The following is a 57,671-nucleotide window of genomic DNA, read 5'->3' as shown; positions in this document are numbered from 1 at the left end:
CCGTGGTGTGAACCCTGCCGCACCGCGCGGCCTCGATCGCTGTGAGCTGGCGTGGGGAAACCGGACATCGAACGGCATACCACAGGGTAAGCAGGCCGTTTTGACCTCGCCGGGAGGCACCGGGTATCGTTAGCGGCTGTTGTGCGAGAGGTGGCGCCGAGCCGGTAGTCCTGATGCTCAGGTAGGCTTGTCGTTCGCGCGCCGGTCCGTTTGCGACCGGCCGGCATCGCAGAATCCGTTGGTCGTGGGCAGGTTCGCCCGCGGTCACACAGACCTACGACGAGACAAGGTAGACCTGTGCGTACGTACAGCCCGAAGCCGGGTGAGATCGAGCGTCAGTGGCACGTTATCGACGCTTCTGACGTCGTGCTGGGCCGGCTCGCCACCCACACCGCCAACCTCCTGCGCGGTAAGCACAAGCCGACTTTCGCGCCGCACGTCGACACCGGCGACTTTGTGGTCATCATCAACGCCGGCAAGGTTGCCCTCACCGGCAACAAGCGCGCGACCAAGATCGCTTACCGGCACTCCGGCTTCCCCGGTGGCCTGAAGCAGGTGGGCTACGACGAGCTGCTCACCAAGCGCCCCGAGAAGGCGATCGAGCTGGCCGTCAAGGGCATGATCCCCCACAACAAGCTGGGCCGTCAGATTCTGTCGAAGCTGAAGGTCTACGCTGGCGCGGAGCACCCGCACGCGGCTCAGCAGCCGGTGCCGTTCGAGATCAAGCAGATCGCGCAGTGAGCGCGGACGAAGGAATCACCATGACCGACACTTCCGTGCCGACCCAGGCCGTGGTCGAGGCTGAGGCTGAGGCCTCGGTCGCCGTTGCTGCCAAGCCGGCCACCCCGAAGTTCAAGGGCGACCGCCCGATCCAGACCGTTGGCCGGCGCAAGCAGGCCGTCGTCCGGGTGCGTCTGATCCCGGGCACCGGCAAGATCACCTGCAACGGCCGGGAGCTGGAGAAGTACCTCCCCAGCAAGGTCGCGCAGCAGTCGGTGCGGGAGCCGCTCGTGCTCGCGGAGAAGGGCGAGACCCTCGACGTCGTCGCCAACCTGCGTGGCGGCGGCATCAGCGGTCAGGCCGGCGCGCTGCGCCTGGCGATCGCGCGCGCCCTGTGCGAGCTCGACATCGACGACCGCCCGGCGCTGAAGAAGGCCGGCTTCCTCACCCGTGACGCCCGCGTCACCGAGAGCAAGAAGTACGGTCTCAAGAAGGCCCGTAAGGCCCCGCAGTACTCCAAGCGTTGATCGCTGTCTTCTGATCGGCCGGGCACGCTCCTGCTTCACGGCGGGATGGCGTGCCCGGCCTTTCGACTTTGGCCCCCCACCCGTGGGCCGGTCGTCTCGAACCCCTCCTTTCGCACCCCACAGAAAGGGCCACCCGGATGGCACGCCTTTTCGGCACCGACGGCGTACGCGGTCTGGCCAACGCGGACCTCAGCCCCGAGCTCGCACTCTCGCTGGCCGTCGCCGCGGCGCACACCCTGCCCGACCCTGACCGTGAGCAGCCGCCGCTGGTGGTGGTCGGCCGCGACCCCCGGGCCAGCGGCGAGATGCTGGAGGCGGCCGTGGTCGCGGGCCTGGCCAGCGCCGGGGCCAACGTGGTGCGGGTCGGCGTGCTGCCGACGCCCGGCGTGGCATACCTGACCGCCGAGGTGCGGGCCGACTTCGGCGTGATGATCTCCGCCAGCCACAACCCGATGCCGGACAACGGCATCAAGTTCTTCGCCGCCGGTGGGCACAAGCTGACCGACGAGCAGGAGGACAACATCGAGGCCGCGCTCGGCGCGACCTGGACGCGTCCCACCGGGGCGCAGGTCGGGCGGGTGCACGACCTGCTGGACGGGGCCGAGCACTACACCACGCACCTGGTGCAGGCGACCGGCCACCCGCTCGCCGGGCTCAAGGTCGTCGTCGACTGCGCGCACGGCGCGGCCAGCGACGTGGCACCGGAGGCGTTCCGCGAGGCCGGAGCCGAGGTGATCGCCATCAACGCCGAGCCCGACGGTCTCAACATCAACGACGAGTGCGGCGCGACCCACCTGGGCCCGCTGAAGGCGGCCGTGGTCGAGCACGGCGCGCACCTGGGCATCGCGGTCGACGGCGACGCCGACCGGTGCCTGGCGGTCGACGCGTCCGGGGCCGAGGTGGACGGCGACCAGATCATGGCGATCCTCGCGCTGGCCATGCGCGACGAGGGCGCGCTGGCCAACGACACCCTGGTCGCGACGGTCATGAGCAACCTCGGGCTGCGCATCGCCATGCGCGAGGCGGGCATCACCCTGGTCGAGACCAAGGTCGGCGACCGGTACGTGCTGGAGGAGCTGCGCGCCGGCGGCTTCAGCCTGGGCGGGGAGCAGAGCGGCCACGTCGTCTTCACCGAGCACGCGACCACGGGTGACGGTGTGCTGACGGGCCTGCGCCTGCTGGCCCGGGTGGCGCAGACCGGCAAGCCGCTGGCCGAGCTGGCCGCCGTGGTGAACCGGCTGCCGCAGGTGCTGATCAACGTGCGGGTGGCCGACAAGGCCGTGGCCCGGGCGCCGGAGATCCTGGCCGCGGTCGCCGCGGCCGAGGCGCAGCTGCACGGCACCGGGCGGGTGCTGCTGCGCCCGTCGGGCACCGAGCAGCTGGTCCGCGTGATGGTCGAGGCCGGGAGCGAGGACATCGCGCAGAAGATCGCCGAGGACATCGCCGCCGACGTACGGGCGGCCAGCCCGGCGGTGTGAGCACCGGCAAGACAGGAAAAGGGCGTCCCCGCGGCTGCGGGGACGCCCTTTCTCGTTCCGTGGTGTCAGCCGGCCACGAACACGCTGATGCAGGTGGCCGAGCTGCCCGAGCCGTCCCGCTTCTGCCGCTCGGTGCCGTCGACGGAGATGGAGCAGCCGGTCACGTTCCCGTCGCCGCCCGGCGCGCTGAAAGCGATCACCGACAGGCCGAACGAGTCGCTGTTCAGGGTGAAGTTCTTGGTCCACGGCAGGGCGACCGTCTCGGTCTGCGTGTTGCCGGGGCCCTCCGAGTACGTGATCAGCGCCTGTCCGGTGCCCTCGACGGCGTAGCGCACCGAGTGCGAGCCGGTCGCGTCGCCGGTCGCCACGCCGACGCTCGGGATCATGTTCGGCAGGTCCTCGATCGCCTCGTTCGCCTTGTAGACCAGGTAGTAGCCGCCGACGCCGCAGACCGCGCACAGCAGTAGCACGACACCGAGGATGATGCCGACGATCATGCCGGTCTTGCTCTTCTTCGGCGGCTGCACCGGCGAGCCGTATCCCGCAGCGCTGTACGCCGGAGGCTGGTTGGGGTTGTACGGCGGCGGCGGGGGCTGGTTCGGGTTGTACGCCGGGGGCTGCGCCTGGTTCGGGTCGTACGGAGGGGGATAGCTCATGCCTTCTTCTCCTGGCTGCGCTCGTTAGGCGGGGGAGGCGGCGCGTCGGGCCGGGGGACCCGCGCTGCTCACTCACCCGCGGATGGTAGGCCCCGCGCGCTCACCGGCGGCATGCGGTGGCAGCAATCCGTCACTTATCGGGCAGGCCGAGGTCCGTCCAGGTTGCAATCAAACGCGGTGCGTGATTGACCGGGTTCTGAACATGCAATGTGAGCGAAACTCCGCTAAGGTAACGGGCATGTGCGGGATCGTGGGATACGTGGGCGGCCAGCAGGCGCTCGGAGTGGTGTTGGACGGGCTGCGGCGGCTGGAATACCGGGGTTACGACTCCGCCGGCGTCGCCGTGCTGGCGGACAGCCGGCTGCTGCTGGCCAAGAAGGCCGGCAAGCTGTCGAATCTGGAGAAGATGCTGGCCGAGGCCGCCGAGACGGACCTGCGCGCGGGGACCACGGGCATCGGTCACACCCGCTGGGCCACCCACGGCGGTCCCACCGATCGCAACGCGCACCCGCACCTGTCGGCCGACGGCCGCATCGCGGTGATCCACAACGGCATTATCGAGAACTTCGCGAAGCTGCGGGCCGAATTGCAGGCCGAAGGCATCGAGTTCGCCAGCGACACCGACACCGAGTGCGTCGCGCACCTGCTGGCCGCCGAGCTGGCCGGCATCGCGGGCAGCCCGCAGGCGCTCGCCGACGCGATGCGCCGGGTCTGCGGCCGCCTGGAGGGCGCGTTCACCCTGCTCGCCGTCGACGCGCAGGCGCCCGGCGCGGTGGTCGGCGCGCGCCGCAACTCCCCGCTGGTGGTGGGCCGCGGCAACGGCGAGAACTTCATGGCCAGCGACGTCAGCGCGTTCATCGAGCACACCCGCGATGCGATCGAGCTGGGCCAGGACCAGGTCGTGCTGATCACCGCCGACGCCATCGAGATCACCGACTTCTTCGGCAACCCCGCCGAGGGCCGCGACTACCACGTGGACTGGGACGCCCGCGCCGCCGAGAAGGACGGCCACGCCTGGTTCATGCTCAAGGAGATCGCCGAGCAGCCGCAGGCCGTGGCCGACACGCTGCGCGGCCGCATCGGCGAGACCGGCGAGATCATGCTCGACGAGGTCCGGCTCACCGACCAGGACCTGCGCGACGTCGACAAGGTCTTCATCGTCTCCTGCGGCACGTCGTACCACGCCGGGCTGGTCGCCAAGTACGCGATCGAGCACTGGACGCGCATCCCGTGCGAGGTCGAGCTGGCCAGCGAGTTCCGCTACCGCGACCCGGTGCTCGACCGGTCCACGCTGGTCGTGGTCATCTCGCAGTCCGGCGAGACCATGGACACGCTGATGGCGCTGCGGCACGCCAAGGAGCAGAAGGCCCGGGTGCTGGCCATCTGCAACACCAACGGCTCCACCATCCCGCGCGAGTCCGACGCCGTGCTCTACACCCACGGTGGCCCCGAGATCGCCGTCGCCTCCACCAAGGCGTTCCTGACCCAGCTCGCCGCCTGCTTCCTGGTCGGCCTGCACCTGGCCCAGGTGCGCGGCGTGAAGTACGCCGACGAGGTGGCCGCGGTCGTCGCGCAGCTGCAGGAGATGCCCGGCAAGATCGAGAAGGTGCTGGCGGGCATGGACCCGGTCCGGGAGCTGGGCCGCGAGCTGGCCGAGGCCAAGGCGACCACGGTGCTGTTCATCGGCCGCCACGTCGGCTACCCGGTGGCGCTGGAGGGCGCGCTGAAGCTCAAGGAGCTGGCGTACATGCACGCCGAGGGCTTCGCCGCGGGCGAGCTCAAGCACGGCCCGATCGCGCTGATCGGTGGCCCGTCCGAGGACCCGGTGTCGGGCACGCCCGTCGGCCACGGCACCCCGGTGGTCTGCATCGTGCCCTCGCCGGCCGGGCGCGGCCTGCTGCACGACAAGATCGTCAGCAACATCCAGGAGGTGCGGGCCCGTGGCGCGCACACCATCGTCATCGCGGAGGAGGGCGACGAGGCCGTCGTCCCGTACGCCGACGTGCTGGTGCGGGTGCCGCGTACGCCCACGCTGCTGGCCCCGTTCGTGACCACCGTGCCGCTGCAGGTGCTCGCCGCGGCGATCGCCGACGCCCGCGGCCACGACGTCGACCAGCCCCGCAACCTGGCCAAGTCCGTCACCGTCGAGTAGCCGCACCAGACGGCCCCGGCAGCCCGCTGTTCGCGGCGGGCTGCCGGGGCCGTCTGCTACCCGGCTGCCCCGGGCGGCGCTCCGCGACCGGAACGCGGCCCGCGGCGGCACCGAGCCGTCGCCGGCCGCGGCCCGTCACGGCACGGCGTCGGCGGTGGCCGTACGCACCCTCACCGCGTGGGGCTGGTCGCCGTTCCGGACTCGCCGGTCACGATCTCGGCCATGGTCTGCAAGGCCGGGCTGTGCTCGTCGAAGTAGAGGCCGTGCGCGTGGAACGGGTCCGTGCCCCGGCTGGACGGGAACACCCGCGCGCCGAACTGCTCCGACGACGGGTCGACGCCGTGCCACAGGTCGGCGTTGCCGCGCACCACCGCGTCCACGGTCGAGCCGGCGAACATGTAGGCCGGCCCGCCGAGAGCGCTCAGCGCCAGCTCGCCCTTCGAGGGCGCGTTCAGCACGATGTCGTTGGGGGACGTGGACGCCCACACGTGCCCCGGACGTGCCAGCTCGGCCGCGCTGCCCACACCCATGCCGGGGCTGCCCAGCGCGACGATCTCGTCGGCGGCGACCGTGCCGTCCCGCTCGGCGACCCCGACCGTGAGGCTGCCGTACGAGTGGCCGATCAGGCTCAGGTGCGCGGGTTCGCCCTCGTGCGAGGCGACCAGCCCGGCCTGGAACGCGCCGAGGTCGCCGCGCGCGGCCAGCGCGGCGCGCTCGCTCGCCGCGTCGAGCCCGTCGGGCGGGTCGTATCCCAGCCACATCACCGTTGCCGTCGTGGCCCCCGGAGCCAGCGCCGCGGCCCGTGCCTGCAACGCGGCGGCCCGGTCCACCTCGACGGCGAACCCGTCCAGCGAGGTGCCCACACCCGGCACGTAGGTGGCCACGTGGTCGCCGGCGTCGGGGTCGCCGAAGGCCACCACCAGCCGGCCGTCCCCGCTCGGATCAAGCCGCAGCAGGTACGCCCGCGGGTCGGTCTGGTCGAGCCGCGCCGCCAGGCCGGTCAGCTCGGTCAGCCGCTGCTGCGCGCCCGGTGCCGGCGGGTGGGCCGCGGCGGCGTCGCGCAGCCGGTCCAGCTCCCGGTCGAGCAGCTCGCGGTTGGCGCGGTCGCGCACCGCCGCGGGCACCCCGTCGAGCCTGCCCAGCTCCTCCGGACGCATAGCCACCAGCCAGGCCCGCTCGGTCTCGGTCAGCCCGGCCCACCAGCGCGCGACGTCCGCCGGCGTGCCGCTCGCGGGCAGCGGCACGGGGGTGCCGGACCACGCCTGCGCGGCCGCCTTGGCCAGCGCGGTCAGGCGGCGGGCGGTGTCCTCGTCGCCGGCCCTCGCCTCCCGCACCACCGCGTCGATCTCGGCGGAGACCCGCACCGCCAGCGCCACGTCGGACGCCCCGGGAGCCGGGACGCCGAACGGAACCAGGCGCGCCGCGCGGCCCGGCGCATCCCCGGCCCACCCGGCGAGCCCCGCCGGAACGCTGCCCCGACCACCACCCGTACCAGCAGGGACGTCGCCCTGACCGCCGGCCGTGCCGGCCGGGACGCTGCCCCGAGCACCGCCCGCAGCTGCCGGCAGGCTGCCCTGACCGCCGGACAGACCGGGTGGGCCGCCCCGCGGGATGTCGGGGACGACGACGCTCACGTGCCCGTCCGCGGACACCTGCACGGCGGTGCCGCGTACCGCGGACAGCGCCTCGGCGAGCCGCCGCTGCAGCAACCGGATGCGCTCGGCGTGCCGCCACAGCAGCTGGTCGACCTCCAACAGCGCGGGCGGGGCGGTGCCGAGCCGCCGGACCAGGGCCGCCCCGGACTCGCGGGCCGCGACGGCCGCCGTGCCGCCGTGCCAGACCTGCCCCTGCCGGGTGAGCCCAGACGACAGCTCGTCGTGGTGGTCGTCCAGCGCCCGGCTCAGCCGCCGCCAGGCGACGGCGCTGTCGACCCAGCGTGCGGGATCGGCGGCGAGCAGCATCGCGTACGAGACGGTCATCGGCGCTCACCCACCGCGGCGATCCTGCGCGCGAGCCCCGAGTCGCGGTCGGCGTAACTCGCCCCGGCCAGGCACAGCCGTTGCCCGAAGACGCCCAGGTCCTCGGAGAAGCCGGCCAGGCACGCGCCCACCTCGTGGGCCAGCCGGACCTGCGCCCCGCTCGTCGCCCAGCCCGACGGCCCGCTGGTGAGCCCGTTGGCGTACGGCACCTCGCGCGCGACCGCGTCGGCCAGCCGCTGCAGCCCGCCACCCAGTCTGATCAGCTCGTCCGGCTCGACGCGCACCGGCTCGGGCACTGTCCCGGAAGGATTCTCGGCATCCATACCGTCGATGCTTCCCGCCCCGCGCCGCCTCCGGCCAGCCTTGTGGATAACTCGGAGCCCGCTTGCCCACAGGTTGTCCACAGCCCTTGTCCACAGGTGACCGCCCTGGTAGGGAGCCTGTGGACAAGCGGGTCAGCCGCTGTGCACCAGGCGGCCGGCCACCCAGGTCAGTTCGGCGCGGGCCGCCCCGATCTCGGACGGCGGCCCCGCGAACGGGTCCCGGTCCAGCACGGTCAGGTCGGCGCGCCGGCCGGGCGCGATCCGCCCCGCGTCATCGAAGTGGTTCACGTACGCCGACCCGGCCGTGTACGCCGCCAGCGCCGTGTCCAGGTCGATCGCCTGCTCGGGGCCGAGCGGCGGCTCGTCGAACCGGTAGCCGACCCGGTTCACCGCGACGTGGATCGCGCGCATCGGGTCGGGGTCGGACACCGGCCAGTCGCTGCCCGCGGCCAGCCGGCCGCCGCCGCGGTGCACCGCCCCGAACGGGTACTGCCAGGTCGCGCGCTCCGCGCCGAGGAACGGGATGGTCAGCTCGTCCATCGCCGGCTCGTGCGCGGCCCACAGGGCCTGCATGGTGACGGTCAGCCCGAGCCGTGCGAAGCGGGGGACGTCGGCGGGGTGTACGACCTGGACGTGCGCCACGTGGTGGCGCAACGGCGAACCGGCCACGCGCTCCACCGCGTCCAGCACCTCCCGGGTGGCCCGGTCGCCGATGGCATGGAAGTGGACCTGGAAACCGGCCGCGTCCAGCGCCGACACCACCTCGGTCAGGTGGCCCGGCTCGACCCGGGAGATGCCGCGGCGGTCGGTGGCGCAGCCGCAGCCGTCCAGGTAGGGCTCGATCATCGCGGCGGTGAAGTTCTCCGCCACCCCGTCCTGCATGATCTTGACGGTCTCGGCCCGGAAGTTCGCCCCGCCCGCGGTCCGCGCCCGCTCCCGGCGCGCCCGATGCTCGTCGAGCTGCTCCAGGCCACGCGACGGCTCCCACCACAGCGCGCCGCGTACCCGCGCGGTCAGCAGCCCCGCGGCGTCCGCCGCCAGGTAGGCCTCGAACGCGTCCGGCCAGCCGCCGTAGTCGCCCAGGATCGCGTCCTGCCAGGCCGTCACACCCAGCGCGTGCAGCCGGGACTGGGCCAGCAGCAGCGCCCGCCGGATCTCGGCCGCGTCCGGCCGCGGGGCCACGCCGCTGACCAGCTCCATCGCGCTCTCGTGCAGCACTCCGGTGGGCTCGCCGGCGGTGTCGCGCTCGATCCGGCCGCCCTCCGGGTCCGGCGTGTGCCGGTCGATCCCGGCCAGCGCCAGCGCGCGGGAGTTGCACCAGGCGCTGTGCGCGTCGCGTACGGCCAGGTAGACCGGGCGGTCCGGGACCACCCGGTCGAGCATGGCCCGGTCCGGCTGACCGCCGCCGAAGGCGTCGTACGACCAGCCCGCGCCCATGACCCAGGCCTGGTCGGGATGGGCCTGGGCATACCTGGCCACCTCGCCCAGGTAACCCGCCGCGTCGTGCTGCTCGGTCAGCTCGCAGCGCAGCAGGTTCAGCCCGGCGAACACCGGGTGCACGTGCGCGTCCTGGAAACCCGGCAGCAGCAGCCGCCCGGCCAGGTCCACCACCTTGGTACGCCCGGTGATCAGCTCTTTCATCTCGGCGTCGGAGCCGACCGCGGCGATCACACCGCCGTGCACGGCCACCGCGGTCGCGCCCGGCGACCCGTACACGTTGCCGGAGCGAAGTACCAGATCCACACCTGAGACCTTAAGGTCAACACGTGATTGTCTCGGTGGGCAACGACGTCGTCCTGGTCGACCGTTTCGCAGCGGCGCTGCGGCGTACCCCGATGCTGACCGAGCGCCTGTTCACCGAGGCGGAGCGCACCACCCGCAGCGGCAACCCGCGCTCACCCGAGTCGCTGGCGGCCCGGTTCGCGGCCAAGGAGGCCGTCGCCAAGGCGCTCGGCGCGCCGGCCGGGATGCAGTGGCACGACTGCGAGATCGTCGTCGACGCCGACGGCCGGCCCTGGCTGACCGTCTCCGGCACCGTCGCCGCCGTCGCCGCCGAGCGCGGCGTCGAGCGCTGGCACCTGTCCCTGTCCCACGACGGCGGCATCGCCTCCGCCGTGGTCATCGCCGAAGCGGGCCGGTGAGCGGGGTTCGGCCACGGACGGCGGGCACGGCACGCGAGACTCAGGCACAGACGAGCGAACGGAGTTCGGCGCATGAGGTCGGTCTACCGGGTGGCGCAGGTGCGGGCTGCCGAGTCCGCGCTGATGGCGGCGCTACCCTCGGGCACGCTGATGCAGCGGGCGGCCGCGGGGCTCGCCCGCCGCTGCGCGGTCACCCTGCGCGGGCTCGGCGGGGTGTACGCCTCCCGGGTGGTGCTCCTGGTCGGCCCCGGTGACAACGGCGGCGACGCGCTCTTCGCGGGAGCGCTGCTGGCGCGGCAGGGCGTCCAGGTCGGGGCGCTGCTGAGCGACCCCGCACGGGCCCACGCCGAGGGCCTGGCCGCGCTGCGCGGCGCGGGCGGCCGGGTGCTGGCCGACTGGCCGAAACGGGTCGACCTGGTCGTCGACGGGCTGCTCGGCATCGGCGCGACCGGCGCGCTGCGCGGCACCGCGCTGACGCTCGCCGAGCAGCTCACAGCGCTGACCACGCGCCCGCCGGTGATCGCGGTCGACGTGCCGTCCGGGGTCGCCGTGGACACCGGCGACGTGCCCGGCACCGCGATCCGCGCCGACGTCACCGTCGCCTTCGGCTGCCTCAAGCCCGCGCACGTCGTCGGCCCGGCCGCGGTCCTGGCCGGGCAGGTTGAACTGGTCGACATCGGCCTCGTCCCGCACCTGCTCGGCGACCCCGCGCTGCGCGTCGCGGACACCGCCGACATCGCCGCCTGGTGGCCGCAGCCCGGACCGGTCTCGGACAAGTACACCCGCGGCGTCGTCGGCGTGGCCACCGGCTCGGCCGGCTACCCCGGCGCGGCCCTGCTCTCCCTGTCCGGCGCGCTGGCCGGACCGGCCGGACTGGTCCGCTACGCCGGGTCGGCGCACGAGATCGTGGTGCCCGCGCATCCCAGCGTCATCGCCGCGCCGCGGCTGGCCGAGGCGGGACGCGTGCAGGCCTGGGTCTGCGGCAGCGGCCTGGGCACCGACGAGCGGGCCGCGGCCGAGGTGCGGGGCGTGCTGGCGGCACCGCTGCCCGCGCTGCTCGACGCGGACGCGATCACCCTGCTCGTCGACGGCTCCATGGCGAACGAGCTGCGCAGCCGGGACGCGCCGACGGTGCTCACCCCGCACGACCGGGAGTACGCCCGGCTCGCCGGCCAGGACCCCGGCCCGGACCGGGTCGCGGCCGCCCAGAAACTCGCCTCGTGGACCCGCTCGGTGGTGCTGCTCAAGGGCGACCGCACCGTCGTGGCCGGACCGTCCGGCGAGGCCTGGGTCAACCCGACCGGCACCCCCGCGCTGGCCACCGGCGGCACCGGCGACGTGCTGTCCGGCCTGCTCGGCTCACTGCTCGCGGCGGGCCTGCCCGCGATCCGCGCGGCGGTCGCCGCGGCCTACGTACACGGCCTCGCGGCCCGCATCGCCGCCGAATCCGGCCCGGTCACCGCCGTCGACGTCGCCGCCGCCCTCCGCACCGCCGTGGCCTCCCTCACCCGCACCCCCACGGGCACCGCCCCCGTCCGCCCCACCTGACCCGCCGCCGCCCGCCAGCTAGGAGGTGCCGCGGGGTCAGCCGCGCTCGGCGGTGGCCTCCGACAGGGCGGTGACGCGTTCCGACCAGTCGCCGCGGTGGCCGACGAGGTCGATGACGCGGGAGTCGTCGTCGCGGCGGTCGATGCGGACTTCGAGGTATGCGTCGGCGAGTTGTTCGACCATGCCCTCGCCCCACTCGACCAGAGTCACCGAGTCCTCGACGGAGGCGTCCAGGTCCAGGTCGTCGACCTGGGCGCGGGGGTCGGTGACGTTGCCCAGCCGGTACGCGTCGACATGCACCATCGGCACCGTGCCGCCGGCGGCACGGTCGGGGCGGTGCACCCGGGCGATGACGAACGTCGGCGACGTGACGTCGCCGAGCACCCGCAGCCCGCGCCCGATGCCCTGGGCGAGCGCGGTCTTGCCGGCCCCGAGCGGGCCGCTCAGCACGAGCAGGTCCCCGGCGCGCAGCACGCCGGCCAGGCGGGAGCCGAAGTCGCGGGTGTCGTCGGCGGTTTTGAGGATCACAGCAGCTCCAGCTCGTCCAGGAAGGTGATGAGGGCCTGGTTGACCTCGTCGGCGTGCTCCAGCATCACCACGTGCCCGCTGTCGGGGACCAGCACCATCTTGGCGTGCGGCAGCAGCCGGCAGATCTCCTCGGAGTGGGCCACCGGGGTGATCAGGTCGGCGTCGCCGACGACGACCATGACGGGCACCTGGTTCAGGGCGCGCAGGGCCGGGTAGCGGGCGTGGCTGTTGATGGTGCGCAGGTAGCGGGCGACGGTCTCGGTGGTGGTGCGCGAGTTCATCTGCTCCACGAAAGACACCAGCGCGGGGCTGGGGGAGTCGCCCCCGAAACCGTACCGCCGGGTCAGCAGCCAGGCGAGGTCGGTGCTGGCCTGCCGCGCCTTGTCGATCATCGGGCCGGTGAACCGGGCCGCGCCGGTGAGCAGGGCGAGCAGCGGCCCGCTGGTGCGATTGAGGATCTCGGGCAGGTTGCCGTAGCTGATCCCGTCGAGCTGGCCGCCCGAGGTGGCGATGAGCACGGCCCCGGCGACCCGGTCGGCGAACAGGTCGGGGTGCTGCTCGGCGCAGGCCATGATGGCCATGCCGCCCATCGAGTGGCCGACGAGCACGATCGGGCCGACCGGGGTGGTGGCCTTGATGACGTCGTAGAGGGCGTCGCCGAGCGCGGGCAGCTCGTACTCGCCCTCGTGCAGGGCGCTGGACAGGCCGTGGCCGGGCTGGTCGTAGAAGACCATGCGGTGCTCGCCGAGCGCGTCGAGGGCCTTGCGCTGGAAGTGGAAGGTGCCCTGGTCGAGGCAGAACCCGTGGACGAAGATGATGGTCGGCTCGGGCGGGCCGGGCTTGCCGAACTCGACCGCGATCCCGTCCACCGGCTCGACGATCTCGACGTGCAGCTGTACGCCGTCGTCGGTGCTGACGGTGAGCGTCTCGTCGTAGGGCAGGCGGCCGAAGGGCTCGTCGGCGTACGGGTCGGTGTCGGTGCGCCGGCTGCGCTTGACTACCAGGCGCTCGACGGCGACACCTGCGGCGACCCCGGCCGCGGCGACACCGATGACGGCGCCGATCAGCCCGGCCTTGCGCCGGGTGCCCGCCGGTTTGTCCTTGGCCGAGGCCTTGTCGCCGGTCGCCGTGTCGCTCACGCCTTCTCCTCGCTGCGCTCGTCGGCGGCGTGAGACTCACTGAGCCGTCCGGTTCGCTCGCTGCGCTCGCTCACGCGGCATCACCGCGATAGACCCGCGGCACCCGGGTGCTGCCGAAACGCGTCACGATCTCGTAGTTGATGGTGCCGACGGCGTCGGCCCAGTCGTCGGCGGTGGGTTCGCCCCGGTCGCCGGGCCCGAACAGGATCACCTCGTCGCCCTCGCTGACCTCGGCGTCGCCGACGTCGACCACGAACTGGTCCATGCAGACCCGCCCGGCGACGGTGTACCGGCTGCCGTTGAGCAGCATCGGGCCGGTGCTGGAGGCGTGCCGGGGCACGCCGTCGGCGTAGCCGAGCGGCACGAGCGCCACGGTCGAGTCCCGCTGCGTGACGTAGGTGTGCCCGTAGGAGATGCCCTGCCCGGCGGGCAGGCGCTTGGTCAGCAGCACCCGGGCGCGGGCGGTCATCGCGGGGCGCAGCGTGGCGCGCACCGCGGGGTCGTCCAGCGGGGAGAGGCCGTACACGGCGATGCCGGTGCGTACCAGGTCGAAGTGGGTGTCGGGCCGGGTGAGCGTGGCCGCGGAGTTGGCCAGGTGCCGCACCTGCGGCTCGATGCCGAGGCGCTGGGCGGTGTCGAGGGCGTCGGTGAAGGCGGCGAGCTGGCGGTCGACGGTCTCGTGGCCGGGCGCGTCGGCGCACGCGAAGTGGCTCCACACGCCGATCACCTCGGCGTACCCGTCGGCCTGGGCCTTGCCCGCGGCCTCGACGAGCTGCGGCCACTCGGGTGCGGCCGCGCCGCTGCGGGACAGCCCTGTGTCGATCTTGAGGTGGATCCGGGCCGGGCGTCCGGCCTCGCGGGCGCCTGCGGTCACCGCAGTGAGCTGGGACAGGCTGGCCACGCTGAGGTCCACGTCGGCGGCGATCGCGCGGGCGACCGGCTGGCCGGGCAGCCAGAGCCAGGCCAGCACGGGAGCGCCGAGGCCCGCGTCCCGCAGCCCGAACGCCTCGTCCAGGGTGCAGACGCCGAGCCAGGTCGCGCCGCCGGACAGCGCCGCGCGGGCGGCGGGGACCATGCCGTGCCCGTACCCGTCGCCCTTGACCACGGCCATGACCTGGGCGGTGGTGTTCGACCGCAGCGTGCGCACGTTGCCGCGGATCGCGTCGAGGTCCACCACGACCTGGGACTGAGCGTCGGCCTGCCACATGAGTCCCAGCCTACCCAGCAGTACGCCGGGGACCCCCGAGGGCCGCGCCCGGTCCCAAACCCCACCGAAATCGATCATGAAGTTGTACCCGCGACACGCCGCCGACCCTTGCCATAGGTTCATGATCATCGGGGTGGGGTGGGGGGCACAGTAGGGTGGGGGGCGTGTTGGTGCTGGTGTTGGATACGGCTACGCCTGCGGTGACGGCCGCGCTGGCCGAGGTCAGGCCGTCGGGGCACGCCGTGCTGGCGCAGCGGGCGACGGTGGACGGCCGCGCGCACGGCGAGCTGCTCGCCCCGCAGATCGATGCGCTGCTGGCCGAGGCCGGGGTCAAACCCCGCGACCTGGCCGCCGTGATCGCCGGGGTCGGGCCGGGCCCGTTCACCGGGCTGCGGGTCGGCCTGGTCACGGCCGCGTCGCTGACCATGGCCCTGAACATCCCGGCGTACGGCGTCTGCACGCTGGACGCGCTGGGACTGCGCACCGCGGGCCGGGCGCTGGTGGCGACGGACGCGCGGCGGCGCGAGGTCTACTGGGCGGTGTACGCCGACGGCAGGCCGCTGACCGGCCCCGCCGTGGACAAGCCCGCCGACGTCGCGCCGCGGCTCGCGGAGTACGCGGTGACCGCCGCGGTCGGCGAGGGCGCGGCGAAGTACGCCGACGTGTTCGGCCTGCCCGCCGGCGAGCAGCTCTACCCGGAGCCGTCGGCGCTGGTCGAGCTGGCCGCGCAGCGGGTGCGTACGGGCGTCCCGAGCGAGCCGCTGACCCCGCTCTACCTGCGCCGCCCCGACGCGGTCGAGCCGTCCGCCCGCAAACCGGCCCTGTCCGCGAGCGAGCGATGAAGATCGAGCGGCTGCGCTGGTGGCAGATCGAGGATCTGCTGCCGGTCGAGGCCGACCTGTTCGGCGCGGAGGCGTGGACCGCGGCGATGTTCTGGAACGAGCTGGCCAACGGCCACCACTACCTGATCGCCACCGAGGACGACGGCACCGTGCTCGGCTACGCCGGGCTGGCCGTCGGCCAGGGCGAGGGCTGGGTCAACAACATCGCGGTACGCCGGGACGCGCAGCGGCGCGGCATCGGCCGGGCGCTGCTGGAGGCGCTGCTCGCCGAGGGCCGGCGGCACCAGGTGAAGCAGGTTCTGCTGGAGGTCGCCGCCGACAACGCGCCCGCGCAGCGGCTGTACGCCGGCTACGGCTTCGAGGTCATCGGCATCCGCAAGGGCTACTACCAACCCAGCAACGCCGACGCCCTGGTGATGCGGCGCGAGGAGAGAGCATGAGCGAGCGCAGCGAGGGAACCAGGCGGCTCAGCGAGTCTCATGCAGCCGACGAGCGCAGCGAGGAGAAGGCATGACCACCAGCGAACCCCTGGTTCTGGGGATCGAGAGCAGCTGTGACGAGACCGGCGTCGGCATCGTGCGGGGGCACACCCTGCTGGCCGACGCGCTGGCGTCCAGCGTGGACGAGCACGCCCGCTTCGGCGGCGTGGTGCCGGAGGTGGCCAGCCGGGCGCACCTGCAGGCGCTGGTGCCGACGCTGCACCGGGCGCTGGACGAGGCCGGGGTGACCCTGGCCGACATCGACGCCATCGCCGTCACCGCCGGACCCGGCCTGGCCGGGGCGCTCCTGGTCGGCGTCGCCGGGGCCAAGGGCCTGGCGCTGGCCACCGAGAAGCCGATCTACGGCGTGAACCACCTGGCGGCCCACGTCGCGGTGGACACCCTGGAGCACGGCCCGCTGCCGGAGCCCGCGATCGCGCTGCTGGTCTCGGGCGGGCACTCGTCGCTGCTGCGGGTCGACGACCTGACCCGCGGGGTGACCCCGCTCGGCGCGACCATCGACGACGCGGCGGGCGAGGCCTTCGACAAGGTGGCCCGGCTGCTGGGCATGCCGTTCCCGGGCGGCCCGCCGATCGACAGGGCGGCCCGCGACGGCGACCCGCTCTCGATCACCTTCCCGCGCGGCCTGACCGGGCCGAAGGACCTGGTCGAGCACCGGTTCGACTTCTCGTTCTCCGGGCTGAAGACCGCCGTGGCGCGCTGGGTCGAGGCGCGTGAGCGCTCCGGCGAGCCGGTGCCGGTCAACGACGTCGCGGCGAGCTTCCAGGACGCGGTCTGCGACGTGCTGACCCGCAAGGCCATCGACGCCTGCCGGAGCCAGGGCATCGAGACGCTGGTCATCGGCGGCGGCGTGGCGGCGAACTCGCGGCTGAAGGCGATGGCGGCCGAGCGCGCGGCCCAGTACGGCATCACCGTGCGGGTGCCGCGGCCCAAGCTGTGCACCGACAACGGGGCCATGGTGGCCGCGCTCGGGTCGCATCTGGTCGCCGCCGGCACGGCACCGTCCAAGCTGGACTTCGCGGCCGACTCCGCGATGCCGCTCACGCTCGTCGGGGTGTAGCTTTGCCCGGTGCTGAGGGCGACGACGTGATCGTGCGTATGTGGGAGGTGCGCGCCTATCCGCGCACCTTCACGGAACTGCTGAACTGGGTGTGCGAAGAGGCCGTGCCGCGGCTGGAGGTCGAGCCGCTGCACATCACGAGCGAGGTGTTCTCCTCGACCGACCTGCGCGTCGTGGTGATCTCGCGCTGGCGCGGCGAGCCCCGCCCGCTGGCCGACCCGCCCGAGGGCCTGGCCGCCCGCTCGCCCCACGTCTGGGACTTCGCCCCCGTCGACCGCTGATCCCGGGCCGCTACCGGCCGCATCGGCGGCCCAGCCGCGATGATCGCCGTTCCCGGTCATGATCTGCGGTCTCGCCGCACGAATCGCCCTGAAACGGTGATCTTGCGAGTGGTGGTGCGCCGTTTCGGCGTGGCTGCTGCGGTCCCCGGCCGGGTGCGGGCGACGATGAGGGCCACCCCCGGCATGAAGGGGTGCGTATGGTCTCGCGTCGTGGCGTGCTGCTCGGCGGTGGCGCCGTGGTCGTGGCCGGGCTGTTCGGGCGGCCGGCGAGCGCGACCGGCCCGGCGAGCGATCCGTTCACGCTGGGTGTCGCCTCGGGGGACCCGACCCCGGACGGTTTCGTGCTGTGGACCCGGCTGGCGGTGACGCCGATGGCCGAGGACGGCCGCGGGGGCATGGCCGACCGGGCGTACGAGGTCTGGTGGCAGGTCGCCCACGACGAGCGCTTCACCCGGCCGGTCGCGTCCGGCATGAGCTGGGCGGAGCCGTCCTGGGCGCACAGCGTGCACGCCGAGCCGACGGGCCTGGAACCCGGCCGGGAGTACTTCTACCGCTTCGGCGTCGACCGCTGGACCTCCCCGGTGGGCCGCACTCGCACCGCCCCGGCGCGGGCCGTCCTGCCGGCGGCGCTGGACCTGGCGTTCCTGTCCTGCGCGCAGTACGAGCACGGCTTCTTCACCGGCTACCGCCGGATCGCGGAGTCCGAGCCGGAGCTGATCGTGCATCTGGGCGACTACGTCTACGAGTACGCGGCCGGTGTCTACAACGCCCCGAGCGGCAACGTGCGCGACCATGCCGGGCCGGAGACGCAGACGCTGGCCAACTACCGGCAGCGCTTCGCGCAGTACAAGCTGGACCCGGATCTGCAGGCGGCGCACGCGGTCGCGCCGTGGCTGGTGGTCTTCGACGACCACGAGGTGGACAACAACTGGGCGGGTCCGGTGCCGGAGCGGCCCAACCCGCGCTTCGAGCGTCGGCGCACCGCGGCCATGCGGGCCTACTGGGAGAACATGCCGCTGCGGTACGCGCGCCAGCCGCGCGGCACGGCGCTGCCGCTGCACCGCCGGGTGCGCTGGGGCAGGCTGGCCACGTTCCACCTGCTCGACACCCGGCAGTACCGCGACGACCAGGGCTGCGGCGACGGCTACCGGGACTGCCCGGCCGCGACGGACCCGGCCCGCTCCATCCTCGGCGCGCCGCAGGAGAAGTGGCTGCTCGACGGCTTCCGGCGCAGCGGCGCGACCTGGGACGTGCTGGCCCAGCAGGTCTTCTTCGCGCAGCGCGACCGGGACCCCGGCCCGGTGCTGAGCACCAGCCAGGACGCCTGGGACGGGTACGCGGCCTCGCGGCAGCGGGTGGTGCGGGGCTGGCTCGACGCGAAGGTGCGCAACGCGGTGGTGCTCACCGGGGACGTGCACGCGCACTGGGCGGCCGACGTGAAGCTCGACTTCGCCGACCCGGACGCGCCGGTCGTCGGCTCCGAGCTGGTCTGCACCTCGCTGACCACGGGCGGCGACGGCTTCGACTCGGACCCGGCGACCCACCCGTTCCTGGCCCACAACAAGCACCTGCGCCTGTACAACGGCCAGCGCGGCTACGTGCGCGCCACGGTCACCCCGGCCGAGCTGGCCGCCGACTTCATGACCCTGCCGTACGTGCACCGCGCGGGCGCGCCGGCCCAGCGCAAGGCGGGCTTCGTGATCGCCGACGGGGTCCCCGGCCTGCAACGGCGCTACCTGCGCCCGTTCACCGGCCCGCAGGCGTTCGCGCCCCGGGAGCTGGCCGACCACACGGTGTGGGCGGAGACGGAACGCCCGTGACGAGATCCCGGCCGTGCGGAGGTGCCGCGAGCGTCCCACCCTCCGGTAACCTCTGCGCGTGCTGGACATCCGGAGGCCGCGACGACGGGGCGCCATCCTGTTCGACCTCTACGAGACCCTGATCCCGGATCGGACACCGGCGCAGCGCGACGAGGTCAGCCGGCGCATGGCCGGAGCGCTGGGCGTCGATCCCGACCGGTTCGCCACGCTGTTCCGGGGCACCATGCTGGCCCGGATGCGCGGCGAGTTCGGCACGCTGAGCGAGACCATCCGCACCCTGGCCTACCGGCTGGGCGGCGAGCCCACGGACACGGCCGTGCGCTTCGCGGAGGTGGCCCGGCTGCGGTTCACCCGGGAGGTGCTGTGGCCCTCGCCGGGGGTGCTGGCGGTGCTGGACGGGTTGCGCGCCGCGGGCCACCCGCTGGGGCTGGTCACCAACTGCTCGACGGAGACCGTGACGCTGTGGCGGGAGCAGCCGCTGGCACCGCGCTTCGACGTGGCGGGTTTCTCCTGCCTGCTCGGGGTGACCAAGCCCGACCCGGTGCTGTTCCTCAAGGTGTGCGGCGATCTGGGCGTCACCCCGCAGGAGTGCGTCTTCGTCGGCGACGGGCACGGGGGAGAGCTGGCCGCGGCCGCGGCGCTCGGCATGCGCGTGGTGCGCACCGTCGAGCACGCCGACAGCGATCCGGGTTGGCACGGAGAGACCGTCCACCGCCTGGGTGACCTGCCGGCCCTGCTGGCTGCCTGAATACCGGGAAAACCGGTGGCGTCCGCCGGGGCTGCCTAGTAAGTTCAGCGCCGCTATGCGTTCCTTACCTCTGGCCGATCCCGGCACTCCCGACACCAGGTCAGCCGTCCGGTATCTGTGGTGGCTGGCCTCGCACCAGTCCCGGACCATCGGCTTGGGCATGTTCTACGGCATCACCTGGATGCTGGTGGGCGCGCTGATCCCCATGGTCATCGGCAAGGCGATCGACGCCGGCATCACCACCAAGGACACGTCCGCCCTGGCCCGCTGGGCCGGGGCGTTCATGCTGCTGGGGCTGGTGCAGGCGGCGAGCGGCATCATGCGCCACCGCAACGCGGTGTTCAACTGGATGTCGGCGAACTTCCGCACCGTGCAGGCGGTCGTCCGGCACGCCAACCGCCTCGGCGCGACGCTGCCCAAACGCATGGCCACCGGCGAGGTCGTCGCCATCGGCGCCGCCGACACCAGCCACATCGGCAACGCGCTGGACATCACCGCGCGCGGCTCGGCCGCGATCGTCAGCCTGATCACCGTCACCGTCATCCTGCTGACCGCGTCGGTCAAGCTCGGCCTCGTCGTGCTGCTCGGCGTGCCGGTGCAGATGGCGGTGGTGAGCCTGCTCATCAAACCGCTGCACCGCCGCCAGCAGGCCTACCGCGACCAGCAGGGCGCGCTCACCGGCCGGGCCGTGGACATCGTCGCCGGCCTGCGCGTGCTGCGCGGCATCGGCGGCGAGCAGGTCTTCGCCGAGCGCTACCGGACCCAGTCGCAGCAGCTGCGCGAGGCCGGCGTACGGGCGGCACGCATCGACTCGCTGCTGGAGTCCATCCAGGTGCTGATGCCGGGACTGTTCCTGGCCCTGGTCACCTGGCTCGGGGCGCGGCTCGCGGTGGCGGGCGAGATCCAGCCCGGCGAGCTGGCCAGCTTCTACGGGTACGCCGCGTTCCTGGTCATGCCGATGCGCACGCTCGCGGAGATGCTGGAGAAGATGACGCGCGGCCACGTCTCGGCGGGCCGGGTGCTCCAGGTGCTGCGGCTCGAACCGGAGATCACCTCGCCCGCGTCGCCGTTGCCGCTGCCCGAGCACGGCACGCTGGTGGACGTGAAGTCCGGCCTGGCGCTGCGGCCCGGCGTGCTCACCGTGCTGGCCGCGGACCGGCCCGAGGACGCGATCGAGATCGCCGACCGGCTCGGCCGGTACGCCGAGGGCGAGGTGACGCTGGGCGGCGTGCCGCTGTCCGCGGCGACCCGCGACGACGTGCGCGCCCGCATCCTGGTCGCCGACAACAACGCCCGGCTGTTCAGCGGCCCGCTGCGCGAGGAACTCGACCCCACCGGGACGGCCGGCGACGAGCAGATCATGGCGGCGCTGGGTACGGCCAGCGCCGAGGAGGTCCTCGACGCGCTGCCGGACGGGCTCGACGCGTTCGTCGCCGAGCGCGGGCGCGAGTTCTCCGGCGGGCAGCAGCAGCGGCTGCGGCTGGCCCGCGCGCTGCTGGCCGACCCGCCGATCCTGATCCTCGTCGAGCCGACCAGCGCCGTCGACGCGCACACCGAGGCCCGCATCGCCCGCCGCCTCGGCCCCGCCCGCCAGGGCCGCACCACGCTGGTCGCCGGCACCAGCCCGCTGCTGCTGGACCAGGCCGACCACGTCGCCTTCGTCGAGGACGGCAAGGTCGTCGCCGAGGGCGCCCACCGCGAACTGCTGGCCGCCGAACCCCGCTACCGCGCCGTCGTGACCAGGAGTGTGGACGCGTGAGCGAGCGCAGCGAGCGAACCGGCAGGCTCGGCACACGCCGCCGACGAGCGCAGCGAGGAGAAGGCAGCGAGCGCAGCGAGCGAATCATGACGCAGCGGGCTCATGCCGCCGACGAGCGTAGCGAGGAGAAGGCATGAGCCGAGTCCAGTTGCCGGTCGCGGATGCGGCGGCGGTACGCCGGTACGCGCGCCAGCTGCTCGGACGGCATCCCGGCGCGCTCACGCGGGTGGTCGTCCTGCACGGGCTCGCCGCGCTCGCCGGGCTGGTCACGCCGTACCTGCTGGGCAAGCTGATCGGGGGGATCCAGCACGGCATGACGCTGTCCGGCGTCGACGGCATCGCCCTCGGGTTGGTGACGTTCGTGCTGGTGCAGGCGGTGCTGACCCGGTTCGCCGCGTTCTCGTCGGCGACGCTGGGCGAGCGGGTGCTGGCCGAGCTGCGCGAGGAGTTCGTCGACCGGGTGCTCGCCATCCCGCTGTCCACCGTGGAGCGGGCGGGCACCGGCGACCTGGTCACCCGTACCAGCCGGGATGTCGCGCAGCTGTCGCACAGCATGCGCCGCGGCGTACCGGAGACGCTGATCGCCCTGGTCACGCTCATCCTGACGGCCGCCGCACTGGTCTGGCTCTCGCCGCTGATGGCGCTGCCCTGCCTGGTCGGCGCGCCCATCATCATCGTCAGCGCCCGCTGGTACCTGCGCCGCGCACCCAAGGCCTACCTGCGCGAGAACGCCGCCTCCTCCGAGGTCATCGACGGGCTCACCGAGACCTTCGACGGCGCGCGCACCACCGAGGCGCTGCGCACCGGCGCCCGCCGCATCCGCCGCACCGACCACGACCTGCGCGAGCAGTACCGGGCCGAGCGGGGCACGCTGCGGCTGCGCACGTTCTTCTGGCCGTTCGTCGACCTGGGCTTCACGCTGCCGGTGGCGGCCACCCTGTTCCTCGGCGGCTGGTTCTACATCCAGGGCTGGGTGCCGCTGGAGGTCGTCGTCACCGCGGTGTTCTACGTGCAGCAGCTGATCGAGCCGATCGACCGCCTGCTCGGCTGGGCCGACGAGCTGCAGGTCGGCGCGACGTCGCTGGCCCGGCTGCTGGGCGTGGCCGAGATCGGCGACGACCGCGAGGTCACCGGCGCCCGCCCCGACTCGGAGCGGCTGACCGCGACCGACGTGCGCTACGCGTACACCGAGGGCCGCGACGTGCTGCACGGCGTGGACCTGACCATCGCGCCGGGGGAGCGGCTGGCCATGGTCGGGCCGTCCGGCGCGGGCAAGTCGACGCTGGGACGGCTGCTGGCGGGTATCGACGGGCCGCGCACCGGCACCGTCGCGGTCGGCGGCGCGCCGCTGGTCGAGCTGCCGCTGGAAGAGCTGCGCGGGCACGTCGCGCTGGTCACCCAGGAGCACCACGTGTTCGCCGGCACGCTGCGCGACAACCTGGCGCTGGCCCGGCCGGACGCGTCCGAGGAGCGGCTGCGCGAGGCGCTGGCCGCCGTGGACGCGCTGGACTGGGTGGACGAGCTGCCCGAGGGCCTCGGCACGGAGGTCGGTGGCGGGCGGCACGAGGTGTCGCCCGCGCAGGCGCAGCAGCTCGCGCTGGCCCGGCTGGTGCTGGCCGACCCGCACACGCTGGTGCTGGACGAGGCGACGTCGCTGATCGACCCGCGGGCGGCCCGGCATCTGGAGCGGTCGCTGGCGGCGGTGCTGGAGGGGCGGACGGTGGTGGCGATCGCGCACCGGCTGTTCTCTGCGCACGACGCGGACCGAGTGGCGGTGGTGGAGGACGGACGGATCGCGGAGCTGGGGTCGCATGACGAGCTGGTGGCCGCCGACGGCTCCTACGCTGCCCTGTGGCGCTCCTGGCAGTCCTGACGCTCTCGTCTTGCGATAGACGTTGGCCTATCACATCGATTCCGAGTGCCGGATTTTCGATGAGATAGGCCAACGTCTATCGGGCGGGCGACGCCGGCGTGCCGGCCAGCGAAGCGTGTACGGCTTCCGGACCGCCGAGGCGGGTGACCAGGGCAGGCGAGAGGTAGAGGGACTCGATGGTGCGGGCGGGCCGGCCGTTCAGGGTGCCCTGCGAGGACGTGCCCGCGTCCAGGTGCAGGTGCAGCAGGCCGAGGTCGGCGGGCAGCGGCTCGCCGTAGCTGCGCTCGCCGGAGGCGGGGTCGCGGGACAGGCCGTCGTACGACAGCAGGAACGACGTGCCCCGCCCGACCGCCGCGCGCAGCCGCGCCACGAACGCCTCGCGTGGCAGCCCCGCCATGTACCGGTGGTCCCGGGCCTGGCTCACGCCCTGGTACGGCGGGTCGAGGTACACCACGTCGGCAGGTTCGGCGCGGTTCAGCACGTCGGCGTAGTCGGCGGCGTACGCCCGGCAGCCGGTCAGCACGCGGGCGGTCGCGGCCAGCCGGGCCCGCATCGCGGCGGGCCGCGCGCCCAGCCGCCGCCGGTCGGGGCCCTGGTTGAACCCGCCCTCGCGGTTGTAGCGCACCGCCGCCTTGACGCAGCGGGCGAGCAGGTACAGCAGGCAGTGCGGCTCGTGGGTCTCGTTGAAACGGGTGCGCACCGCGTCGTAGTACGCCTTCGGGTCGGCGAGCTGCTCGTGCCACAGTCGCTCGTAGTCGGCGGCCAGGTCCAGCGGCTCGGCGAGCACCCGCTGCCACAGCCGCATCAGCGGCTCGTTCACGTCGCTGATCTCGGCGGTCTCGCCGATGCGCAGGTGCCGGGCGGCGATGGCGACGGCGGCCGACCCGGCGAACGGCTCCAGCAGCCGCGCGGTGTCCGGCGGCAGCAGGGGCACGATCGCGTGCGCGAGCTGCCGCTTGCTGCCCTGGTACGGGATCGCGTGCGGCACGTCGGCGAGCCCGGGCAGGCGACGGGGCGGGAAAGGGGCCGGCACGACCATCCATTGTGCTGGATGGTTCGGGCTACCGGCCGGTATTCACCCCAGCGGGTCGGTGTCGGTAATCAGCCCAGCGGGTCGGCGAGCAGTTGCTCGAAGGCGAGTTCCGCCGCGCCGAGCAGGGCCGCGTCGCCGCCGAGCTTGGGCGTGCGCAGCCGGACGTGCTCGCGGGTGGCGGGCAGGCCGATGCTGTTCAGGCGGCTGCGCACCTGCGCCGCGGCGGCCAGGTACACGTCGCGCAGCGTGCCGCCGAAGATGACCAGCTCCGGGTTGAAGATGTTGACCAGGTTCGCCACGCCGAAGCCGAGCCAGTCGCCGACCTGGCGTACCGCGACCTGGGCGGTGGCGTCGCCGCGCGCGGCGGCCTCGACCACGGCCAGCACCGCCTCGGCGCCCTGGGCGGTGTCCCGCCCGGCGGCGTGCAGCAGGGCGTGCTCGCCGATCTCGGTCTCCCAGCAGCCGCGGGAGCCGCAGCCGCAGGCGCGGCCGTGCGGGTTGACGACCATGTGGCCGACCTCGCCGCCGTAGCCGCCGTGCCCGGTGACCCGGCGGCCGCCCGCGATGATGCCCGCGCCGACGCCGACGTCGCCGTACATGTAGATGATGTTGTCGCAGCCGACGGCGACGCCGCGGGTGTGCTCGGCCAGCGCGCACAGGTCCGCCACGTTGCCGACGGCGACCTGCGGCAGCAGGTCGGGCAGCCGGTCCTGCAGCGCGTGCCCGAGCGGCTCGTCCAGCCAGCCCAGGTGCGGCCCGAGCCGGACCAGGCCGTCCTCGCGGCGGACCAGCCCGCACACGGCGATGCCGGCCCCGATGCACCGGGCCTGCGGCTTGACCTGCTCGGCCATCTGCGCGACGAAGTCGGCCACCGGGCGTACCGCCTCGATGGCCTCGCCGCGCGGGCGCGGCGCCTCCCGCTGGTCCAGGATGACGCCGCCCAGCCCGACCCGCGCCACCCGGATCCGGTCCACCTCCACGCTCGCGGCGTAGGCGTAGACCAGATCCGAGGACGGGCGCACCACCAGCGACGGCCGGCCGGCCCGGCCGGTCTCGCGCGGCGCCTCCTCGCTGACCAGGCCGACAGCGGCCAGGTCAGCGGTGAGGGCGCCGATGGTGGAGCGGTTGAGACCGAGTTCGGAGGTGAGCTCGGCACGGGAGATAGAGCCGCGCACGTGCACGAACCGCAGCAACGCGCCGAGGTTCTGCCGCCGGATCTCCTCCTGGCTCGGTCCCGCTCGCATGATTCTCCCGTTGACAGGCGTACGTCGGTCAGCTGCTCGCGGCCGAACGGCGCCGCGAGAAGGCGTCCACGCTCGCCGCCAGCAGCAGCACCACGCCGGTGGCGACGTACTTGTACGCCGAGCTCCAGCCGACCAGGCCCATGCCGTTGATGATCATCGTGATCACCAGGCCGCCGAGCACCGCGTCCAGGACGCGGCCCTTGCCGCCGAAGAGGCTGGTGCCGCCGATGACCGCCGCCGCGACGCCGTACAGCAGCACGTTCGAGCCGCCGGTGTTCGGGTCGACGGAGCGCGCCATGCTGGCCGCCAGGATGCCGCTGACCGCCGCCATCGCCGAGCAGATGACGAACGCGGAGATGCGGATGCGGTCCACCGCGATACCGGCCCGGCGGGCCGCCTCACGGTTGCCGCCGACGGCGTAGATGTGGCGGCCGAAGGCGGTGCGCCGCAGCACGAACGTCCACACCAGCAGGAGCACGCCGATCACGGGCACCACGATCGGCACGCCCTTGAGCGAGAACAGCGGGTTGCGGCTGCGCTCCTCGTTCAGCACCGCGACCGCGACGCCCACCAGGACCGCCAGGCCGATCACCCGGAAGGCGACGACCTGCCACAGCATCGCGGGCAGCCCGCGGCGGCGGCGGTTGCGCTGCTGGATCAGCTGCGTGGTGGCGAAGCCGAGCACGGTCAGCGCGCCCAGCGCCCAGCCGACCATCGGCGGCATGTACTCGTTCTCCAGCGAGATGATGATCTCGTCGCGGACCGAGATGTTGGTGCCCTCCTTGAGCAGCCACAGCACGGTGCCCTGGAAGGCCAGGAAGCCCGCGAGGGTGACCACGAAGGAGGGGATGCCGACCTTCGCCACCAGGAAGCCCAGCAGCAGGCCGATCACGACACCGGTGACGATCGCCGCGGCCACCCCGACGTACCAGGGGTAGCCGTTCGTGGTCAGCATGATGGCGAGCACCGCGGCGCAGACGCCCGACGCGAAACCGGCGCTGAGGTCGATCTCGCCGAGCAGCAGCACGAACACCAGGCCCATGCCGAGCACCACGATCGGCCCGGCCTGGGTGAGCAGGTTGGCGAAGTTCAGCGGGGTGAGAAAGGACGGCCGGGCGGCCGAGAAGACGACCGTCAGCACGACGATGCCGAGCACCGCCGGCAGCGCGCCCATGTCGCCGCTGCGGACCCGCTGCCCGTAGCTGCGCAGGTAACCCCACAGGCCGCCGTCGTCCTTGGCCGGGGTGGCGACCTTGGCCGCCTCGTACGAATTCGTGGTGGTCGCGCTCACGCTGCGGCTCCTTCCTCGACGAGGCCCAGCTGGCCGCTGCGGCCGGAGGTGATCAGCTCGACCACCTGCGAGTGGGTGACGTCCGACGTCTTGACCTGGGCCGCCATCCGTCCCAGGTACAGCGCGGCGATCCGGTCGGAGACAGCGAACACGTCGTTCATGTTGTGGGAGATCAGCACAACGGCCAGACCGTTGTCAGCCAGGCGGCGGACCAGCTCCAGCACCTGCTGGGTCTGCGCGACGCCGAGGGCGGCGGTGGGCTCGTCGAGGATGACCAGCTTGCTGTTCCAGAGCACGGCCTTGGCGATCGCCACGGTCTGCCGCTGGCCGCCGGAGAGGCTGGACACCTGCTGGCGGACCGACTTGACGGTACGCACGGACAGGCCGGCCAGGGTCTGCTGGGCGAGCTGCTCCATCGTCGGCTCGTCGAGGACCATGCCGCTCTTCTTCTCGCGACCCAGGAACATGTTCTGGACGATGTCGAGGTTGTCGCAGAGGGCGAGATCCTGGTACACGATCTCGACGCCGTGGCTGGCGGCGTCGCGCGGGTTGTGGACGTGGACCTGCTTACCCTCCATCAGGTATTCGCCTGAGTCGATGGGGTAGATCCCGCCGATGCACTTGACCAGCGTTGACTTGCCGGCGCCGTTGTCGCCGACGAGTGCGGTTACCTCGCCTGGGTGGACCTGGAAGGCGACGTCCCGCAGCACCTGCACCGGGCCGAAGCTCTTGTTGATTCCACGCAGTTCGAGTAGAGGGGTTCCCATCAGGGCGCTCCGTTCGAGGGGTTACTGCCTGTTCCACAGACGTGGTCCCTGGGTGCCTTGCGACCCCCAGGGACCACATTCCGGTTGAGCCGTCAGGTCAGCTGATGCCGGCCTCGGTGCACTTGGCCGCGAAGTCGGCGGTGCACAGCTCTGCCTTGGTGACGTAGCCGTCGGTGACGACGTCCTTCACGTTCGCGAAGTAGATCGCCTGCGGCTCCAGCAGGACCGAGGGCACGTCCTTGCCGGTCTCGGAGTCCTTGGTGGTCTGCGAGACGGACTTGGTCTCACCCTTGGCCAGGGAGATCGCCAGCTCGGCGGTCGCGGTGGCCTCCTTCTTGACGGCCTTGTACACGGTCATGCACTGGTCGCCGAGGAGGATGTTCTGCAGGCCCTGCACGGTCGCGTCCTGGCCGGTGACCGGGACCTTGCCGTTGAGCTTGTTCTTCTTCAGGATCGAGATCGCCGCGTTGCCCAGGCCGTCGTTCGCGGCGAGCACGCCGTCGATCTTGCCGTTGGCCTTGGTCAGCATCTGCTCGAAGATCACGCCACCCTGCGCGTTGTCCCAGTCCGGCACGGCCTGGTCGTCAACGAGGGAGTACTCCTTGGCGTCGTACTTCGGCTTCAGCACCGACACGCCGCCCTCCTTGAAGAGGGTCGCGTTGTTGTCGGTCGGCGAGCCGTTCAGCTGCGCGATGGCCGGGTTCTTGACGGCCTTCTCGGTGAGGCACTTGACCAGGCCCTCACCCTGCAGGCGACCGACCGCGACGTTGTCGAAGGACACGTAGTACTTCGCGTTGCCGCCCAGCGTGAGCCGGTCGTAGTCGATGGTCGGGATGCCCTGCGCCGCGGCCTTGTCCAGCACGGCCTTGCCGGTGCCGGAGTCGAGGTTGACGATGACCAGGACGGTGACGCCCTTGGTGATCATCTGGTCCGCGATGCTCTGGAACTGGGTCTTGTCACCCTGGGCGTTCTGGATGTCGTACTTGACGTTGGCGGCCTTGAAGGCCTCCTCCAGGTACTTGCGGTCCGCCGTCTCCCAGCGGGCCGAGGACTTGCTGTCCGGCAGGATGACGCCGACGAAGGGCGTCTTCGAGTCGGCGGGCTGGGCGTCTTCCGCACAGGCGGCCAAGCCGGTGACGGCCATCAGGCCGGTCATGGCTACAGCCAGGATCCCTTTGCGCATCGTTGCTCAAATCCTCTCGGATTCAGGGGTGTGTATTCAGGTGGTGCGGGCGGCCCCGCCGGGTTCCGGGACCAGGCGAGTCCAACAGCGTTCATCAGTGCGTGAGGCCGGTCACACGGGGTTTTGTTGTGTGCGACAACGTATGCGCAACAAATGCAAACGCGCAAGCCCAAGGTTTGTTGTAGGCAATAACAATTCAGCAACGTCCCCGTAACCCGCCCGCTCGCTGCCCTTTCCCGCCGCGCCGATCTTGGGGGAGGGGGTGGGAGCGACATACCCAATCCCGGCAATTGGACGCGCCGATTCGCAAGATCGTCTTTGTTCGCGTCGGCGGTCGTTGCCCGCTCTGGCGGGGCTGCGGCCATGAGCGCTACGGGCGTCTCGGCGTCGGCCGGTAGGGCGGAGTCAGCCGGTAGGGAGCGGAGTCGGCTCGATCGCGGCTGCTGCGATTGACAAATCGGGCATAGCGACCAGTGGTTTTTGGCTGCTAGTCGCTGGGGGTCATGTCGTTGCCGGCGATAAGAACCACAAAAGGGGCAGAATGGTCGGGCTTGAGTTCCCCGGCGCGCTATTCCACTGCCTCAAATCGGGCATATCGGCGAGAGGTCAAATGGTGATCCGTTTTTGTGGACGCTGGACGTCGTCATAGGGACGTCCAGCGTCCACAAAAACAGATCTTCGAGCCTGCACCAGCCTTCCGGCGGCTGGATCGGGGCTTCGGGTGCGACGGGCTTCGGGTGCGACGGGCTGTCGGTGGGGCGCGGCGCGCGACGATCGTGACGACGCCGCGACCGACCGACGTGGGCCGGCCGCGACCGACCGACGTGGCTTGCTGTGACGGATCGATGTGGCCGGCCGCGACGGACCGACGTGGCCGAGGGTCAGGCGCGGGCGATGGGGGCGAGTGTCGCCGAGGTCAGGCGGACCAGGTCGGCGGGGGCCAGCCGGAGCTGGAGGCCGCGCTTGCCGGCGGAGACGTAGATCAGGTCGCCGTCCAGTGCCGACTGGTCGATGACCGTGGGCAGGCGCTTGCGCTGGCCGAGGGGGCTGATGCCGCCGCGGACGTACCCGGTGGTCTTCTCGGCGAGGTCGCGGTCGGCCATCGCGGCCTTCTTGCCGCCGGCCGCCGCCGCGAGCGCCTTCAGGTCGATCTCGCCGGTCACCGGCACCACGGCCACGGTGAGCGCGCCGTCGACCTCGGTGACCAGCGTCTTGAACACGCGCGCCGGGTCGGCCCCGATGGCGTCGGCGACCAGCGCGCCGTAGTTCGGGGAGTCGGGCGACACCTCGTAGGTGTGCAGCGTGTGCTTCACCTTCTGCTTGGTGAGCAGTGCTGTCGCGGGAGTCCCCTGGCTGGCCACGCCGCGATGCTACCGCCGCCGCGGGCGGCGGAATCGATCAGGGACTTGTGGACACGAAACGCCGTCGAGCCGTGCCATAAGTTCATGATCAACGCGGCGGGGTGGGGGGTAGGGGGGTGGCGAGGATGGTTAGGGGGGTGGTGGCGGTGCGGGTGAGGAGGAGGGAGGCGGGGTTCGGGCCGGAGAGGCGGAGGTCGCGGCGGAGGTGTTCGACGTCGAGGGCGCTGCCGCGTTTGAGGATTTCGAGGCGGCCGACGCCGCGGGTGCGGAGGGTGGCGCGCAGGCGTTTGAGGGAGAAGGGGAGGACCTCGTCGACGGTGAAGCAGCGGCCGAAGGGGGACCTGATCGGGGTGTCGGACCAGATGTAGGCGATGTTGGGGTCGGCGAGCCAGCCGTCGTGGGCGGCGGCGAACTCGGCGACGAGGTGGGCGCGGACCACGGCGCCGTCGGGGTCGGTGACGTAGCGGCCGGGCGGGGCGACGGGCGCGGTCTGCTCGCCGGTGCCGGTGAGCTCGTGCGGGACGCCGTCGCGGAAGACGGTCGCGCGGCGCGGGGCGGCCGCCAGGGGGCCGCACCAGGCGGCGGCCTCGACCACGTCGCCGTCGACGGACACCAGTTCCAGCTCGCAACCAGTCGGCAGCAGGGCCTGGTCGATGCCGGGGGCGAGTTTGAGCACGGTGTGCGGCACCCGCTGCGGTAGGGAGACCACCCAGTCCCAGGGCGGGGAGTAGTCCTCGGGGCGGAAGATGCGGCGGCCGCCGCTGCGGCGGGCCGGGTCGCAGAACACCGCGTCGACCAGATTCAGGTCGAAGTCCTGGGCGTCGCCGCAGGTGACGGTAGCGGCGGGGGCGTTGAGGGCGGCGCAGGCGGCGGTGAGCGGGTCGGCGTCGACGCCGTACGCCCGGATGCCGGTGGCGGCGACGGCGCGCAGGTCGGCGCCGAGGCCGCAGCCCAGGTCGGCCAGGGCCGTCACGCCCGCGGCGCGCAGGCGGGCCGCGCGGCGTACCGCGACGATCTCGCGGGTGGCCTGCTCCAGGCCCGCGCGGGTGAGGAAGACCCGCCCGGCGTCCGCGCCGAACTTGGCCGCGGCCCGGCCGCGCAGCGCGACCTGGGTGAGGGCGGCGGCGGCCAGGCCCGGCGGCACGCCGCGGGCCCGCAACGCCGAGGCGGCGGTCAGCTCGTCGGTCCCGGCCAGCTCGCCTGCCAGGTCCAGCGCCGCGACACCGTCGGGGGTACGCAGCTGCGCCAACTGTTCGAGATCCACGCCGCCATTCTCGCAGCGCGCACCCGCTCGGCTCGGCTGCGGCCGACGGCACCCCGCCGCGCCTGACCACCGCGCCGGAGGAACGTCACAGGGACCGGCGGACACGCCCCGGTGAGCGCTGGACACCTGGTGAATCGGATAATTCACCGAGTGGCGGCTGGCACTCTCCTTGACTGAGTGCTAGACGCGGCATAATGTTCGGAGTTAGCACCCTGCCCTGCAGAGTGCTAATGCATGACCCGCCCGGCGGGGCCGACACCCGCGACGACGGCAACGCCCGGGCGAAGACTTGACCAGAAGACAACACCCGGGTCTCGTGCCGCGAGAACCCGGGGCTATACCCCAGGAGGGTATGCTCGTGACTACCGCGACGAAGGTTGCGATCAAGCCGCTCGAGGACCGGATCCTGGTCCAGGCGAACGAGGCTGAGACCACCACCGCGTCGGGCCTCGTGATCCCCGACACCGCCAAGGAGAAGCCGCAGGAGGGCACCGTCCTGGCTGTCGGCCCCGGCCGCGTCGACGACAAGGGCAACCGCATCCCGGTCGACGTCAAGGTGGGTGACAAGGTCATCTACTCGAAGTACGGCGGCACCGAGGTCAAGTACGCCGGCGAGGAGTACCTGCTGCTCTCCGCCCGCGACGTCCTCGCGGTCGTCGAGAAGTGATCCGTGCGATGCCCCGGCCCGCCCGCGAGGGTGAGCCGGGGCATCGTGACGTTTAAGGGAGACGATTGATGCCTAAGATCCTTAGCTTCTCCGACGACGCGCGGCACCTGCTGGAGCACGGTGTCAACGCGCTCGCCGACGCCGTCAAGGTCACGCTCGGCCCGAAGGGCCGCAACGTGGTGCTGGACAAGAAGTTCGGCGCGCCGACGATCACCAACGACGGCGTGACCATCGCCAAGGAGATCGAGCTGTCCAGCCCGTACGAGAACCTGGGCGCGCAGCTGGTCAAGGAGGTGGCGACCAAGACCAACGACGTCGCCGGCGACGGCACCACCACCGCCACCGTGCTGGCCCAGGCGATGGTCCGCGAGGGCCTGCGCAACGTGACCGCCGGCAGCAACCCGGCCGGTCTCAAGCGCGGCATCGACGCGGCCGTCACCAAGATCAGCGACGCGCTGCTGGCCAAGGCCGCCCCGGTGGCCGACAAGTCCGACATCGCGCAGGTCGCGACGATCTCGGCGCAGGACTCCACCATCGGTGAGCTGATCGCCGAGGCGATGGACAAGGTCGGCCGCGACGGTGTCATCACCGTCGAAGAGGGCTCGACGATGACCACCGAGCTCGACATCACCGAGGGCATGCAGTTCGACAAGGGCTTCATCTCGCCGCACTTCGTCACCGACCCCGAGTCGGGCGAGGCGGTGCTGGACGACCCGTACATCCTCATCACCACCAGCAAGATCTCCTCGATCGAGGAGCTGCTGCCGCTGCTGGAGAAGGTCCTCCAGACCAGCAAGCCGCTGCTGATCGTGGCCGAGGACGTCGACGGCCAGGCGCTGAGCACCCTCGTGGTGAACTCGATCCGCAAGACCGTCAAGGTCGCCGCGGTGAAGGCCCCCGGCTTCGGCGACCGCCGCAAGGCGATGCTGCAGGACCTCTCCGTGCTCACCGGCGGCGAGCTGATCGCCCCCGAGCTGGGCTACAAGCTCGACGGCGTCACCCTGGAGCAGCTCGGCCAGGCCCGTCGCGCGGTCATCACCAAGGACACCACCACGATCGTGGACGGCGCCGGCGCGCAGGCCGAGGTCGACGCGCGGGTCGCGCAGATCCGCAAGGAGATCGAGGCCTCGGACTCCGACTGGGACAAGGAGAAGCTGGGCGAGCGCCTGGCCAAGCTGTCCGGCGGCATCGCCGTCATCAAGGTCGGCGCCGCGACCGAGGTCGAGATGAAGGAGCGCAAGCACCGCATCGAGGACGCCATCGCGGCCACCCGCGCGGCGGTCGAGGAGGGCATCGTGCCCGGCGGCGGCGCGGCGCTCGCGCAGATCGTCAGCGTGCTCGACGACGACCTGGGCTTCTCCGGCGAGGAGAAGGTCGGTGTCGCGATCGTGCGCAAGGCGCTGGTCGAGCCGCTGCGGTGGATCGCCCAGAACGCCGGCCACGACGGCTACGTCATCGTGCAGAAGGTCCAGGGCAGCGACTGGGGCACCGGCCTCGACGCGGCCAAGGGCGAGTTCGTCGACCTGGTCAAGTCCGGCATCGTCGACCCGGTGAAGGTGACCCGCAACGCGGCCATCAACGCCGCGTCGATCGCGGGCCTGCTGCTCACCACCGAGTCCCTGGTGGTGGAGAAGCCGGCCAAGGCCGAGCCCGCGGGCAACGGCGGCGGCCACGGCCACTCGCACGGCCACGGCCACCAGCACGGCCCGGGCTTCTGAGCCTGAGCGGCTGAACATCGACAGCGGGTCCCGGCTCCGGCCGGGGCCCGCTGTCGCGTTTCTGTCGTATGCGGCATGCACGGCGGTCGATAGTGTCCTGGCATGACCGGTCGCGGCATGGTGCGCTACTTCGGCCTGGTGGGCCTGGCCTACCTGGTCGCGACGCTGGGCACCGGCCTGACCGACTACCTGACCGCGGCCGAGGTGAGCAAGGCCAAGGCGCTGGCCGTCTCCGGCGGCGTCGGGCTGGTCGTCGCCCTGCTGCTCGGCGTGATCGACCTGGCCAAGAGCGGCAGCTCGCGCGGCGCGGCCGCGGAACCGCCGGGCACCGGTCCGGGCGCGGTCCCGCAGGCACACGGCTACGCGGTCCCCGCCGCGCCGGCGGGCGGTCACGGCACCACCTACGCGGGCGGCTCGGCCTATCCGGGCGGCTACGGCAGCGCCCGGCCGGCGGGTGCGGCGGCGGGCACACCGGCGCGGCGGGGCGGGATCGGGCTGGTGTCGACCGCGATCCTGCTGCTCGGGCTGTGTGCGGGCGGCGGCTACCTGGCCACCACGGCGGTGCAGGCCGGGGTGGCGAAGCTGAGCGAGTTCGCGACGCCGCCGTGGATCGCGAAGCGGAACGAGTCGGGTCAGGAGCGGCTGGCGTCGGCGGCGTCCGCGACCGGTGGGCCGCTGACCATCACCGTGCTGAGCGTCGAGGTCACCAGCCAGGCCACCAAGGTCAAGATCCGGGGCGAGAACACGGGCGGGGACGCGCTCACGCTGCCCACGTTCGGCCGGGCCCAGCTCACCGCCGCGGGCGAGACGCTGCTGCCGGACCCGGGCGCGAGCACCTGGCCGGAGACCGTGCCCGCAGGCGGTGAGGCGACCGGCGTCATCGTCTTCGACGGGGTCCTCGGCCCCGACGTCGACTCCGTCCGCCTGTCCTTCAGCGTCATCCACGGCAGCTTCGACGCCCCACCCAACATCGCCGTCGACATCCCCGTCCACCCCGTCCAGTGACCCCGCGCAGTCGGCTTTCGCGGCCGGCTCGCTGCACTTTCGGGGAAACCGCAGCTTCGGGCCGCCGCGTCGCCGCAGTCTCCCCGAAAGTGCAGGCAGCCGGGGGCACGTGCGTGACGTGAAGGCGGGTGGGGGCGGTCGGCCGGACGGGGTAAGGAAACGGTAAGCCGTCGGGCCCTGCCGTTGCGCGGCGACGCGGGGCAGACTGGCGGGCGTGGTTAGTCGTGGACGGGCGATGGTCGCGGGTGTGGTCTCGGCCGCGGTGGCGGTGGGGCTGGGCGAGCTGGTCGCGGTGTGGACGGGGCCGCGCACCGCGCCGCTGATCGCGGTCGGCGGCGCGGTGATCGACTTGGTGCCGGAGCCGGTCAAGGCCGCGGCGATCAGCGTCTTCGGGGTGTACGACAAGATCGCCCTGCTCGTCGGCACGTCGCTGCTGCTGGCGCTCTTCGCGGCGCTGGTCGGGCTGGCCGCGCGCCGGGACTTCCGCTGGGGCGTCGCCGGGATCGCGCTGTTCGGCCTGATCGGGGCCGTGGCGGCGCTGAGCCGCCCGGACGCCGGGCCCGCCGCCTTCCTGCCCGCCGTGCTCGGCGCGGCCGCCGCGGTGGGCGTGCTGCACCTGCTGCTGGGGGTGGCCGGCCGTGTCGAGAACCTGCCGGACGGCCCGGCCACCGCGGCGTCTCGCGCGGCGGGGCGGCGGCGCTTCCTGCGGCTGAGCGTGGCCGGGTTCGGGGCGGCGGCGGTCGCGGGCTACCTCGGGCGGGCGCTGGCGTCCCGCAAGGACGTGCAGCAGGCCCGCGCGGCGATCACGCTGCCACGGCCGGGCAGCCCCGCGCCCGCGCTGCCGGGCACGGTCGATCCGCCGGTGGCCGGCCTGTCGGAGTACGTGACGCCCAACGCCGACTTCTACCGGATCGACACGGCGCTGATCGTGCCGCAGGTCGATCCGGCGACGTGGCAGCTGCGCATCCACGGCCGGGTCGCCCGGCCCCTGACGCTCGACTTCGAGCAGCTGCTGGCCCGTCCCATGATCGAGCGGTACGTGACGCTGGCCTGCGTCTCGAACGAGGTCGGCGGCGACCTCATCGGCAACGCGCGCTGGCTCGGCGTGCCGCTGAAGGACCTGCTCGACGAGGCCGGCCCGCTGGACGGCGCGGACCAGGTGGTCAGCCGGTCGGTGGACGGCTGGAACTGCGGCACGCCCACCGCGCTGCTGCGCGACGGCCGGGACGCGATGCTGGCGGTGGCGATGAACGGCGAGCCGCTGCCGGTCGAGCACGGCTTCCCGGTGCGCATGGTGGTGCCCGGCCTCTACGGCTACGTCAGCGCCACCAAGTGGGTCACCGAGCTGGAGCTGAGTTCCTTCGCTGACTTCGACGCGTACTGGGTGCGCCGGGGCTGGTCCGCGCAGGGGCCGATCAAGACCGAGTCCCGGATCGACACCCCGCGCGAGGGCGGCACCGTCACCGCGGGCACGGTCACCGTGGCCGGTGTCGCGTGGGCCCAGCACCGGGGGGTCACCGCGGTGGAGGTACGCGTCGACGACGGCCCGTGGCAGCCCGCCGACCTGGCCGGCACCGTGTCACCGGACACCTGGCGGCAGTGGACGTTCCGCTGGGACGCCGCGCCGGGCGAGCACACGCTCGCCGTGCGCGCGGCGGACACCAGTGGTCAGGTCCAGACGGAGGCCCGCGCCGATCCCGCCCCGGACGGGGCGACCGGCTGGCACACGATCAGCGTGCAGGTGCGCTGACGTCCTCGGAGAGTCGAGCTTCGAGCCGCCGCACGTCGACGCGCTCGCCGCGCCGGTCTGCGCATTCGCGCCAGCCCAGTTGCAACAACTGGTGCCGCTCGTTCTCGGTGAACCCGCCCCATACGCCGTACGGCTCGCGGGTGGTCAACGCATGCGCGGCGCATTCGGAGCGCACGGGACAGCGTTCGCATACCTGTTTCGCCGCGCTTTCGCGGCGCCCCCGAGATGAGCCTCTTTCACCATCGGGGTGGAAGAACTGCAGGCTGTCACGGCCTTTGCACGCGCCGTGATGCTGCCAGTCCCAAACGTCGGCTATCGGACCGGGAAGTCTGCGGAAGTGAGCCATCTGACCTCCTAGGGGATGGGAGGCTTGAGTTCAAGCGAAGAGATTTAGGCAACGTCAGCACGTTACTCCGCGTACGTCCACTTGTCGCCATCCAGTGGATGATCAGGTAGTGCTGGACCGAGATTTCGACGGAATCCCCGGAAAGTGCGTAATGATCTGGGTGTCTCGTGGTCTTCTTCGCAGGAGAGAGGGGGATCACCGTGCAGACCGTTCTCGTATGCGTCCGCACCGCCGCGGCGGCCGCGACCATCGCCTCGTGTGCCGAGCGGCTGGGCGTGGCCGCTGGAGTGCGTACCGTGACCAGTGCCGCCGAGGCGATCGCGCAGCTTGCCGCGTTCCCGGCCGGGATCGTGCTGGCCGACACCGCGCTCACCCGGCCCGATACCGTGGGATTCACCCGAAAGGTGATGACCGCGGTGCCACACGCCCAGCTGGTGCTGTTCGGCCCGGAGGAGCCCGCCGCCGCGCAGGCCGCCATCCGGGCCGGGGCCAGAGGGCTCATCGGCGGGACCGAGCCTGATCCGGTGAGCACCGCCGCCAAGGCGCTGCTGCTGGTCAGCAGGCCCGCCGCGCGGACCGCCGACGCCGTGCGGCCCGCGGTCAGCGGCGTGATGGCAGGCGCGTCCCGCGCGCCCGCCGCCGGAGCCCACGGACCTGGCCGGGCCATGCCGCCGGCCGGGCCGGGCATGTCCGTCCCGTACGCCAACCGCGGCCCCGGCTCGGTGCCGTCCGCGGTGGTGCCCGCCCAGCGTGGCGACCTGCCGGGGGAGGCCCCGCCCGGCGGGGTGGTGCGCCCGGCCCGCTCGGTCACGCTGACCGAGCGGGAGCTGCAGGTGCTGCGGGGCATGGCCGACGGCCAGAGCAACGCCGAGATCGGCCGCGACCTGTTCGTCTCCGAGGACACCGTCAAGACCCACGCCCGCCGGCTGTTCCGCAAACTCGGCGCCCGCGACCGCGCCCACGCGGTCGCCGCCGGCTTCCGAGCCGGCCTGGTCTTCTAACCCGAGCGACGCCCGGCGCGGACCCCTCCCCGCGCCGGGCGCCGCAGGACATCCCGGCCTTGCGGCAGGGGGCCGAGGCCGAAGGCCCGGGGCGGTGGGCGCTACTCCTCGACCATGTCGTCTACGGCGTCGGCGTAGCCGCGGGCGTATTCCCAGGTCACGTAGTGGTCGGGGTCGGGGTCGTAGGCGGGCTCGTGCACGCGCGGTCGGCCCGAGTCGAGCAGGTGGCGCAGGTTGCCCCGGAGCAGGTCCCAGTCGAAGTAGTGCGGCTCGCGGCAGTCCTCGCAGTCGACGACCAGGCCGCGGATGCCCTTGGGGGAGAGCAGCACCTGGTAGACCTCGAGCTCGGCGAGGTCGGCGAGCAGGTCGGCGCGCTCGGAGGTCGAGAGCTCGCCGTACGCGTCGCCCTCGGGGTCGTCCAGGCCCGCCGTGGGGTCGGTCGGATCCCCGTGGAAGGGGTCAATGGGCTCGTCGTGCTGCACCCCTTCACGTTAGACCCCTGAGCGCGGCAGCGCAGGCATGAGTCCCCCGCGCGTCAGCGACAGATCTCCATGAGGTGGGCCACCCCACGTCCGGGCGAATTCGAGCCTGGTCGAGCGCTGGGTACGATTCATTGGAGCCTCATCACACCCACATGCCGCGCTCCGGACCCAGGGGGACAAAAAGATGGATGCCGCCCGCGAGATTCCACTCGGCCTCACTTTCGACGACGTCCTGCTGGTGCCCGGCGAGTCGGACCTGATCCCCAGCCAGGTGACCACGCAGACCCGGCTGACCAGGAACGTCACCCTGCAGATCCCGCTGGTCTCCAGTGCCATGGACACGGTCACCGAGGCCCGGATGGCGATCGCGATGGCCCGCCAGGGCGGCATCGGCGTGCTGCACCGCAACCTGTCGGTGGAGGACCAGGCGGCCCAGGTCGACCTGGTGAAGCGGTCCGAGTCCGGCATGATCACCAATCCGGTGACCTGCTCGCCCGACGACACGCTGCGCGACGTGGACGCCACGTGCGCGCGCTACCGCATCTCCGGCCTGCCGGTCACCGATGCCGACGGCACGCTCGTCGGCATCGTCACCAACCGCGACATGCGCTTCGTGACCGACATGTCGGTGAAGGTACGCGAGGTGATGACCCCGATGCCGCTGATCACCGCGCCGGTCGGGGCGTCCAAGGAGCAGGCGCTGGCGCTGCTGCGCACCAACAAGGTGGAGAAGCTGCCGCTGGTCGACGAGAGCGGCCGGCTGCGCGGGCTCATCACCGTCAAGGACTTCGTCAAGACCGAGCAGTTCCCGCTGGCCACCAAGGACGCCGCGGGCCGGCTCCGGGTCGCCGCCGCGGTGGGTGTCGGCGACGACGGCTACAAGCGGGCGCGGGCGCTGATCGACGCGGGCGTCGACGTGATCATGGTGGACACCGCGCACGGCCACAACCGGGCGGTGCTGGAGCTGGTCGCGCGGCTGAAGAAGGAGTCCGAGGCCGACATCGTCGGCGGCAACGTGGCCACCTACGCCGGTGCCAAGGCGCTGGTCGAGGCCGGCGCGGACGCGGTCAAGGTCGGGGTCGGGCCGGGCGCCATCTGCACCACCCGGATCGTGGCGGGCGTCGGCGTGCCGCAGATCACCGCGATCATGGAGGCGGCCCGGGCCTGCGCGCCCGCGGGCGTGCCGGTGATCGGCGACGGCGGCATCCAGTACTCCGGGGACATCGCCAAGGCGATCGTGGCCGGCGCGGAGACCGTCATGCTCGGGCAGGCGCTGGCCGGCTGCGAGGAGAGCCCCGGCGACCTGGTCTTCATGAACGGCAAGCAGTTCAAGGCATACCGCGGCATGGGCTCGCTCGGCGCGATGCTGGCCCGCGGCCCGGCCGCCCAGTCCTACTCCAAGGATCGCTACTTCCAGGCCGACGTCACCCAGGCCGACAAGCTCATCCCCGAGGGCGTCGAGGGTCAGGTGCCCTACCGCGGCACCCTGGCCACGGTCGCCCACCAGCTCGTCGGCGGCCTGCGCCAGGCGCAGTTCTACTGCGGCGCGGCCGACATCGCCGAGCTGCGGGCCAAGGGCCAGCTGGTGCGCATCACCGCGGCGGGGCTCAAGGAGTCCCACCCGCACGACATCCAGATGACCGTGGAAGCGCCGAACTACCACTCGCGGTAGCGTCTGCATGCTTAAGCGAACCGCGGAGAGGACCCACTGTGCGTGACATCGTCGAGATCGGCATGGGGAAGACCGCCCAGCGCGGCTACCACCTGGATGACATCGCGATCGTGCCGAGCCGCCGTACCCGCGATGTGGACGACGTCTCGACGAGCTGGCAGCTCGACGCGTACAAGTTCGGCATCCCGTGCGTGGCGCACCCGTCCGACGCGATCATGAGCCCGGCCAGCGCGGTGGCGCTGGGCCGGCTCGGCGGGCTGGGCGTGCTCAACGTCGAGGGCCTGTGGACCCGGTACGAGGACCCGCGCAAGCAGCTCGAAGCGCTGGCCGAGGCCGGCGAGGACGAGAACCTGACCGCCCGGCTGCAGCAGCTCTACGCCGCCGAGCCGATCAAGCCGGAGCTGATCGCCGAGCGGGTGCGGGAGATGCGCGCGCTCGCGGGCGACGGCAACGTCACCGTGGCGGTGCGGGTGTCCCCGCAGCACACCCTGGCGCTGGCCCCGGTCATCCTCGACTCCGGCGTGGACCTGCTGGTCATCCAGGGCACCATCGTGTCGGCGGAGCACGTCTCCACCGTGGACGAGCCGCTGAACCTCAAGGAGTTCATCGCCGACCTGGACCTGCCGGTCATCGTCGGCGGCTGCACCAACTACCAGACGGCGCTGCACCTGATGCGCACCGGCGCGGCGGGCGTCATCGTCGGCATCGGCGCGGACCACCTGACCACCAGCGAGGCCGTGCTCGGCATCCGGGTGCCGATGGCCAGCGCGATCGCCGACGCGGCCGCGGCCCGCCGCGACTACCTGGACGAGACCGGCGGCCGGTATGTGCACCTGATCGCCGACGGCGACCTGCACACCTCCGGCGACATCGCCAAGGCGCTGGGCTGCGGCGCCGACGCCGTCATGCTCGGCGCGCCGCTGTCGCTGGCCGACGGCATGCCCGGCAACGGCCTGTGGTGGCACCCGTCGGCCAGCCACCCGAAGCTGCCGCGCGGCTCGATCGGGCTGACCCCCGAGCCGCTGGGCACGCTGGAGCAGGTGCTCTACGGCCCGGCCACCGACCCGGACGGCCTGCTGAACCTGTTCGGCGGCCTCAAGCGGGCCATGGCCAAGTGCGGCTACCGCGACCTGAAGGAGTTCCAGAAGGTCGGCCTGCTGCTCGACAACTGAGTGTCCCATCTGCTCGACCGGTGCCCCGCCGCTGCTGTGTACGCAGCTCGGCGGGGCTTCGTGCACGTTACGCGCCGAGGCGTCGTCGGCGGCGGTTAGGGTTGAGGCTCTACGGCGGGAGGTCGCATGGTCAGGCGTACGTGGGTCGTGGCGGCGGCGGTGACGGCCGCGCTGCTGGGCGGCTGCTCGGGCCAGACCCGGCCCCTGTTCAGCGGCGCGGGCGCGCAGGAGTTCCCCGCTCCGGTCCCGGTGCCGGTCGACCTGGCCGGGGCCGGCGACCCGTACTTCCCGGGTTACGGCAACGGCGGGTACGACGTCTCGGCGTACGACCTGAAGATCAAGTATGAACCGGCGACCGACAAGCTGGCAGGCGTCGCCACGGTGACCGCCACTGCCACCACCGACCTGTCGAAGTTCCACCTCGACCTGCACGGACTCACCGTCGACAAGATCACCGTGGAGGGCGTGGCGGCCACCTCGACCCGGCAGGGCGACGAGCTGATCATCACGCCGGCCGTCCCGGTCGCGTCCGGCAAGCAGTTCGTCACCGTCGTCACCTACGGCGGCGTGCCGAAGGCGATCACCGCCCCCGACCTGGGCATCACCGGTTTCCTCACCACCCCCGACGGGGCGTTCACCCTGGGCGAGCCCGAGTCGGCGACGACCTGGTTCCCGGTCAACGACCACCCCAAGGACAAGGCGCTGTACGCCATCGAGCTGACCGTGCCCGGCGACCTCGACGCCATCAGCAACGGACTGCTCGAAGGCAAGTCCACCGCGAACGGCTGGACCAGCTGGCGCTGGAAGGTCACCTCGCCGATGGCCCCCTACCTGGCCACCTTCGTGATCGGCGACTACCGCACCGTAGAGGGCGTGCACAAGGGCAAGCCGGTGCTGACCGCGGTCGCCGAGACGCTGCCCAAGGGCGACATCGACGAGGCCATGGCGAAGACCACCGAGATCACCGACTTCCTGGAGCAGTACTTCGGCCCGTACCCGTTCGACGCGTACGGCGGCATCGTCATCGACGACGAGCGGGTGCGCTACGCGCTGGAGACGCAGACCCGGCCGGTCTACTCGAACGCGTTCTGGAGCCGCGGGCAGAACACGATCGTGGTCGCCCACGAGCTGGCCCACCAGTGGTTCGGCGACAGCGTGTCGGTGGAGCGCTGGGAGCACATCTGGCTCAACGAGGGCTTCGCGACGTATGCCCAGTGGATGTGGGGCGAGAAGATCGGCGTGTCCACCATCCAGGAGGAGTTCGACTCCCGGTACGAGGACCCCGGCAGCCGGATCTGGGACATCGCCCCCGGCGCGCCCGGCGCCGACAACATCTTCTCCGGCAGCGTGTACGACCGCGGCGGGATGACCCTGCACGCGCTGCGCAAACTCGTCGGCGACGACAAGTTCTTCGAGATCCTGAAGACCTGGGCCACCGACCAGCGCGACGGCAACGCCAACACCGCCGAGTTCATCACCCTCGCCGAACGCGTCAGCGGCCAGGACCTCGGCGACTTCTTCCAGAAGTGGCTCTTCGAAACCGGCCGCCCCGCCCAGTGACCCTGCCCCGCGGCTCGCTGGCGGGCGGCGGGAGGGCCTTTCGTGAAGTTAACTGGCCGGTAATAATCTCGGCATGCGCTACGACGTGGTGGTGATCGGCTCCGGGTTCGGTGGGAGTGTGGCGGCGCTGCGGCTGGCCGAGAAGGGTTACTCGGTGGCCGTGCTGGAGGCGGGGCGGCGCTTCGCCGACCAGGACTTCCCGAAGACCAGCTGGCGGCTGCGGCGCTTCCTGTGGGCCCCGGCGCTGGGCTGCTACGGCATCCAGCGGATCACCCTGCTGCGCCCGGACAAGGGCCACGACGGCGCGGGCGTGCTGGTGCTGTCCGGCGCGGGCGTCGGCGGCGGCTCGCTGGTGTACGCGAACACCCTGTACCGCCCCCTCGACCCGTTCTACACCGACCCGCAGTGGCGCGACATCACCGACTGGAAGGCCGAGCTGGCCCCGCACTACGACACCGCGGAGCGCATGCTCGGCGTGACCGTCTACGACCGCACCACCCCCGCCGACGAGGCGATGCGCAAGGTCGCCGAGCGGATGGGCGTCGGCGACACGTTCCACCCGACCCCGGTCGGCGTCTTCCTGGGTATGCCGGGCAAGTCCGTGCCGGACCCGTTCTTCGACGGCGCGGGCCCCGAGCGGGCGGGCTGCCTGCACTGCGGCGAGTGCATGACCGGCTGCCGGCACAACGCCAAGAACACCCTGGTCAAGAACTACCTGTGGCTGGCCGAGAAGGCCGGCGCGCAGATCTTCCCGATGTCGACGGTCACCGCCGTGAAGCCGGTCGAGGGCGGCTACCGGGTGGAGCTGGTCCGGACCGGGGCGCGGTTCGGGCGGCGGCGGCGCGCGGCCGGCGGCGGCGTGATCGAGGCCGGGCAGGTGGTGTTCGCGGCGGGCGCGCTCGGCACGCAGCGGCTGCTGCACGGCATGAAGGCGTCGGGCGACCTGCCGCACCTGTCCGACCGGCTCGGCGCGCTGACCCGGACCAACTCGGAGTCGCTGGTCGGCGCGACGGTGCTGCCCGGTCAGGCCCGCAAGCGAGGGCTGAAGTACACCGAGGGCGTGGCGATCACCAGTTCGTTCCATCCGGACGAGCGGACCCACATCGAGCCGGTGCGCTACGGCAAGGGCTCGAACTCGATGGGGCTGCTCCAGTCGGCGCTGACCGACGGCGGGCCGGGGCGCGGGCGGCGCTGGGCGGCGGCGATGTTCCGGTGGCCGTTCGCGTACCTGCGGGCGATGTCGGTGCGCGACTGGTCCAACCGGACCATCATCGCGCTGGTCATGCAGTCGGCGGACAACTCGCTGACGGTGCGGCTGCGGGGCGGCGGGCTGCGCTCGACGCAGGGCCACGGCGCGCCGAACCCGACCTGGATCCCGGCGGGCAACGAGGCGGTGCGGCTGCTGGCCGAGGAGATCGGCGGGCTGCCGGGCGGGGCGCTGCCGGAGGTGCTCGACATCCCGCTGACCGCGCACATCCTGGGCGGAGCGGTCATCGGAGCCGACGCCGAGCACGGCGTCGTGGACCCGTACCAGCGCGTCTTCGGGCATCCGGGGCTGCACGTCGCCGACGGGGCCGCGGTCGCCGCGAACCTTGGCGTGAACCCGTCGCTGACCATCACCGCGCAGGCGGAGCGGGCGTTCGCGGCGTGGCCGGTGAAGGGCGAGCCGGATCTGCGGCCGCCGCTGGGCGAGCCGTACCAGAAGATGATCTGACCGTGATCCGAACGCGGGCGCGGGACCACCTCCACAGGACCGGTCTGCCCACATAAGGTGATCGCCATGGGGAGGATCTTCACCGCTCGTATGACGACGGTCGCCGTGCTCGCCCTGGCGCTGGCCGGGTGCGGCACGTCCGAGCAGCCCGAGCAGCCGGCGTTCCAGCCGGCCGCGTCGCCGCAGCTGATGGAGTCGGCGGAGCCGTCGGCCGCCGCACCGTCGGCTTCGGCGAAACCTTCGCCGAAGCCGACGAAGAACGCCACCGTGCTGGAGCGGGGCGAGGGCACGTTCGTCACGGCGGCGGGCAGCTCGCCGATCGTCGGCGACGCGGGCACGCTGCGCCGCTACCAGGTGCAGGTGGAGGACGGCATCACCGCGTTCGAGCCGGACGGGTTCGCGGCGGTGGTCGAGGAGGTGCTGGCCGACGAGCACAGCTGGATCGCCTCGAAGAAGTGGCGCTTCCAGCGGGTCGCCCCGGGCGCGAGCGCGAACTTCCGGATCATGCTGTCCACCCCGGGCACCACCGACCGGCTCTGCGCCAAGGCGGGGCTGCAGACCAACGGCATCTTCTCCTGCCGGTACGGCGACAACGTCGTGATCAATCTGCGGCGCTGGACCAACGGCGCGGACGGGTTCACCGACATGGAGGTGTACCGCCACATGGTCATCAACCATGAGGTCGGTCACTTTCTCGGCAAGGGGCACGTCAACTGTCCGGGCACGGGCAAGCTCGCACCGGTGATGCAGCAGCAGACCAAGTCCCTGCAGGGCTGCAAGCCCAACCCGTACCCGTACCCGGACGGGGTCCACTACGTGGGGTGACCTGCGTCGCACCCTAAGATTGACGTCATGACGACGCCTCGCCCCGTCCTGGTGGTTGACTACGGTGCCCAGTACGCCCAGCTGATCGCCCGTCGGGTGCGGGAGGCACGGGTCTACTCCGAGATCGTGCCGCATTCCATGCCGGTCGCGGAGATGATGCGCAAGAACCCGGCCGCGATCATCCTGTCCGGCGGCCCGTCCAGCGTGTACGAGCGCGGCGCGCCGCAGGTCGACGCGGCCCTGTTCGACCAGGGCGTGCCGGTGTTCGGCATCTGCTACGGCTTCCAGGCGATGGCCGCGGCGCTGGGCGGCACGGTCAGCCACACCGGCCTGCGCGAGTTCGGCGGCACCGTGGTCGAGGCGCAGCCCGAGGCGGGCGTGCTGTTCGCGGGCCTGCCCGCGCGCCAGGACGTGTGGATGAGCCACGGCGACTGCGTGAGCGCCGCACCGGCCGGGTTCACCGTCACCGCCGCCTCGCCGGGTGCTCCGGTCGCCGCGTTCGAGGACGTCAGCCGCGGTTTCGCCGGGGTGCAGTTCCACCCCGAGGTGGCGCACACCCCGTACGGGCAGCGCCTGCTGGAGAAGTTCCTGCACGAGGTGGCCGGCATCGAGCCGGTCTGGACCATGGGCAACGTCATCGACGACCAGGTGGCCGCGATCCGCGCCCAGGTCGGCGACGCCGAGGTGATCTGCGGCCTGTCCGGCGGCGTCGACTCGGCGGTGGCCGCGGCGCTCGTGCACAAGGCCGTCGGCGACCAGCTGACCTGCGTCTTCGTCGACCACGGTCTGCTGCGGGCGGGCGAGGCGGAGCAGGTCGAGCGCGACTACGTCGCCGCGACCGGCATCAAGCTCAAGGTCGTCGACGCGACCGAGCGCTTCCTCGGCGCGCTGGCCGGGGTCACCGACCCGGAGGCCAAGCGCAAGATCATCGGCCGGGAGTTCATCCGGGTCTTCGAGGCGGCGGCCCGCGAGATCGCCACCGCCGGGGATGTGCGCTTCCTGGTCCAGGGCACGCTCTACCCGGACGTGGTGGAGTCCGGCGGCGGCACCGGCACCGCCAACATCAAGAGCCACCACAACGTGGGCGGCCTGCCCGACGACCTGAAGTTCGACCTGGTCGAGCCGCTGCGCATGCTGTTCAAGGACGAGGTGCGGGCGCTGGGCCAGAGCCTGGGCCTGCCCGAGGAGATGGTCTGGCGGCACCCGTTCCCGGGTCCGGGCCTGGCCATCCGCATCATCGGCGAGGTCAACCAGCACAACCTCGACATTCTGCGGGCGGCCGACCTGATCGCCCGGCAGGAGCTGAGCGCGTCGGGGCTGGACCGCGACGTGTGGCAGTTCCCGGTGGTCCTGCTGGCCGACGTGCGCTCGGTGGGCGTGCAGGGCGACGGCCGCACCTATGGCCACCCGGTGGTGCTGCGCCCGGTCTCCAGCGAGGACGCGATGACCGCCGACTGGTCGCGCCTGCCGTACGACCTCATCGCCCGGATCTCGACCCGGATCACCAACGAGGTGCGGGAGATCAACCGGGTCACCCTGGACGTGACGAGCAAGCCGCCGGGCACCATCGAATGGGAGTGAATCCCGCTTTTCCCTGATCAAGGCCTCACCCTCACCGGGTGGGGCCTTTGATCACTTCTGGGGTAGGCCGAACGGCCGGTACAAACCATCGTTTAACGGTGTAAACATGATCGTAAAATCGGACATCTTGTCGTGATCTTCGTGCCGGGGGAGAATGGTTTCTCGTGACCACCGCGCTGGAGCCGTTGCGGCGGATCGCCGCATACGCCGTCATCACCAACGAGACCGACCAGGTGCTCCTGGTCCGCGCCTCGATGAAGTCCGGGACACCGGGCGTGTGGTCCCTGCCTGGCGGGGCAGTGGACCACGGCGAGCATCCCAATGACACCGTCGTCAGGGAGACCGCCGCCGAGACCGGGTTGAGCGTGGCCGTGACCGGGCTGCGCGACGTCCTGGCCGACATGCGGGCGCTGCCGCACCGCGGCGTCACCATCCACACCGACCGCGTCATCTACGCGGCCCGGGTTCGCGGCGGCGCGCTGCGGGAGCGCGTCGACCAGCCCACCGACCTGGTCGGCTGGTTCACTCCCGAGGAGGCGGCGAAGCTGCCGCTGCGGCCGTTCACGGCGGGCGCTTTGGGCATCACCGAGGCGGCGATCGACCTGCTGCCCGACGAGGTGCCCGACTTCCCGTCCTTCTTCGCCGCACCGGGCCCGGACGGGCTGCACCGCGCGCAGCGCTTCGCGGCGTACGCCGTGGTCACCGACCGGCTGCAGCGGGTGCTGCTGACCCGGATCGCGGCCAACTATCCCGGCGCGGGCAAGTGGCACCTGCCCGGCGGCGGCACCGACTACGGCGAGCAGCCCGGGGTAGCCCTGATCCGGGAGCTGGTCGAGGAGACCGGCCAGCGCGGCCGGCTCGGCGAGCTGCTCGGCGTGGCCAGCCACCGCGACCCGGCCTCGCTGGGCCCGGAGGGCTACCCCATCGACTGGCACGGCGTGCGGGCCTTCTACCGGGTCCGCGTCGACCGGGCCACCAAGCCCAAGGTGTACGACGTCGGCGGCTCGACCGCCGAGGCCCGCTGGGTCACCTCCGACGAGCTGGGCGAGCTCGGGCCGGAGGACGTCACCGAGGTCACCGCCGAGGCCCTGAAAGCGGCCTCGCTGACGCGGCCCCCGGCCTGACGCGCCGGGGAAGGTCGTGTCGTGGGCGCCCGATAGCCTGTCGTGGTGGAGAAACGGCGGCGCATCGGGGCCTACGGCATAGCGCGCGACGAGCAGGGCCGGCTGTTGCTGGTCCGCTCGTCGGCCAGGTCCAACTTCCCGGGCGTGTGGTTCCTGCCCGGGGGCGGCCTGGAGCACGGCGAGGACCCGGCCGAGGCGGTGGTGCGCGAGTTCCGGGAGGAGACCGGGCTGACCGCCCGGATCTCCGGCCTGCGTGAGGTCAGCTCGGATCTCGTCGAGTTCCCGTGGCGCGGGGTGCTGCTGCACCACGACCGGATCATCTACGACATGACGGTCACCGGCGGCGACCTGACCGTGGAAGCCGACGGCACCTCCGACCTGCCCGCGTGGATCGAGCCGGCGCGCCTGGGCTCGCTGGACCTCATCCCCTTCGCGGCACGCACCCTCGGGCTGGACGCCACCGGCCCGGCCAGCGGGCAGCGCCCCGCGCAGCCCGACGAGGCGGGGGAGACCGGGCCCAACGGCCGCGACCTGCGCGGCGGGCGCAAGGTCGCCCGTTTCGGGGCGTACGGCGTGGTCACCGACCCGGCCGGCCGGGTGCTGCTGTCGCTGATCGCCGAGAACTACCCGGGCGCGGGCAAGTGGCACCTGCCCGGCGGCGGCACCGACTTCGGCGAGACCCCGGCGATCGGCCTGGTCCGCGAGATCTACGAGGAGTCGGGGCAGGTCGGCGAGGTGACCGAGCTGCTCCGGGTGAACTCGGCGCACAACCCGGCCGCGATGGGCCCCGAGGGCGAGCCCTACGACTGGTACACCGTGCGCGCCGTGTTCCGGGTGGAGGTGCCGGAGCCCACAGTGCCGTCGGTCACCGAGGCGGCCGGCGGGTCGACCGCGCAGGCGCGCTGGTTCACCCGGGCTGAGCTGGACGGTATTCCCCTGACCGAGTCGGCTCACCGAGAATTGCGACATATTTCCTGATTGCCGCTGTCGGGTAGACTCAGACGCTGACAAGACGAACAGCCCCCGGAGCGCTGCTGCCCTCCGCCGGGCGGATTGCCCCCGTCAGCAGGGACGGCGCACGAAGATCGCGCCGGGTATCGCCAAGGCACGCGGACGTGTGCGATGGTGTAGGCCGCAAAAGCCGGTCGGTCCGCTGAGGCGGCGGAAAGGAACCGAAACCGGTATGGAGGGACGACACGTGCCGAGAGCCTTATGGCGTCGGCGTCGCTTGACGGACAGCCCGCGCCCCGCGGGCCGCCAGTGGACCGGCCGCTTGCGTGCCGGTGGCTCCTTCGCCCGGCAGATGCTGCTGGTGCCGGTGGGCCGCCTGCGCAAGGCCGACCCTTCCGTTGCGACGAGCACCGCGCTGCCTGGCCTTGACCCGGTCGAACTGCGTTCCATCGAGCAGGCCGCCACGGCCGAGCCGGTGGAGCAGCCGACCCCGACGACGATCCCGCTGCTGCCGGGCGAGCGCACGCTCGACCGCCGCATCAAGTTCGCGCTCGTACAGGCCTGCACGCTGAGCAGCCTGCTGCTCGGCATGACCGCGATCTTCCTCGCGGTCATCGGCCGGCCCGACGGCCGCGCCCCGATGTACGGCGCGCTGTGCCTGCTGGCCTGCATCACCTTCGACGGCCTCGACGGCGCGCTGGCCCGCAAGTTCGGCGTGGCCAGCCCGTTCGGCGTGCAGATGGACTCGCTGGGCGACATGACGTCGTTCGGCATCGCCGCGCCCGTCGTCGTGTTCGCCACGCTTCAGGGCAGCGTTCCCACGCCAGTCCTGATCGCGGCCTGCGCCATGGTCGCCTGCTGCGCGGCGATCCGGCTCGCCCGGTTCAACGTCTCGCCGAAGGACGGCCGCTTCTTCTGCGGCGTGCCGACCACCATGGCGGCGACCGTGCTGGCCGTGACGGTGCTGCTGAAGACCACGATGGGCAGCGCGCTGCCGGCCGAGGCGCTGGTGTTCGGGGTGGTGCTGCTGGCCGTCGCGATGGTCTCCAGCTTCCCGTACGCCAAGCTCGCGAAGGTGGTCAAGCTCCCGCCGACGCTGTTCCTGCTGCCGCTGGTCGGCCTGGTCTGGAACACGCAGGTGACCTTCGGCCTGCTGGTGCTGGTCTACCTGCTGAGCGGCCCGGTCATCTGGGCCCGCCAGCGCCGCGCCACCGCCCGCATCGCCTGATCACAGCTCCACGAAGCGCCGCCCCGGTCCACGGACCGGGGCGGCGCTTCCGTCTGTCTGCCCACCACGCACCCGCCGCCGCGCCTCGCGCCGGTCCAGCGCCGCGCCCGTCCAGCGCCGCGCCCGTCCGGTCGCGCCCGTCCGGTCGCGCCCACCATAGACGTTGGCCTATCTCGTCGACTTCGATCTCGTTTCAGTCGATGTGATAGGCCAACGTCTATGAAAAACGGAGCGGGGCCCGCGCCGCGGAGTGCGGCGGGGCCCCGGTCGGGGAGTTGCGGGTCAGCGCAGGCGGGCGATGACCGTGGAGCCGCCCGAGACGCGGTCGCCGGGGGCGACCAGGGCCTCGGCCTTGTCGGCGGGGAGGTAGACGTCGGTGCGGGAGCCGAAGCGGATCAGGCCGAAGCGCTCGCCCTTGGCCAGCAGCGCGCCGATCGGGGCCCGCTGCACGATGCGCCGGGCGATCAGGCCGGTGCGCTGCGCCACCACGACCCGGCTGCGGTCCGGCGTCTCCAGCACGGTGTACGCGGCCACGTTGTGCTCGGCCTCCGGCTTCATCGCGTTGGCGTACCCGCCGTCCTCGACGAAGTAGTCGACGACCTTGCCGGCCACCGGGGCCCGGTTGACGTGCACGTCGAACACGGACAGGAACACCGCGATGCGCAGGAACTCCTCGTCGGCGAAGCGCTCGTCGTAGATGTGCTCCACGCTGAGGACCCGGCCGTCGGCCGAGGCGACGACGGCGCTCGGGTCGGCGGGCACCTCGCGCTCGGGGTCGCGGAAGAAGGCCGCCACGGGCGCGGCGAGCAGCGCCGGGAGCACCCACGCCTTCGACTTGGGCCGGGTGGCCTTGAGGAACGCGGCCGCGCCCAGCGCGATGCCGGCCGCCGCGACGCCGTTGGAGTCGATGTTCATGGTGCCGTAGAGCGGCACGCTGGACGGCCGGAACGCCGGGCTGAGCTTGGCGGCCACGGCCGGGTCGACGTCGGTGAAGCGCAGGCGGTGCACGCGTACCGGCGGGGTGTTGCGCAGCACCAGGTCGGAGCCGACGCCCTGGCGGGCGGCGATGCGGTCGAGCTCGTCGGTCGCGCCGCCGGACAGGCCGGGCAGGGCCACCGCGGCGATGATCAGCAGGCCGCCCTCGGCGACGTACTTGCTCAGCTGCTCGACGGTGTTGCGGGCCTCCTCGCCGGAGCCGACCACCGGCTCGGCGACGATCACCAGGTCGGCGGCCTCGGCCGCGGCGAGGTCGTCGACGACCTTGACCCGCTCGGTGAGGAAGCTGCCCAGGGTGGCCAGGTGGCCCGCGACGCCCGCGTCGGCGGCGACGACGGTGAGCTTGTCACCGGGCAGCAGCGCGTCCAGCGCCTCGGCCAGCACCAGCGAGTCTGCGGACGCGCCGACCAGCAGGGCCGTCTTGGGGCCGGCGTGGCGGGCCAGCTCGGTGGTCAGGGTGCGGGCGGCGCGGTCGCCGATCCGGATCTGGCCGAGTGGGCCCAGCGCGGGGGCGCCGGGACGATCGGTCGGGTGCTGGCTCATTCCTTCTCCTCAGTGCGCTCTTCGGCGGCGTGACCGGGCGTCGTGGATGGTTCGCTGCGCTCGCTCACGCCTGCTGCTCGCTGCGCTCGTCGGCAGCCTGGCCGAGCGGGTCGTGCTCGCTCACGGCGGCTGCTCCTCGTCGTCGTCGACCGGTGTCTCACCGGTCAGCATAGAGCGCCCCTCACCGCGGGCTCGCGCGGTGAGGGGCGCTTGGGTGAGGTGACGGTCAGCCGGCGTGCTCGGGCTCGGGCCGGTCGGCCTGCTGCGCCTCGTCCGGCGCGGCCTCGACCGGGGCCGGCTCGGCGGCGCGCCGGGGCGACAGGGCCCCGAGCACCGCCAGCACGCCCAGGATGATCAGGCCGCCGGCGATGAACCAGCCCAGCGAGGGCAGCTCCACGTCGATCACCTCGCGGGCCAGGAACGCGCCCGCGACGAGCAGGAAGACCAGGCCGAAGAACAGCGAGACCGAGTCGGTGCGGTGGTTCTTCACCGGATCACCTCCGCGTGACCGAGGTTGACGTCGAGTACGAGGCGCAGCTTGCCGGGGCCCGGCTTGCCGTCGTCGCCGAGGCTGATCTGGGTGTCGCGCTGCCCGGCCCCGCTGATGCTGCGGCCGAACACGTCGGCGTCGGCGAGGTTGACCTCGGTCTCGACGGTGACGTCGACGTCCGGCGGCACGATGACCTTCAGGTCGCCGCCGGTGATCTGCGCGGTCACCTGGATGTCCTTGCCGGTCAGGTCGAGCCCGGTCAGGTCGAGGGTGGCCTCGCCGAAGCGGTGCTCGTACCGGTCGTGCAGCTCCTCCAGGGTGGTGGGCATCCAGGTCACGCTGCCGGCCTGGGTGCGCTCGCGGCTCCAGTCACCGCTCGCGGCGGCCATCGGCAGCGCCAGGGCGAGCACGATGCCGATCAGGATGTACCCGCGGGCCCGGCCGAACCAGGCGCCGATGACCAGGCCGACGCCCACCACGGCCAGCGCGGCGGCGACGTAGGTGCTGCCCGGCACGGACCGGCCGGTCATGTCGATCATGGCCAGGCCGCCGAGCGTGACCATGGCCAGTCCGAAGATCAGCCGGCCGAGCCGGGACGGCTCCCGCTTCACCTTGGGCGCCTTGAGCGGGGGCGGCGGGGGCGGCGGGGCGGCGGGGGCGTACGGCCCGTGCGGGGCGAACGGGGGCCGGTAGCCGGTGGGCTCCACCGGCGGCACCGGCACGGTCACCCCGGCGGGCATCGGCGCGGTGGCCGGCACGGTGGCCGGCGCCGCGGCGTAGTCCGGGGGCAGGTAGGTCGCCCCCGGGCGGCTGCGCGGCTGCTGGCCGGCCGTGTTGCGGCTCACCACCAGCGCGGCGATGACCAGCCCGATCGCCGCGATCACGGCGACCTCGAAGCTGTTGGTCACCGCCCCGATGAGGATCACCGTGAGGACGCCGATCACCAGCGTCAGCGTGGACGAGGCGCTCGAGTAGCCGCGGCCGAACAGCGCCTCGACCGGCGAGGAGCTGTCGCCCTCGGCCGGGGTGAGCAGCCAGGCCGCCAGGTAGATGACGATGCCCACCCCGAACACGCACAGCACGCCGATCAGCACCCGCCACAGCAGCGGGTCGGTCCTGGTGGCGCGGCCCAGCGCGCCGCACACGCCGGCCAGGTAGCGGCCGTGCCGCGGCCGGATCAGGCCGTACGGCGCGGCCCACGACACGTACGGGGAGGTGGGCTCGCCCTGGGGAGGGGGTGGAGCCTGCGCCGCGGGCGGAGCCTCCGCGGAGGGCGCCGCGCCGGGGGGCGTCGGGGTCTCATCGCTCATGCTGTCGATAGTCCCGCTGAGCAGGCCTGACCTGCCTCAGGCGGCGACCCTGAGCGGACCCTGAGAATGTCGCGTGGCCCATCTCCGGGGCCTCACCCGTGGGCGATGGCGCGCCCCGCGTGAAACCATCGGTGCTGTGCAGCCCTCCGTGCCCGAATACCCCCGCCTGACCCGCTCCCGCTCCGACCGCCTGGTCGCCGGGGTCGCCGGGGGCATCGCCGCGAACACCCGGCTGTCGCCGACGCTGATCCGGATCGCGTTCGTGCTGCTGCTGCCGATCAACGGCCTGGGCGCGCTGCTGTACGCCGCCTTCTGGGCCGTGCTGCCGGCCGGGCCCGGGGAGACCCGGCCCCGCTCGCTGCTGCGGCTGGCCCCGTTCGTGCTGGCCGGGCTCGCGCTGATGACGGTCAGCACGCTGATCAACCACAACGGCGGGATCGGGATGACCGTCGGCTGGCTGGTCGCCCTGGTCGCGGTCGGCGCGGGCATCATCTGGCACCAGAGCGACCCGGACCGCCGCCAGCGCTGGTCCGACGAGTCGCCGTCGGCGCCCTGGCTGGCCGCGCTCTCCGACGGGGACCGCCGGATCTACCTGCTGCGCTTCCTGGCCGGCGGGGTGCTGGTCGCGGTGGGCATCCTCGGGCTGGTCTTCCTCTACTCCCCGGTCGCCAACGTCTCCTGGGCGGACATGTGGCGGGCGATCGCGTTCGCGCTGGTGGCGCTCGCCGGCGTCGGCCTGGTCGCGGCCCCGGTGCTGTGGCGCACGCTGACCGCGCTGCGCGCCGAGCGCGAGGGCCGCATCCGCGAGCAGGAGCGCGCCGAACTGGCCGCGATGGTGCACGACCAGGTGCTGCACACGCTGGCGCTGATCCAGCGCAACGCGGGCGACCCGGCCGCGGTGCAGCGCATCGCCCGGGGCCAGGAGCGCAGCCTGCGCAACTGGCTCTACCAGCCCACCGGCTCGCCGACCGAGCACTTCGCCGCGGCGCTGCAGCAGGCGGCCGCCGAGGTGGAGGACACCTACGGCATCGCCGTGGAGGCGGTCGTGGTCGGCGACCGCATGGTGGACGACAAGGTCGCCGCGATCGTCGCTGCGGCCCGCGAGGCGCTGGTCAACGCGGCCCGGCACGCCAAGGTCAAGACCGTGTCGTTGTACGCCGAGGCGGAGCCGACGATGCTGAGCGTGTTCGTCCGCGACCGCGGCGTCGGGTTCGACCTCAACGGCGTCGAGGAGCGGCGGCACGGCGTCCGTGGTTCGATCATCGGGCGCATGTCGCGGCACGGCGGCCACGCGGAGATCCGCAGCGAGGTCGGCGAGGGCACCGAGGTCAGGCTGACCATGACGGTCACCTCCCCGAAGGAGCCGAAGGAGTCCCCGGCATGAGGGTGGCCAGCGGAGATGAGCGAGGAGCGGGCATGAGCGAGCGCAGCGACGGAATCATGAAGCACGGGGCAGCTCAGGCACGTGACGAGCGCAGCGAGGAGCGGGCATGAGCGAGGGCATGAGCGAGCAGGGTGGGCAGCGGTTGCGGGTGTTCCTGGTCGACGACCACGGGATGTTCCGGGCGGGTGTGCGGGCCGAGCTGGGGGCGCACGTCGACGTGGTCGGCGAGGCGGCGACGGTGGCCCAGGCCGTGTCGATGATCGGCTCGGTGGTCCCGGACGTGGTGCTGCTGGACGTGCACATGCCCGACGGCGGCGGGCGGGCGGTGCTCGACGCGGTGCGCAAGACCCAGCCGCAGGTGCGTTTCCTGGCGCTGTCGGTCTCCGACGCGGCCGAGGACGTGATCGGCCTGATCCGGGCGGGCGCGCGCGGTTACGTCACGAAGACGATCTCCCCGGACGACCTGGTGGACGCGATCCGGCGGGTCGCCGACGGGGACGCGGTCTTCTCGCCGCGGCTGGCCGGCTTCGTGCTGGACGCCTTCGCCGCGCGCCCGGACGCGCCCGTGGCCGACCCGGAGCTGGACCAGCTGACCAACCGGGAGCGCGAGGTGCTGCGGCTGCTGGCGCGGGGATACGCGTACAAGGAGATCGCCAAGGAGCTGTTCATCTCCATCAAGACGGTGGAGACCCATGTGTCCAATGTGCTCCGCAAGCTACAGATGTCCAACAGATATGAATTGTCCCGTTGGGCAGCAGATAGACGCCTCGTGTAACTCTCGGTATCGCCCACAGGCTGGGATGCCAGTTACCATCGTGTTTCGTTCCTCGATCAACCAGCGCCCCGACCAGCATAAAAACAGCAGGTCAGGACGCGACGTAGAGATGTGAAGCATTTCTTTGCGGGATATCGGCGTCGTCCCGTCTCGGTAACGGGTTGGTATCAGGCCCTTCCGGCGCGTGCTCGCGGGGTGCGAAAGTGTGGCCACCTCACACCCCCTCGTGAGCGCCTGAGGAGGCACACGCATGCGTGGGATTACCCCATGGAAGGTGGCAGTCGGTCTGACCGCTGTCGCCCTGGCCGCGGCTGGTTGCACCAGCACGCCTGAGCCGGAGACCCCCAAGAACGACGGCTCGTTCATCATCAGCTGGGGCGAGCCCCAGAACCCGCTGGTGCCGGCCGGTACCTCGGAGACCCAGGGCGGCGTGGTCATCGACGCGCTCTTCACCGGTCTGACGAACTACGCGGCCGCCGACGCCAAGACCGAGATGGCGAACGCCGAGTCGATCACCTCCGCTGACGGCGGCACGACCTGGACCGTCAAGCTCAAGGCCGGCTGGAAGTGGCACGACGGCACCCCCGTCACCGCGAAGAACTACGTCGACGCGTGGAACTACGCGGCGTACACCCCGAACGGCCTCATCAACGGCACGTTCTTCGGTGACATCAAGGGCTACACCGACGTCACCAGCGAGGACCCGGACGGCGAGGGCCCGAAGGAGGCTCCGAAGCCGGCCAAGGACAAGATGGACGGTCTGAAGGTCGTCGACGACACCACGTTCGAGGTGACCCTGAGCGGCCCGTCGAACCTGTGGCCGATCAAGGTCGGTTACTCGGCGTTCATGCCGCTGCCGGACGTGTTCTTCAAGGACCCGGCCGCGTTCGGTCAGAAGCCGGTCGGCAACGGCCCCTTCAAGCTCGACACGTGGACGAAGAACGTCGAGCTGAAGGTCACCCGTAACGACGACTACCAGGGCGCCGACAAGCCGAAGGTGAAGGACGTCATCTTCCGCGTCTACACCGACGACGCCGCCGCCTACGAGGACGTCAAGAACGGCCAGATCGACTTCCAGCAGCAGGTTCCGTCGGCCAAGCTGATCGGCGACCTGTACAAGACGGACTTCCCGTCGGCGTCGAGCAACAAGCCGGTCTCGTCGTCCGCGTTCATCGCGATGCCGACCTGGCTGCCGGGTTACAACGACCCGAAGGTGCGCCAGGCGCTGTCGATGGCGATCGACCGCAAGCTGATCACCGAGAAGATCTTCAACAAGACCCGTATTCCGGCCAACGGCTGGGTCAACCCGAACATGGCCGGCTACAAGGCCGACGTGTGTGGCGAGTTCTGCACCTTCGACGCCGCCAAGGCCAAGGCCCTGTTCGAGTCGGCGACCACCAAGCCGAAGGAGATCTCGCTGGCCTACAACGGCGACGCCTCCCACAAGGACTGGGTCGACGCGGTCTGCAACAGCATCCAGACCTCGCTGGGTGTGCCGTGCGTGGGCAAGCCGTTCCCGACCTTCGGTGAGTTCCGCACCCTGGTCACCACCCAGAAGATGACGGGCATGTCCCGCGCCGGCTGGCAGGCTGACTACCCGCACATCGAGAACTGGCTGAACCCGCTCCTCAAGACGGGTGCCTCGTCCAACGACGGCAAGTTCTCCGACGCCGCCTTCGACGCCAAGCTGAAGGAGGCCGACGGCACCGCCGACCTCGCGGCCGCCGAGAAGCTGTACCAGGACGCCGAGGCGATGCTGCCGGCGCTCATGCCGACGATCCCGCTGTGGCACACGTCCCAGCAGTCGGTGTGGTCCGCCAAGCTCGGCACCGTCACCATCAACACCTTCGGCGAGCTCGACCTGGCCACGGTCACGGTCAAGTGAGCTAGACACCGGATATGAACCGGCGTGCCGGGCCCTCGCGGGCACGGCACGCCGGCGGGTCCGACCCC

General features: G+C 72.3%; 50 protein-coding genes. 31 read left to right on the top strand and 19 right to left on the bottom strand.

All coding sequences use genetic code 11. The features are described 5' to 3' along the window. Positions 1–297: 297 nt before the first annotated feature. The 3 genes from rplM to glmM all read left to right on the top strand — a co-directional run bounded on the left by rplM (position 298) and on the right by glmM (position 2,725). Positions 298–741 (top strand): 50S ribosomal protein L13, encoded by a 444-nt coding sequence (gene rplM / locus Cco03nite_RS12325; RefSeq protein ID WP_203692190.1) that lies wholly within the window; start codon positions 298–300, stop codon positions 739–741. Positions 742–761: 20 nt separating this feature from the next. Beyond that, entirely contained in the window at positions 762–1,247 is a 486-nt protein-coding gene (gene rpsI / locus Cco03nite_RS12320) for a 30S ribosomal protein S9 (protein WP_203692189.1), read from the top strand. Between the two features lie 137 nt (positions 1,248–1,384). Continuing rightward, positions 1,385–2,725: a phosphoglucosamine mutase gene (gene glmM / locus Cco03nite_RS12315; RefSeq protein WP_203692188.1), complete on the top strand. Its 1,341-nt coding sequence runs from the start codon at positions 1,385–1,387 to the stop codon at positions 2,723–2,725. A gap of 65 nt (positions 2,726–2,790) precedes the next feature. Here the strand turns inward: glmM and Cco03nite_RS12310 are convergent, their stop codons facing one another. After that, a complete protein-coding gene (locus Cco03nite_RS12310) occupies positions 2,791–3,381 on the bottom strand; it encodes a hypothetical protein (protein WP_203692187.1) in 591 nt (196 codons plus the stop codon). Between the two features lie 238 nt (positions 3,382–3,619). Here Cco03nite_RS12310 and glmS point away from each other — a divergent pair, with 238 nt between their 5' ends. After that, positions 3,620–5,533: a glutamine--fructose-6-phosphate transaminase (isomerizing) gene (gene glmS, locus Cco03nite_RS12305; RefSeq protein ID WP_203692186.1), complete on the top strand. Its 1,914-nt coding sequence runs from the start codon at positions 3,620–3,622 to the stop codon at positions 5,531–5,533. Positions 5,534–5,703: 170 nt separating this feature from the next. On the opposite strand, the gene Cco03nite_RS12300 is transcribed toward glmS, so the two are convergent. The 3 genes from Cco03nite_RS12300 to Cco03nite_RS12290 all read right to left on the bottom strand — a co-directional run bounded on the left by Cco03nite_RS12300 (position 5,704) and on the right by Cco03nite_RS12290 (position 9,578). Further along, a complete protein-coding gene (locus Cco03nite_RS12300; protein ID WP_203692185.1) occupies positions 5,704–7,512 on the bottom strand; it encodes an alpha/beta hydrolase in 1,809 nt (602 codons plus the stop codon). Next, positions 7,509–7,835, bottom strand: a complete 327-nt coding sequence (locus Cco03nite_RS12295; protein ID WP_203692184.1) for a hypothetical protein — start codon at positions 7,833–7,835, stop codon at positions 7,509–7,511. Before Cco03nite_RS12295 ends, Cco03nite_RS12300 begins: the two co-directional genes overlap by 4 nt. A gap of 132 nt (positions 7,836–7,967) precedes the next feature. Next, positions 7,968–9,578, bottom strand: coding sequence for an amidohydrolase (locus Cco03nite_RS12290; protein ID WP_203692183.1), 1,611 nt, complete (start codon positions 9,576–9,578; stop codon positions 7,968–7,970). Positions 9,579–9,601: 23 nt separating this feature from the next. Between Cco03nite_RS12290 and Cco03nite_RS12285 the strand changes: the two genes are divergently transcribed. Together Cco03nite_RS12285 and Cco03nite_RS12280 are read left to right on the top strand one after the other, a co-directional pair. Beyond that, on the top strand, positions 9,602–9,976 hold the full coding sequence (locus Cco03nite_RS12285; RefSeq protein ID WP_203692182.1) for a holo-ACP synthase: 375 nt from the start codon (positions 9,602–9,604) through the stop codon (positions 9,974–9,976). A 72-nt stretch (positions 9,977–10,048) separates the two neighbouring features. After that, positions 10,049–11,524 (top strand): NAD(P)H-hydrate dehydratase, encoded by a 1,476-nt coding sequence (locus tag Cco03nite_RS12280; RefSeq protein WP_203692181.1) that lies wholly within the window; start codon positions 10,049–10,051, stop codon positions 11,522–11,524. A gap of 36 nt (positions 11,525–11,560) precedes the next feature. Here the strand turns inward: Cco03nite_RS12280 and tsaE are convergent, their stop codons facing one another. The 3 genes from tsaE to alr all read right to left on the bottom strand — a co-directional run bounded on the left by tsaE (position 11,561) and on the right by alr (position 14,398). Continuing rightward, positions 11,561–12,052, bottom strand: coding sequence for a tRNA (adenosine(37)-N6)-threonylcarbamoyltransferase complex ATPase subunit type 1 TsaE (gene tsaE, locus Cco03nite_RS12275; protein WP_203692180.1), 492 nt, complete (start codon positions 12,050–12,052; stop codon positions 11,561–11,563). Then, positions 12,049–13,119: an alpha/beta fold hydrolase gene (locus Cco03nite_RS12270; protein WP_239167324.1), complete on the bottom strand. Its 1,071-nt coding sequence runs from the start codon at positions 13,117–13,119 to the stop codon at positions 12,049–12,051. Before Cco03nite_RS12270 ends, tsaE begins: the two co-directional genes overlap by 4 nt. A 142-nt stretch (positions 13,120–13,261) precedes the next feature. Then, positions 13,262–14,398 (bottom strand): alanine racemase, encoded by a 1,137-nt coding sequence (gene alr / locus Cco03nite_RS12265; protein ID WP_203692178.1) that lies wholly within the window; start codon positions 14,396–14,398, stop codon positions 13,262–13,264. A gap of 164 nt (positions 14,399–14,562) precedes the next feature. Here alr and tsaB point away from each other — a divergent pair, with 164 nt between their 5' ends. From tsaB to Cco03nite_RS12225, 8 genes are all read left to right on the top strand, one after another. Then, positions 14,563–15,240: a tRNA (adenosine(37)-N6)-threonylcarbamoyltransferase complex dimerization subunit type 1 TsaB gene (gene tsaB / locus Cco03nite_RS12260; protein ID WP_203692177.1), complete on the top strand. Its 678-nt coding sequence runs from the start codon at positions 14,563–14,565 to the stop codon at positions 15,238–15,240. Next, positions 15,237–15,680 carry a ribosomal protein S18-alanine N-acetyltransferase gene (gene rimI, locus Cco03nite_RS12255; protein WP_203692176.1) on the top strand — a complete coding sequence of 148 codons (444 nt, stop codon included), beginning with the start codon at positions 15,237–15,239 and terminating at the stop codon, positions 15,678–15,680. The genes tsaB and rimI overlap by 4 nt, the downstream gene beginning before the upstream one ends. A 70-nt stretch (positions 15,681–15,750) precedes the next feature. Continuing rightward, positions 15,751–16,800: a tRNA (adenosine(37)-N6)-threonylcarbamoyltransferase complex transferase subunit TsaD gene (tsaD, locus tag Cco03nite_RS12250; protein ID WP_203692175.1), complete on the top strand. Its 1,050-nt coding sequence runs from the start codon at positions 15,751–15,753 to the stop codon at positions 16,798–16,800. A 26-nt stretch (positions 16,801–16,826) separates the two neighbouring features. Continuing rightward, entirely contained in the window at positions 16,827–17,081 is a 255-nt protein-coding gene (locus tag Cco03nite_RS12245) for a hypothetical protein (protein WP_203692255.1), read from the top strand. A 197-nt stretch (positions 17,082–17,278) separates the two neighbouring features. Next, positions 17,279–18,901 (top strand): alkaline phosphatase D family protein, encoded by a 1,623-nt coding sequence (locus Cco03nite_RS12240; protein ID WP_203692174.1) that lies wholly within the window; start codon positions 17,279–17,281, stop codon positions 18,899–18,901. A gap of 58 nt (positions 18,902–18,959) precedes the next feature. After that, positions 18,960–19,649, top strand: a complete 690-nt coding sequence (locus Cco03nite_RS12235; protein ID WP_239167318.1) for an HAD family hydrolase — start codon at positions 18,960–18,962, stop codon at positions 19,647–19,649. 55 nt (positions 19,650–19,704) lie between these two features. Next, positions 19,705–21,408, top strand: coding sequence for an ABC transporter ATP-binding protein (locus Cco03nite_RS12230; protein ID WP_203692173.1), 1,704 nt, complete (start codon positions 19,705–19,707; stop codon positions 21,406–21,408). Positions 21,409–21,541: 133 nt separating this feature from the next. Next, a complete protein-coding gene (locus Cco03nite_RS12225; RefSeq protein ID WP_203692172.1) occupies positions 21,542–23,281 on the top strand; it encodes an ABC transporter ATP-binding protein in 1,740 nt (579 codons plus the stop codon). 76 nt (positions 23,282–23,357) lie between these two features. On the opposite strand, the gene Cco03nite_RS12220 is transcribed toward Cco03nite_RS12225, so the two are convergent. The 7 genes from Cco03nite_RS12220 to Cco03nite_RS12190 all read right to left on the bottom strand — a co-directional run bounded on the left by Cco03nite_RS12220 (position 23,358) and on the right by Cco03nite_RS12190 (position 31,424). Beyond that, the gene (locus Cco03nite_RS12220) at positions 23,358–24,314 is read right to left on the bottom strand and encodes a DNA adenine methylase (protein WP_203692171.1); all 957 of its coding nucleotides are present in this window, start codon (positions 24,312–24,314) and stop codon (positions 23,358–23,360) included. Positions 24,315–24,382: 68 nt separating this feature from the next. After that, the gene (locus Cco03nite_RS12215; RefSeq protein WP_203692170.1) at positions 24,383–25,558 is read right to left on the bottom strand and encodes an ROK family transcriptional regulator; all 1,176 of its coding nucleotides are present in this window, start codon (positions 25,556–25,558) and stop codon (positions 24,383–24,385) included. Positions 25,559–25,586: 28 nt separating this feature from the next. Next, positions 25,587–26,849, bottom strand: a complete 1,263-nt coding sequence (locus Cco03nite_RS12210) for a sugar ABC transporter permease (RefSeq protein ID WP_373314229.1) — start codon at positions 26,847–26,849, stop codon at positions 25,587–25,589. Beyond that, positions 26,846–27,619 carry an ATP-binding cassette domain-containing protein gene (locus tag Cco03nite_RS12205; RefSeq protein ID WP_203692252.1) on the bottom strand — a complete coding sequence of 258 codons (774 nt, stop codon included), beginning with the start codon at positions 27,617–27,619 and terminating at the stop codon, positions 26,846–26,848. Before Cco03nite_RS12205 ends, Cco03nite_RS12210 begins: the two co-directional genes overlap by 4 nt. Before the next feature lie 94 nt (positions 27,620–27,713). Then, on the bottom strand, positions 27,714–28,799 hold the full coding sequence (locus Cco03nite_RS12200) for a sugar ABC transporter substrate-binding protein (RefSeq protein WP_203692169.1): 1,086 nt from the start codon (positions 28,797–28,799) through the stop codon (positions 27,714–27,716). Positions 28,800–29,680: 881 nt separating this feature from the next. Further along, a complete protein-coding gene (ybaK, locus tag Cco03nite_RS12195; RefSeq protein WP_203692168.1) occupies positions 29,681–30,160 on the bottom strand; it encodes a Cys-tRNA(Pro) deacylase in 480 nt (159 codons plus the stop codon). 88 nt (positions 30,161–30,248) lie between these two features. Beyond that, positions 30,249–31,424, bottom strand: a complete 1,176-nt coding sequence (locus Cco03nite_RS12190; protein ID WP_203692167.1) for a class I SAM-dependent methyltransferase — start codon at positions 31,422–31,424, stop codon at positions 30,249–30,251. Between the two features lie 358 nt (positions 31,425–31,782). Here Cco03nite_RS12190 and groES point away from each other — a divergent pair, with 358 nt between their 5' ends. The 4 genes from groES to Cco03nite_RS12170 all read left to right on the top strand — a co-directional run bounded on the left by groES (position 31,783) and on the right by Cco03nite_RS12170 (position 36,564). After that, entirely contained in the window at positions 31,783–32,091 is a 309-nt protein-coding gene (gene groES / locus Cco03nite_RS12185; protein ID WP_428835559.1) for a co-chaperone GroES, read from the top strand. 68 nt (positions 32,092–32,159) lie between these two features. Beyond that, a complete protein-coding gene (groL, locus tag Cco03nite_RS12180; protein ID WP_203692165.1) occupies positions 32,160–33,809 on the top strand; it encodes a chaperonin GroEL in 1,650 nt (549 codons plus the stop codon). A gap of 102 nt (positions 33,810–33,911) precedes the next feature. Beyond that, on the top strand, positions 33,912–34,814 hold the full coding sequence (locus Cco03nite_RS12175; RefSeq protein WP_203692164.1) for a hypothetical protein: 903 nt from the start codon (positions 33,912–33,914) through the stop codon (positions 34,812–34,814). Positions 34,815–35,049: 235 nt separating this feature from the next. Continuing rightward, a complete protein-coding gene (locus tag Cco03nite_RS12170; protein ID WP_203692251.1) occupies positions 35,050–36,564 on the top strand; it encodes a molybdopterin-dependent oxidoreductase in 1,515 nt (504 codons plus the stop codon). Here the strand turns inward: Cco03nite_RS12170 and Cco03nite_RS12165 are convergent. Continuing rightward, positions 36,545–36,910, bottom strand: a complete 366-nt coding sequence (locus tag Cco03nite_RS12165; protein WP_203692163.1) for a WhiB family transcriptional regulator — start codon at positions 36,908–36,910, stop codon at positions 36,545–36,547. The genes Cco03nite_RS12170 and Cco03nite_RS12165 overlap by 20 nt on opposite strands. 200 nt (positions 36,911–37,110) lie before the next feature. On the opposite strand from Cco03nite_RS12165, the gene Cco03nite_RS12160 reads away from it, so the two are divergent. Continuing rightward, complete coding sequence (locus tag Cco03nite_RS12160; RefSeq protein WP_203692162.1) at positions 37,111–37,911, top strand: helix-turn-helix transcriptional regulator; 801 nt, start codon at positions 37,111–37,113, stop codon at positions 37,909–37,911. A 101-nt stretch (positions 37,912–38,012) separates the two neighbouring features. On the opposite strand, the gene Cco03nite_RS12155 is transcribed toward Cco03nite_RS12160, so the two are convergent. After that, positions 38,013–38,393 (bottom strand): DUF5319 domain-containing protein, encoded by a 381-nt coding sequence (locus tag Cco03nite_RS12155; protein WP_166383380.1) that lies wholly within the window; start codon positions 38,391–38,393, stop codon positions 38,013–38,015. Positions 38,394–38,577: 184 nt separating this feature from the next. Between Cco03nite_RS12155 and guaB the strand changes: the two genes are divergently transcribed. The 9 genes from guaB to Cco03nite_RS12110 all read left to right on the top strand — a co-directional run bounded on the left by guaB (position 38,578) and on the right by Cco03nite_RS12110 (position 50,220). Next, complete coding sequence (guaB, locus tag Cco03nite_RS12150; protein ID WP_203692161.1) at positions 38,578–40,065, top strand: IMP dehydrogenase; 1,488 nt, start codon at positions 38,578–38,580, stop codon at positions 40,063–40,065. 38 nt (positions 40,066–40,103) lie between these two features. After that, positions 40,104–41,237 (top strand): GuaB3 family IMP dehydrogenase-related protein, encoded by a 1,134-nt coding sequence (locus Cco03nite_RS12145; protein WP_203692160.1) that lies wholly within the window; start codon positions 40,104–40,106, stop codon positions 41,235–41,237. Between the two features lie 126 nt (positions 41,238–41,363). Then, positions 41,364–42,797, top strand: coding sequence for a M1 family metallopeptidase (locus Cco03nite_RS12140; RefSeq protein ID WP_203692159.1), 1,434 nt, complete (start codon positions 41,364–41,366; stop codon positions 42,795–42,797). A gap of 73 nt (positions 42,798–42,870) precedes the next feature. After that, positions 42,871–44,511, top strand: a complete 1,641-nt coding sequence (locus Cco03nite_RS12135; protein ID WP_203692158.1) for an FAD-dependent oxidoreductase — start codon at positions 42,871–42,873, stop codon at positions 44,509–44,511. Between the two features lie 66 nt (positions 44,512–44,577). Further along, positions 44,578–45,336: a DUF3152 domain-containing protein gene (locus Cco03nite_RS12130; protein ID WP_203692157.1), complete on the top strand. Its 759-nt coding sequence runs from the start codon at positions 44,578–44,580 to the stop codon at positions 45,334–45,336. A 27-nt stretch (positions 45,337–45,363) separates the two neighbouring features. Beyond that, positions 45,364–46,917, top strand: a complete 1,554-nt coding sequence (gene guaA, locus Cco03nite_RS12125; protein WP_203692156.1) for a glutamine-hydrolyzing GMP synthase — start codon at positions 45,364–45,366, stop codon at positions 46,915–46,917. A gap of 164 nt (positions 46,918–47,081) precedes the next feature. Then, on the top strand, positions 47,082–48,041 hold the full coding sequence (locus Cco03nite_RS12120) for an NUDIX hydrolase (RefSeq protein WP_203692155.1): 960 nt from the start codon (positions 47,082–47,084) through the stop codon (positions 48,039–48,041). Between the two features lie 45 nt (positions 48,042–48,086). Continuing rightward, on the top strand, positions 48,087–49,019 hold the full coding sequence (locus tag Cco03nite_RS12115; protein ID WP_203692154.1) for an NUDIX domain-containing protein: 933 nt from the start codon (positions 48,087–48,089) through the stop codon (positions 49,017–49,019). A gap of 295 nt (positions 49,020–49,314) precedes the next feature. After that, positions 49,315–50,220 carry a CDP-alcohol phosphatidyltransferase family protein gene (locus Cco03nite_RS12110; RefSeq protein ID WP_203692250.1) on the top strand — a complete coding sequence of 302 codons (906 nt, stop codon included), beginning with the start codon at positions 49,315–49,317 and terminating at the stop codon, positions 50,218–50,220. 282 nt (positions 50,221–50,502) lie between these two features. Here the strand turns inward: Cco03nite_RS12110 and Cco03nite_RS12105 are convergent, their stop codons facing one another. The 3 genes from Cco03nite_RS12105 to Cco03nite_RS12095 all read right to left on the bottom strand — a co-directional run bounded on the left by Cco03nite_RS12105 (position 50,503) and on the right by Cco03nite_RS12095 (position 53,559). After that, positions 50,503–51,759, bottom strand: coding sequence for a phosphatidylserine decarboxylase (locus Cco03nite_RS12105; protein ID WP_203692153.1), 1,257 nt, complete (start codon positions 51,757–51,759; stop codon positions 50,503–50,505). 226 nt (positions 51,760–51,985) lie between these two features. Further along, a complete protein-coding gene (locus Cco03nite_RS12100) occupies positions 51,986–52,249 on the bottom strand; it encodes a hypothetical protein (protein ID WP_203692152.1) in 264 nt (87 codons plus the stop codon). Then, positions 52,246–53,559 carry a PspC domain-containing protein gene (locus Cco03nite_RS12095; protein ID WP_203692151.1) on the bottom strand — a complete coding sequence of 438 codons (1,314 nt, stop codon included), beginning with the start codon at positions 53,557–53,559 and terminating at the stop codon, positions 52,246–52,248. Before Cco03nite_RS12095 ends, Cco03nite_RS12100 begins: the two co-directional genes overlap by 4 nt. Positions 53,560–53,707: 148 nt before the next feature. Between Cco03nite_RS12095 and Cco03nite_RS12090 the strand changes: the two genes are divergently transcribed. The 3 genes from Cco03nite_RS12090 (at position 53,708) to Cco03nite_RS12080 (ending at position 57,603) form a co-directional block, all read left to right on the top strand. After that, positions 53,708–54,943, top strand: a complete 1,236-nt coding sequence (locus Cco03nite_RS12090; RefSeq protein ID WP_203692249.1) for an ATP-binding protein — start codon at positions 53,708–53,710, stop codon at positions 54,941–54,943. A 106-nt stretch (positions 54,944–55,049) separates the two neighbouring features. Next, positions 55,050–55,718: a response regulator gene (locus tag Cco03nite_RS12085; RefSeq protein ID WP_203692150.1), complete on the top strand. Its 669-nt coding sequence runs from the start codon at positions 55,050–55,052 to the stop codon at positions 55,716–55,718. A gap of 274 nt (positions 55,719–55,992) precedes the next feature. After that, positions 55,993–57,603 carry a peptide ABC transporter substrate-binding protein gene (locus Cco03nite_RS12080; RefSeq protein ID WP_203692149.1) on the top strand — a complete coding sequence of 537 codons (1,611 nt, stop codon included), beginning with the start codon at positions 55,993–55,995 and terminating at the stop codon, positions 57,601–57,603. Positions 57,604–57,671: the final 68 nt, after the last annotated feature.

This window comes from Catellatospora coxensis (genome assembly GCF_016862635.1).
GTDB lineage: Bacteria > Actinomycetota > Actinomycetes > Mycobacteriales > Micromonosporaceae > Catellatospora > Catellatospora coxensis.
This window is presented reverse-complemented; position numbering and strand designations above follow the sequence as displayed.

Bases quoted from the DNA above. Each gene is read 5' to 3' on its own strand.
- Cco03nite_RS12105 (WP_203692153.1), bottom strand. From the start codon at position 51,759: ATGAGCCAGCACCCGACCGATCGTCCCGGCGCCCCCGCGCTGGGCCCA.
- Cco03nite_RS12170 (WP_203692251.1), top strand. From the start codon at position 35,050: ATGGTCGCGGGTGTGGTCTCGGCCGCGGTGGCGGTGGGGCTGGGCGAG.
- Cco03nite_RS12225 (WP_203692172.1), top strand. From the start codon at position 21,542: ATGAGCCGAGTCCAGTTGCCGGTCGCGGATGCGGCGGCGGTACGCCGG.
- Cco03nite_RS12215 (WP_203692170.1), bottom strand. From the start codon at position 25,558: ATGCGAGCGGGACCGAGCCAGGAGGAGATCCGGCGGCAGAACCTCGGC.
- Cco03nite_RS12085 (WP_203692150.1), top strand. From the start codon at position 55,050: ATGAGCGAGGGCATGAGCGAGCAGGGTGGGCAGCGGTTGCGGGTGTTC.
- alr (WP_203692178.1), bottom strand. From the start codon at position 14,398: ATGTGGCAGGCCGACGCTCAGTCCCAGGTCGTGGTGGACCTCGACGCG.
- Cco03nite_RS12310 (WP_203692187.1), bottom strand. From the start codon at position 3,381: ATGAGCTATCCCCCTCCGTACGACCCGAACCAGGCGCAGCCCCCGGCG.
- Cco03nite_RS12135 (WP_203692158.1), top strand. From the start codon at position 42,871: ATGCGCTACGACGTGGTGGTGATCGGCTCCGGGTTCGGTGGGAGTGTG.
- glmM (WP_203692188.1), top strand. From the start codon at position 1,385: ATGGCACGCCTTTTCGGCACCGACGGCGTACGCGGTCTGGCCAACGCG.
- Cco03nite_RS12140 (WP_203692159.1), top strand. From the start codon at position 41,364: ATGGTCAGGCGTACGTGGGTCGTGGCGGCGGCGGTGACGGCCGCGCTG.
- guaB (WP_203692161.1), top strand. From the start codon at position 38,578: ATGGATGCCGCCCGCGAGATTCCACTCGGCCTCACTTTCGACGACGTC.
- rimI (WP_203692176.1), top strand. From the start codon at position 15,237: ATGAAGATCGAGCGGCTGCGCTGGTGGCAGATCGAGGATCTGCTGCCG.
- Cco03nite_RS12280 (WP_203692181.1), top strand. From the start codon at position 10,049: ATGAGGTCGGTCTACCGGGTGGCGCAGGTGCGGGCTGCCGAGTCCGCG.
- rpsI (WP_203692189.1), top strand. From the start codon at position 762: ATGACCGACACTTCCGTGCCGACCCAGGCCGTGGTCGAGGCTGAGGCT.
- Cco03nite_RS12130 (WP_203692157.1), top strand. From the start codon at position 44,578: ATGGGGAGGATCTTCACCGCTCGTATGACGACGGTCGCCGTGCTCGCC.
- groL (WP_203692165.1), top strand. From the start codon at position 32,160: ATGCCTAAGATCCTTAGCTTCTCCGACGACGCGCGGCACCTGCTGGAG.
- Cco03nite_RS12200 (WP_203692169.1), bottom strand. From the start codon at position 28,799: ATGCGCAAAGGGATCCTGGCTGTAGCCATGACCGGCCTGATGGCCGTC.
- Cco03nite_RS12295 (WP_203692184.1), bottom strand. From the start codon at position 7,835: ATGGATGCCGAGAATCCTTCCGGGACAGTGCCCGAGCCGGTGCGCGTC.
- Cco03nite_RS12230 (WP_203692173.1), top strand. From the start codon at position 19,705: ATGCGTTCCTTACCTCTGGCCGATCCCGGCACTCCCGACACCAGGTCA.
- Cco03nite_RS12095 (WP_203692151.1), bottom strand. From the start codon at position 53,559: ATGAGCGATGAGACCCCGACGCCCCCCGGCGCGGCGCCCTCCGCGGAG.
- Cco03nite_RS12175 (WP_203692164.1), top strand. From the start codon at position 33,912: ATGACCGGTCGCGGCATGGTGCGCTACTTCGGCCTGGTGGGCCTGGCC.
- glmS (WP_203692186.1), top strand. From the start codon at position 3,620: ATGTGCGGGATCGTGGGATACGTGGGCGGCCAGCAGGCGCTCGGAGTG.
- Cco03nite_RS12240 (WP_203692174.1), top strand. From the start codon at position 17,279: ATGGTCTCGCGTCGTGGCGTGCTGCTCGGCGGTGGCGCCGTGGTCGTG.
- tsaD (WP_203692175.1), top strand. From the start codon at position 15,751: ATGACCACCAGCGAACCCCTGGTTCTGGGGATCGAGAGCAGCTGTGAC.
- Cco03nite_RS12165 (WP_203692163.1), bottom strand. From the start codon at position 36,910: ATGGCTCACTTCCGCAGACTTCCCGGTCCGATAGCCGACGTTTGGGAC.
- guaA (WP_203692156.1), top strand. From the start codon at position 45,364: ATGACGACGCCTCGCCCCGTCCTGGTGGTTGACTACGGTGCCCAGTAC.
- Cco03nite_RS12300 (WP_203692185.1), bottom strand. From the start codon at position 7,512: ATGACCGTCTCGTACGCGATGCTGCTCGCCGCCGATCCCGCACGCTGG.